General features: G+C 44.0%; 43 protein-coding genes, 1 pseudogene and 1 riboswitch. Of the genes and pseudogenes, 42 read left to right on the top strand and 2 right to left on the bottom strand.

Annotation, left to right across the window (positions count from 1 at the left end; all coding sequences use genetic code 11):
* From ACKI5G_RS03955 to ACKI5G_RS03865, 19 genes and pseudogenes are all read left to right on the top strand, one after another.
* Positions 1-271 (top strand): annotated as a pseudogene (locus ACKI5G_RS03955) (zinc ribbon domain-containing protein); the annotation flags it as partial.
* A gap of 155 nt (positions 272-426) precedes the next feature.
* Positions 427-618, top strand: coding sequence for a hypothetical protein (locus ACKI5G_RS03950; protein ID WP_287448461.1), 192 nt, complete (start codon positions 427-429; stop codon positions 616-618).
* A 175-nt stretch (positions 619-793) separates the two neighbouring features.
* Positions 794-1,171: a hypothetical protein gene (locus ACKI5G_RS03945; protein ID WP_407397849.1), complete on the top strand. Its 378-nt coding sequence runs from the start codon at positions 794-796 to the stop codon at positions 1,169-1,171.
* Between the two features lie 160 nt (positions 1,172-1,331).
* Positions 1,332-4,706: an ATP-binding protein gene (locus tag ACKI5G_RS03940; protein WP_407397847.1), complete on the top strand. Its 3,375-nt coding sequence runs from the start codon at positions 1,332-1,334 to the stop codon at positions 4,704-4,706.
* A 68-nt stretch (positions 4,707-4,774) separates the two neighbouring features.
* Positions 4,775-5,698 (top strand): bifunctional riboflavin kinase/FAD synthetase, encoded by a 924-nt coding sequence (locus ACKI5G_RS03935; RefSeq protein ID WP_407397845.1) that lies wholly within the window; start codon positions 4,775-4,777, stop codon positions 5,696-5,698.
* Positions 5,670-6,341, top strand: coding sequence for a peptidoglycan recognition family protein (locus ACKI5G_RS03930; RefSeq protein ID WP_407397843.1), 672 nt, complete (start codon positions 5,670-5,672; stop codon positions 6,339-6,341). Before ACKI5G_RS03935 ends, ACKI5G_RS03930 begins: the two co-directional genes overlap by 29 nt.
* Before the next feature lie 142 nt (positions 6,342-6,483).
* A complete protein-coding gene (gene rpsO / locus ACKI5G_RS03925) occupies positions 6,484-6,750 on the top strand; it encodes a 30S ribosomal protein S15 (protein WP_039210015.1) in 267 nt (88 codons plus the stop codon).
* Between the two features lie 149 nt (positions 6,751-6,899).
* Positions 6,900-8,969: a polyribonucleotide nucleotidyltransferase gene (locus ACKI5G_RS03920; protein WP_027396988.1), complete on the top strand. Its 2,070-nt coding sequence runs from the start codon at positions 6,900-6,902 to the stop codon at positions 8,967-8,969.
* 63 nt (positions 8,970-9,032) lie between these two features.
* Entirely contained in the window at positions 9,033-10,361 is a 1,329-nt protein-coding gene (locus ACKI5G_RS03915; RefSeq protein ID WP_407397840.1) for a cytidylate kinase family protein, read from the top strand.
* 19 nt (positions 10,362-10,380) lie between these two features.
* Complete coding sequence (locus ACKI5G_RS03910; protein ID WP_407397838.1) at positions 10,381-10,785, top strand: RrF2 family transcriptional regulator; 405 nt, start codon at positions 10,381-10,383, stop codon at positions 10,783-10,785.
* A 141-nt stretch (positions 10,786-10,926) separates the two neighbouring features.
* Entirely contained in the window at positions 10,927-11,838 is a 912-nt protein-coding gene (locus ACKI5G_RS03905; RefSeq protein WP_407397836.1) for a helix-turn-helix domain-containing protein, read from the top strand.
* A 25-nt stretch (positions 11,839-11,863) separates the two neighbouring features.
* On the top strand, positions 11,864-13,783 hold the full coding sequence (locus ACKI5G_RS03900) for a YgiQ family radical SAM protein (protein ID WP_407397834.1): 1,920 nt from the start codon (positions 11,864-11,866) through the stop codon (positions 13,781-13,783).
* On the top strand, positions 13,783-14,253 hold the full coding sequence (gene nrdR / locus ACKI5G_RS03895) for a transcriptional regulator NrdR (RefSeq protein ID WP_407397832.1): 471 nt from the start codon (positions 13,783-13,785) through the stop codon (positions 14,251-14,253). Before ACKI5G_RS03900 ends, nrdR begins: the two co-directional genes overlap by 1 nt.
* 23 nt (positions 14,254-14,276) lie before the next feature.
* Positions 14,277-16,010, top strand: a complete 1,734-nt coding sequence (locus tag ACKI5G_RS03890) for a radical SAM protein (RefSeq protein ID WP_407397830.1) — start codon at positions 14,277-14,279, stop codon at positions 16,008-16,010.
* Positions 16,011-16,037: 27 nt separating this feature from the next.
* Positions 16,038-16,856 (top strand): peptidoglycan editing factor PgeF, encoded by an 819-nt coding sequence (gene pgeF / locus ACKI5G_RS03885; protein WP_407397828.1) that lies wholly within the window; start codon positions 16,038-16,040, stop codon positions 16,854-16,856.
* Positions 16,857-16,882: 26 nt separating this feature from the next.
* Positions 16,883-17,572: a YggS family pyridoxal phosphate-dependent enzyme gene (locus tag ACKI5G_RS03880; RefSeq protein WP_407397826.1), complete on the top strand. Its 690-nt coding sequence runs from the start codon at positions 16,883-16,885 to the stop codon at positions 17,570-17,572.
* A 36-nt stretch (positions 17,573-17,608) separates the two neighbouring features.
* Positions 17,609-18,139 carry a cell division protein SepF gene (locus ACKI5G_RS03875; RefSeq protein ID WP_407397824.1) on the top strand — a complete coding sequence of 177 codons (531 nt, stop codon included), beginning with the start codon at positions 17,609-17,611 and terminating at the stop codon, positions 18,137-18,139.
* 44 nt (positions 18,140-18,183) lie between these two features.
* Entirely contained in the window at positions 18,184-18,987 is an 804-nt protein-coding gene (gene proC / locus ACKI5G_RS03870) for a pyrroline-5-carboxylate reductase (RefSeq protein ID WP_407397822.1), read from the top strand.
* 8 nt (positions 18,988-18,995) lie between these two features.
* Positions 18,996-19,790 (top strand): RNA-binding protein, encoded by a 795-nt coding sequence (locus tag ACKI5G_RS03865; protein WP_407397820.1) that lies wholly within the window; start codon positions 18,996-18,998, stop codon positions 19,788-19,790.
* 64 nt (positions 19,791-19,854) lie between these two features.
* Here ACKI5G_RS03865 and ACKI5G_RS03860 read toward each other — a convergent pair whose 3' ends face one another.
* Positions 19,855-20,256, bottom strand: coding sequence for a Panacea domain-containing protein (locus ACKI5G_RS03860; RefSeq protein WP_407397818.1), 402 nt, complete (start codon positions 20,254-20,256; stop codon positions 19,855-19,857).
* A gap of 231 nt (positions 20,257-20,487) precedes the next feature.
* Between ACKI5G_RS03860 and ACKI5G_RS03855 the strand changes: the two genes are divergently transcribed.
* The 14 genes from ACKI5G_RS03855 to ACKI5G_RS03790 all read left to right on the top strand — a co-directional run bounded on the left by ACKI5G_RS03855 (position 20,488) and on the right by ACKI5G_RS03790 (position 34,548).
* Positions 20,488-20,646 carry a hypothetical protein gene (locus ACKI5G_RS03855; RefSeq protein WP_407397816.1) on the top strand — a complete coding sequence of 53 codons (159 nt, stop codon included), beginning with the start codon at positions 20,488-20,490 and terminating at the stop codon, positions 20,644-20,646.
* 154 nt (positions 20,647-20,800) lie between these two features.
* Complete coding sequence (gene scpB / locus ACKI5G_RS03850) at positions 20,801-21,601, top strand: methylmalonyl-CoA decarboxylase (protein ID WP_407397814.1); 801 nt, start codon at positions 20,801-20,803, stop codon at positions 21,599-21,601.
* Between the two features lie 14 nt (positions 21,602-21,615).
* Positions 21,616-23,217, top strand: coding sequence for a DUF4127 family protein (locus tag ACKI5G_RS03845; protein WP_407397812.1), 1,602 nt, complete (start codon positions 21,616-21,618; stop codon positions 23,215-23,217).
* Between the two features lie 135 nt (positions 23,218-23,352).
* Positions 23,353-23,949, top strand: a complete 597-nt coding sequence (locus tag ACKI5G_RS03840) for a DivIVA domain-containing protein (RefSeq protein WP_407397810.1) — start codon at positions 23,353-23,355, stop codon at positions 23,947-23,949.
* Positions 23,942-24,427 carry a signal peptidase II gene (gene lspA / locus ACKI5G_RS03835; protein WP_407397808.1) on the top strand — a complete coding sequence of 162 codons (486 nt, stop codon included), beginning with the start codon at positions 23,942-23,944 and terminating at the stop codon, positions 24,425-24,427. The genes ACKI5G_RS03840 and lspA overlap by 8 nt, the downstream gene beginning before the upstream one ends.
* On the top strand, positions 24,405-25,325 hold the full coding sequence (locus ACKI5G_RS03830; protein ID WP_407397806.1) for an RluA family pseudouridine synthase: 921 nt from the start codon (positions 24,405-24,407) through the stop codon (positions 25,323-25,325). Before lspA ends, ACKI5G_RS03830 begins: the two co-directional genes overlap by 23 nt.
* Before the next feature lie 31 nt (positions 25,326-25,356).
* The gene (gene pyrR / locus ACKI5G_RS03825; RefSeq protein ID WP_407397804.1) at positions 25,357-25,908 is read left to right on the top strand and encodes a bifunctional pyr operon transcriptional regulator/uracil phosphoribosyltransferase PyrR; all 552 of its coding nucleotides are present in this window, start codon (positions 25,357-25,359) and stop codon (positions 25,906-25,908) included.
* 219 nt (positions 25,909-26,127) lie between these two features.
* Positions 26,128-26,976: a DUF3737 family protein gene (locus ACKI5G_RS03820; RefSeq protein ID WP_407397802.1), complete on the top strand. Its 849-nt coding sequence runs from the start codon at positions 26,128-26,130 to the stop codon at positions 26,974-26,976.
* Positions 26,977-27,006: 30 nt separating this feature from the next.
* Positions 27,007-28,410, top strand: a complete 1,404-nt coding sequence (locus ACKI5G_RS03815) for an MATE family efflux transporter (protein ID WP_407397800.1) — start codon at positions 27,007-27,009, stop codon at positions 28,408-28,410.
* The gene (locus ACKI5G_RS03810) at positions 28,407-29,579 is read left to right on the top strand and encodes a MalY/PatB family protein (RefSeq protein ID WP_407397798.1); all 1,173 of its coding nucleotides are present in this window, start codon (positions 28,407-28,409) and stop codon (positions 29,577-29,579) included. The genes ACKI5G_RS03815 and ACKI5G_RS03810 overlap by 4 nt, the downstream gene beginning before the upstream one ends.
* 20 nt (positions 29,580-29,599) lie before the next feature.
* Positions 29,600-30,022, top strand: a complete 423-nt coding sequence (locus ACKI5G_RS03805; protein ID WP_407397796.1) for an ATP-binding protein — start codon at positions 29,600-29,602, stop codon at positions 30,020-30,022.
* 61 nt (positions 30,023-30,083) lie between these two features.
* Positions 30,084-30,383, top strand: coding sequence for an STAS domain-containing protein (locus ACKI5G_RS03800; protein WP_407397794.1), 300 nt, complete (start codon positions 30,084-30,086; stop codon positions 30,381-30,383).
* 80 nt (positions 30,384-30,463) lie between these two features.
* Positions 30,464-32,671, top strand: a complete 2,208-nt coding sequence (locus ACKI5G_RS03795; protein ID WP_407397792.1) for a SpoIIE family protein phosphatase — start codon at positions 30,464-30,466, stop codon at positions 32,669-32,671.
* Between the two features lie 23 nt (positions 32,672-32,694).
* Positions 32,695-34,548, top strand: a complete 1,854-nt coding sequence (locus ACKI5G_RS03790; protein WP_407397790.1) for a condensation domain-containing protein — start codon at positions 32,695-32,697, stop codon at positions 34,546-34,548.
* 127 nt (positions 34,549-34,675) lie between these two features.
* Here ACKI5G_RS03790 and ACKI5G_RS03785 read toward each other — a convergent pair whose 3' ends face one another.
* Positions 34,676-35,167 carry a hypothetical protein gene (locus tag ACKI5G_RS03785; protein WP_407397788.1) on the bottom strand — a complete coding sequence of 164 codons (492 nt, stop codon included), beginning with the start codon at positions 35,165-35,167 and terminating at the stop codon, positions 34,676-34,678.
* 150 nt (positions 35,168-35,317) lie between these two features.
* A riboswitch (SAM riboswitch) is annotated at positions 35,318-35,429 on the top strand.
* A gap of 117 nt (positions 35,430-35,546) precedes the next feature.
* Between ACKI5G_RS03785 and metK the strand changes: the two genes are divergently transcribed.
* The 9 genes from metK to ACKI5G_RS03740 all read left to right on the top strand — a co-directional run bounded on the left by metK (position 35,547) and on the right by ACKI5G_RS03740 (position 46,864).
* A complete protein-coding gene (gene metK / locus ACKI5G_RS03780) occupies positions 35,547-36,734 on the top strand; it encodes a methionine adenosyltransferase (protein WP_407397786.1) in 1,188 nt (395 codons plus the stop codon).
* Between the two features lie 203 nt (positions 36,735-36,937).
* A complete protein-coding gene (gene typA, locus ACKI5G_RS03775; protein WP_407397784.1) occupies positions 36,938-38,761 on the top strand; it encodes a translational GTPase TypA in 1,824 nt (607 codons plus the stop codon).
* 214 nt (positions 38,762-38,975) lie between these two features.
* Positions 38,976-39,437, top strand: coding sequence for a cell division protein SepF (locus tag ACKI5G_RS03770; RefSeq protein ID WP_407397782.1), 462 nt, complete (start codon positions 38,976-38,978; stop codon positions 39,435-39,437).
* Positions 39,438-39,602: 165 nt separating this feature from the next.
* On the top strand, positions 39,603-40,076 hold the full coding sequence (greA, locus tag ACKI5G_RS03765) for a transcription elongation factor GreA (RefSeq protein ID WP_407397780.1): 474 nt from the start codon (positions 39,603-39,605) through the stop codon (positions 40,074-40,076).
* 57 nt (positions 40,077-40,133) lie between these two features.
* Positions 40,134-41,600 (top strand): lysine--tRNA ligase, encoded by a 1,467-nt coding sequence (gene lysS / locus ACKI5G_RS03760; RefSeq protein ID WP_407397851.1) that lies wholly within the window; start codon positions 40,134-40,136, stop codon positions 41,598-41,600.
* Positions 41,601-41,853: 253 nt separating this feature from the next.
* Positions 41,854-42,600 (top strand): DeoR/GlpR family DNA-binding transcription regulator, encoded by a 747-nt coding sequence (locus ACKI5G_RS03755; RefSeq protein ID WP_407397778.1) that lies wholly within the window; start codon positions 41,854-41,856, stop codon positions 42,598-42,600.
* A 4-nt stretch (positions 42,601-42,604) separates the two neighbouring features.
* On the top strand, positions 42,605-43,513 hold the full coding sequence (gene pfkB / locus ACKI5G_RS03750; RefSeq protein ID WP_407397776.1) for a 1-phosphofructokinase: 909 nt from the start codon (positions 42,605-42,607) through the stop codon (positions 43,511-43,513).
* 62 nt (positions 43,514-43,575) lie between these two features.
* Positions 43,576-45,459 carry a fructose-specific PTS transporter subunit EIIC gene (locus ACKI5G_RS03745; RefSeq protein ID WP_407397774.1) on the top strand — a complete coding sequence of 628 codons (1,884 nt, stop codon included), beginning with the start codon at positions 43,576-43,578 and terminating at the stop codon, positions 45,457-45,459.
* 265 nt (positions 45,460-45,724) lie between these two features.
* Positions 45,725-46,864, top strand: a complete 1,140-nt coding sequence (locus ACKI5G_RS03740; RefSeq protein ID WP_407397772.1) for an HAD family hydrolase — start codon at positions 45,725-45,727, stop codon at positions 46,862-46,864.
* The last annotated feature ends 129 nt before the right edge of the window (positions 46,865-46,993 follow it).

Here is a 46,993-nt window from a genome sequence, read left to right as displayed (position 1 = left end):
AGATGGTGCAGGCAGAGGTGGCGCGGCGCAAGCGAGAGGGAGGCAGATACAGCGGCGTGAGCATTTTCTCCGGCAAGATCAAATGCGGTGAGTGCGGCGGATTCTTTGGAGCCAAGGTCTGGCACTCTACCGACAAGTACCGCAGGGTCATCTACCGCTGCAACAAGAAGTACGACGGGCATAAGTGCCAAACGCCCCATGGGTAATATGCCAGTGGCATATTACCGAGGAGGAAATCAAAGCGGCCTTCGTCACGGCATTCAATCGGCTGTAATGTCACGTTTGACTTTTTGGTTGCTAATTATGGATAACATTTAGTTAAGAAGCTGTCATAGTTAACCGAAGATGTTGTTGAGAGGTATTTTTGTAGACACATTTTTACAAAAATGATAGTATAAACTTGAGGAAGGAAAGGAGGAAATGACTATGGCATCTTTTAGTTATATGCATGATTACAGCTTGGATTACAACGGTGCAAAGCGATTCGCAGAAGCAATGGAAGAATCCAATAAAAGCTCATATCCTTCCAGACCTGATATTGACATGAGGAAAGAATTGGAAAGAAGTGAGCAATTATTAGTGGAACACAAGCCAGAGCAATTCCGTTGCAGAGGTTAATGGCTGAGTATTCAGATAATGAATTGAATCAGCTTTTTGACACTTTTTCCTGTGCCAAAGATAATGATTTGATTGATTTTCTGAAAGAGAAAGCATTACTTTATGAACGGATTTGTAAGAGCAGGACATATTTGGTTATTGATATGGAAACATTCATTAGGGAAGCGTGTTCGAATTGCTAGGGTATTTTTCATTGGCAATTCAGGTGCTAAAGTTTCCTGATGGCATGTCGAAGTCTCTGATAAAGAAAATACATGGGTGCTCATATAAGGATAAAGCTGGAAACATGATAGAAGCTTATCCAGTTTTTCTTCTTGGTCAAATAGCCAAGAATGACGCATTTGCCAATAGAATTGAAGGGAAGATATTATTCGATATGGCACTTGGCTTGTTGTACGATGCTTCCAATATAGTAGGTTGTCGGACTGTCCTAGTAGATTGCAGACCTATTGAAAAGTTAAAGAATGTTTATAGGCAAAATGGTTTTATTGAGGTTTCGCATTGCATTGAACGAAATGAACAGTATGACCAGATGGTTCGTGTCCTAAAATAAATAATAAGCAGCAGTATAGATCTTTCAGGAGTCATAAAAAAATCTGAAGGGTCTATTATTTTGGGTGAGATTTATTCAGTTTAGAACATTGAATATTATGATAAATCAGGTGTAATTAGTGGTTTTGAGAATTTGTTATGTGTAATGGAATGGGATAATTATGGACTTATTTGATTTTGAGCATGACCCCAAGGATGTAAAAATGGGGTTTCGGCTTGTACGGCTGGAAGTATATAACTGGGGTACCTTTGATGGGAAAATCTGGGCCATGGATTTGGATGGGGAAACATCACTTTTGACAGGTGATGTAGGCTCCGGAAAATCTACACTGGTGGATGCCCTGATTACCCTGTTGGTACCCCCAAAGAAGGTCACCTATAACAAGGCAGCGGACGCCAGTGCCAGAGAGCGCAGCCTAAATTCTTATATAAGGGGTTATTATGCCCAAAAGCGGTCTCAGGATGGCATAGGGCAGCCAGAGGCCCTTCGTGACAGAAACCAGTACAGTGTTGTACTGGCTGTTTTTGGTGACGAAAATTTAGGAGCCAGAGTTACCTTGGCTCAGGTATTCTGGTACAAGGATGAAACTGGCAGTCCGGAGAGGTTCTTTGTTCTTGGGGAAAAGACACTTACCATTGAAAATCACTTCAGTAATTTTGGCAGTGATATCAGAAGTCTGAGGAAGCGCCTTAGTAATGATGTTTATATCCATATTTATGATGATTATCCAAAATATGCTGAGGATTTTCGCCGTCGCTTCGGCATCAGCTCTTTGCAGGCCATGGACCTATTCCAGCAGACTATTTCCATGAAGAAGGTGGATTCCCTCACCAGCTTTGTGCGTCAAAATATGCTGGAGCAGCCGGGGACAGAGGATGATGTACAGCGTCTTTTGGAGCATTTTCATGATTTGGATACCGCCCATAGCGCAGTGGTAAGGGCAAGAAAGCAGGAGGAGATGCTTTTGCCACTTACTGCTTTAGGGGAAAGCTATTTTGATGCTCATGGCCGTCAAGTGATTATCGAACAGATGGAAAGTGCGCTGTCAGCCTGGTTTGCCAAGGAGGACAAGGCAATTAGGGAAAGAGCACTGGAGAATCTGGAAAATAATCTGATTCAGGTAAAAAAAGACCATGAATCAATTATGGAGTGGAAGCAGGCCAATGAAGAAGCCATTGATGATGTACAGCGTCAGCTATACCAAAATGGTGGTGACAAGGTTTCTGTCATTGAGGAAAAGCTGGACAATGCCAATAAGGCACTGGCTGCCTGCTTAAAGCAGCGTCAGCAGTATGAGGAAAATGCCAAAGGCTTGTCATTGGAAGTGCCAGATACCCTGTCGTCCTTTAATGAAAATTTTGAAAAGCTCATAGCATTGGATAACGAGGAGAAGCAACGGGAGCTGGATATAGCTGAAGCCCAAAGTGACAATGACAGCGAGATAAAGGCACTTAATAATTCCATAGCAATGGTGGAAAACGAGCTGACTTCCCTGCGCTCCCGCAAATCCAGTATTTCTGCCGATTACATTGACCTTCGTCAGCAGATTTGCCAGGACTTGGATCTTGCAGAAAGCGAGCTTCCTTTTGCAGGGGAGCTTATGCAGGTGGCTGAGGGTGAGGAACAGTGGGAGGGCGCCTTGGAGCGTCTTCTTCACGGCTTTGGCATGTCCCTATTGGTGCCTAAGTTCCATTATGGTGAAATAGTTCAGTGGATGGAGAAGCATAAGGTTAAACAGCGGGTAGTGTACTATAGCTGTGAGGAATATGTTGATGCTGTTAATTTTGATGATTTGTCCGAGGATGCGGCCTGTGCCAAGCTGGATATACGTATGGATTCCCCGTTTAAAAACTGGCTTATGCGGGAGCTTTATCAGCGGTATAGCCATACTTGCTGTGAAACCTTCAAGGAATTTCAGCAGGAAAAATTTGCCATTACAATAAAGGGACAGATAAAGACCCAAGGGCGACGTCACGAAAAGGATGACCGTTATGACTTGAATGATCGTCGCCGTTATGTGCTGGGCTTTTCCAACTTGAAGAAAATTCAGGCGCTGGAATCCGAGCTGGAGGATTTGCAGGAGGCTGTAAAGGAGGCAAAACGCACTGAAGGACGTCTGAAGCGTCAAAATGGGGAGTGCCGCAGGAAACAGCTTTGTATAAATAATCTTCAGTTATTTAATGATTTTACCCTTTTGGACAGGGTAACCCTTGAAAAGAATGTGGCTGAGAAAAAGCAGCTTTTGGCCGGGCTTCAGGAGGAAAATGCTGTCTACATGAAGCTGGAAAAGCAGCTTTCCCAGCTTAAGGCTGAGCGGAAGGATATTGATTTACAGCTGCAGCGGCTAGTTGTTTCTCTAAATAACATAAATTACGGTATTAAAAGCAACAAACAGGCCATTGAGGCAGATGAGGCCCGTTTAGAAAGCATCAGTGAGGAAGAGCAGCAGCGTATATTCCCACGGATTTCTGAGAGAGCAGCCCAGGTGTTTGGAGAAAAGCATCTTTCCCTTGATAATCAAGGTGAGCTGAAGGAAATGCTGGGGTCAAATCTGTGCGCTGAACGGGATATGTCCCTTCGTTCCAAGGAGGAAAAAGGTCAGCAGCTGGTAGTTATGATGCAGCGGTTTAAGGCCGCTTTCCCTGAATTTGGGGATGAGCTGGCAGCAGCCACTGAGGGACTAAATGATTATCGTCAGCTTCTTACCAAGCTCCAGACGGATGCTTTGCCTCGGTTTGAGGATAAGTTCCGTCAGCTGCTTCGTGAGAATACCATTAACAGAATCGCTCTCTTTAGGGAAAAGCTGAACAATGTGTGCGACGTAATAAAGGAACGCATTGAGATGATAAACCATTCTCTGGCGGAAATAGATTACAGCGAGGGCCGTTATATTCAGATTGAATGTGATAATGTAGCGGACAATGACATAAAGGATTTCCGCAATCAGCTTCGCTCCTGTGTCAGCGGGTATTCAGATGGTGATGAAAAGGAAGCCTATTCTGAAGAAAAATTCCGTCAGGTGGAAAAGATTATTGAACGCTTCAGGGGACGTCCTGAGTGTGCTGAGGCTGATAAGCGATGGACCGCCAGAGTTACCGATGTAAGAAACTGGTTCAGCTTTGCAGCTTCAGAACGATGGCGGGAAACAGGGGAAGAATATGAGCACTATACTGATTCCGGCGGCAAGTCCGGCGGTCAGAAGGAGAAGCTGGCCTATACCATATTGGCAGCCAGTCTGGTTTATAACTTCGGCCTTGAAAGCAAGCATAAGAAGATAAACAGCTTCCGTTTTGTGGTAATTGATGAGGCCTTCCTAAAGAGCTCTGATGAATCTGCAAGATTCGGTCTGGAGCTTTTCCAGAAAATGGATTTACAGCTGTTGGTGGTAACTCCATTGCTGAAAATAGGTACAATAGAGCCTTATGTGTCCCATGTAGGATTTGTGTACCAGGATGATCAGAAGCATAAATCATATTTGAGAAATCTGTCCATAAAACAGCTTCAAGCCCAGCGGGAAGAATACGCCAATGGGTAAATTTGCCTTTGAAGGCTCCAAAATGTATAATATGTCTGTTGAGTAATATGATTTAGGTGATTTTTTTAATGCAGATTTTCAGTAAATTTAGTGACATAAAGACCTTCCTGAAGGGGCAGAGGACAGCTATTGCTCTTGGGACCTTTGACGGGGTCCACATCGGGCATCAGAGTATTATCCGTCAGGCCATGGGTCTGGCCAAGAAGCATAGACTTCTCAGCGTGGTGTTTACCTTCAGTAATCATCCCTTGTCCGTGGTGGCTCCTGAAAGGGTACCGGTGCAGATAGGCGATAATATCTCCAAAGCGGCATTTCTTGAAGAAATGGGCGTGGATTTATTGCTTAATGTGGCTTTTTCCGAGAAGCTATCCAAACAGACTCCGGAAGAATTTTTGGAGCGTCTGAAGGATTGCTGCAATGCCAAATTCGTGGTTACGGGTCCTAACTTTACCTTTGGGTACAAGGGTAAGGGAAATACCCGTATGCTGGGACGTGTGGCCAGCTCCTATGGATTTAAGGCTGAAATCGGTGAGGCCATCCAGCTTAATGGCCGCATGGTCAGCTCTACCCGAATTCGTGGTCTCATTGAAGAGGGGGATTTAGAGCTCACCAATGAGTATCTTGGCAGACCATTTAGCTTTGGTGGCCGGGTTATTCACGGCGATCAGCGTGGACGGACCATTGGTTTTCCTACAGCAAATCTTGCCATTCCCGACAAGCGGGCCATGCTCCCTAATGGAGCCTATGGGGTGTATGTGCTGATGAATGGTGAGAAGCACAAAGGAATTGCCAATGTGGGTAACAACCCAACCTTTGAAGGGTGTAATCGCCGTTTGGAGGTTCATGTGCTGGATTTTAAGGGAGATTTATACAACAAGCCTCTCACCGTGCAGTTTGTAAAAAAGCTGCGGGATGAGAAAAAATTCAGCGGCATCGAGGCTTTGGTAAAACAGCTTCGTGCAGATGAAGAAAAGGCAAGACAGATTCTTTGAAAAGGTAGTGCTTTTACAAATAATGGACAGACGTAATTTTATAAAGAAGTCGGTGGGGCTGGTAATAGGGCTTAGCTTACTGTCCCTGCCCGAGTTGGCGTCCAAGGCTTCGGCGGCCATTAAGTGGGGGAAGACCCGTTTTCGTGTAGAGGAAAATGTTTTTTGGTTTGCTGAAGAACCAGCCAGAAGAAGAGAAACCAACAGAATAATTGTTCATCATACAGGTACATCACAGGACCGTGATATGTCAGCGGCACAAATCCATCGCTTGCATCGTGACAGCTTTGGTTGGGCAGGTATAGGTTATCATTACGTTATCAGAAAGAATGGCACCATTGAACGGGGCCGTGGCTGGAACATGATTGGCGCTCATGCCAGTGGCAATAACAGTGATTCAGTGGGGATCTGTGTAGCCGGCAACTTCAACGTGGGCTCACCAACTGATGCCCAGATAAGATCTTTAACGAATCTTTTAACAACTCTTTGCAGTGTATATAATCTTATTCCTGATGAAATGGGAGTAATCGGGCATCGGGATGTTAATTCCACCTCCTGCCCGGGAGATATGCTTTACGCCATGCTGCCACAGGTGCGTAAACGTGTAATGAAGAATATGGGGCTGTATTTGCCAGAGGATGAATAAATTATCCTTTACAAAGTAATAGGCCTATAGTATAATTCTAAAAGTGTCCGCTAAGGACGTAAGATTTATCCCTTGCTAAGACATGGACGACTCCGACCTTGCCTCAGCTTGTGGAACTTTTAAACAATAGGAGGAATTTTCAATGTTAACTAACGAAGCAAAGCAGGAAATCATGCAGAAGTATGCAGTTCATGAGGGCGACACTGGATCCCCAGAGGTTCAGATTGCAGTTCTCACTGCTCGTATTTCTTACCTCACCGAGCATCTCAAGGAGCACAAGAAGGATCATCATTCCCGTCGCGGCCTTCTGAAGATGGTTGGTCATCGTCGTCGTCTGCTGGCATACCTGAACAAGAAGGATATCGAGCGTTATCGTGCAATCGTATCCAAGCTTGGTCTCCGCAAGTAATTTAATATTAGTTTCGGACCTGAGGGACTCCATTTTTGGGGTCCCTTTTTGCTTAGGGAAAAACAAAAAATATGTAGCTATTTTTGTCAACAATATGTTATACTATCAAGGTTAAAAGGTATAAAGAAGATTATAGGAGGAAAAACTTAATGCAGAGTTTTGAGATGCAGTTAGGCGGCCGCACATTTACTGTTGAGACCGGAAAGATGGCTAAACAGGCAAATGGTGCTGTTTTGGTGCGCTATGGTGAGACTGTTGTTTTGGTTACAGCTACGGCTTCTGATGAGCCAAGAGAGGGTGTTGATTTCTTCCCTCTGACTGTAGATTATGAAGAAAAGATGTACGCCGTTGGTAAAATTCCAGGCGGTTTTATAAAGAGAGAGGGTCGTCCTGGGGAGTCTGCAATTCTGTGCAGCCGCCTCATTGACCGTCCTATCCGTCCTCTGTTTCCGGAGGGTTATCGTAATGATGTTCAGATTGTAGCTACAGTTATGTCCGTAGAGCATGACAACGCTCCAGAGATTGCGGCTATGATTGGTGCATCCTGTGCTCTGACAATTTCTGATATTCCTTTCCTTGGTCCAATAGCTGGTGTTCGCGTTGGCCGAATTGATGGCCAGTTTGTTATCAACCCTACCGTTGAGCAGCGTGAGGTTTCTGATCTTAATCTGACCATTGCCGGTTCCCGTGATGCGGTAATGATGGTTGAGGCTGGTGCCAATGAGTTACCGGAGGAGGTTATTTTGGAGGCTATCCTCTTTGGTCACGAGGAGATTAAGAAGATCGTTGCCTTCCAGGATGAGATCCAGAAGGCTTGTGGCAAGGAGAAGCGCGAGGTTAAGCTCTTTGCTGTTCCAGAGGAATTGGAAAAGGCTATTCGTGAATACGCTACTGACAAGCTGGATCAGGCTGTTCGCAACCCTGATAAGCTTGCCCGTGATGAGGATATTTCCAATGTTAAGGCTGAAGCAATGGAGCATTTCCTGGAGCTTTATCCTGATGCTATCAAGGAAATTCCATATATGCTTCACAAAATCGTTAAGGAAATCGTACGCCGTATGATTACCAAGGAGAAGATTCGTCCGGACGGTCGTGAGGTTGAGGAGGTTCGTCCTGTAAGCTGTGAGGTTGGTATTTTGCCTCGTCCACATGGTTCCGGCCTCTTTACCCGTGGTCAGACCCAGGTTCTCACTGTTACTACCTTGGGCTCCCTTGGTGATGAGCAGGTTCTTGATGGTCTTGGCGTTGAGACTTCCAAGCACTATATTCATCAGTACAACTTCCCTGGCTATTCTGTAGGTGAGGCCCGTCCTGTTCGTGGTCCTGGACGTCGTGAAATCGGTCATGGTGCTTTGGCTGAAAGAGCTCTGGTTCCAGTTATTCCTTCCATTGAGGAATTCCCATATACCATTCGTATGGTATCCGAGATTTTGGAGTCCAACGGCTCCAGCTCTATGGGTTCCGTTTGCGGCAGCACCCTTTCTCTGATGCACGCAGGTGTTCCTATTAAGCGTCCTGTATCCGGTGTGGCTATGGGTCTTGTTAAGGATGGGGATGATTACACCATTCTTACCGATATTCAGGGTATGGAAGATGCTTTGGGCGATATGGACTTTAAGGTTGCTGGTACCACTGAGGGCGTTACTGCTATTCAGATGGATATCAAGATTAAGGGTATCTCCCGTGAAATCCTTTCAGCTGCCCTTGCACAGGCAAAGCGCGGTCGTGCCTTTATCCTTGGCAAGATGCTGGAGTGCATTGCTGAGCCTAACAAGGAGCTGAGCAAGTATGCACCTCGCGTAACTACTATGCAGATTAAGCCTGACAAGATTCGTGAGGTTATTGGACCTGGAGGAAAGGTAATCAAGAAGATTATCGAGGATTGTGGCGTTCAGATTGATATTGATGATGATGGTACCGTTCGCATCTCCGCTACCAGCGTTGAGGCATCTGAGGCAGCTATTGCCTGCATCAACGAAATCGTCAAGGAAGTAGAGGTAGGCGAGGTTTATAAGGGTAAGGTTACCCGTATTATGAATTTTGGTGCCTTTGTAGAGCTGTTGCCGGGCCGTGAGGGTCTGTGCCACATTTCCCAGCTTGATAAGAAGCGCGTTGAGAAGGTTGAAGATGTTGTCAACGTAGGCGATGAGCTGGAGGTTAAGGTAACTGAGATTGACCAGAAGGGCCGTGTAAACGTATCCCATAAGGTTCTCCTGTAAAATATTTATGCCCGCTTTGCTTTTGGTGAGGCGGGCATTATCTTATTTTTTGGAGTTTAAGATATGAGAGAAAGAAAGAAGACAGTTTCCGAGCTGTTACGAAGATACCTTCTCTATACATTGGGTATTATTCTGATGGCTTGCGGTATAGCTGTTCTGATTAAGGCGGAAATGGGCGTGGCCCCTATGGTTACCATGCCTTATACTATATGGTTAATTGCAGATGTATTTACAGTAGGAGCCTGGATAGGTCTGTTTAATTTTGCCGGTCTTCTGGGTCAGCTTATTATCCGCAGAGGGCGGGTAAAGAAGCAGGCTATGGTAATGCAAATTATCACAGCTCTGGCTTTGGGAATATTTACAGATATGGCTCTAAATTCCCTGGCTGGCTTTAATCCTATGTCCCATTCCGGTAGGGCTGTTACCTGCTTTTTTAGTAGTGTATTGATGGCCAGCAGCCTTTATTGCTGCGTAATATCCAGTGTGGCTTTACTGCCGGTGGATTCTCTGCTGAGACTTTTGGGGGCAATTTACCATAAGAAATTTTCCACCATGAGATGGATTTCTGACATAACCTTGTCGTTGTTATCTGCTGTTTTGGGCCTTATATTTTTGGGCAATCTTGGTGGCGTCCGTGAGGGGACAGTTATCGTAGCTGTTTTCACCGGCGTTATTCTGAAGCTGCTCATGAAATATCTGCGTTGGTTTACTTATATTTTGTTGCCTGAGAATCGTGTAGATGATATTTCCTCTGTGATTGATGATGATATTAACGAGAAGCATTTTGTACTGACAGTATCCCATGAATATGGCAGTGGTGGGCATTCAATTGCAAGGCGAATTGCCCATGAGTTAAATCTTCCTTATTATGATAGTGATATTATCCAGATGGCGGCAGAGGATAGTGAATTTGCATACAAATATTTGGAGGAGCATGGTGACAAGGTTACTTCCAATGCGCTGTATAGTCTGTATGAGTGGTATACCTCTGCCTATGACAAGGATGAGGAACTTACTCAGGAGCAGGTATATAAAATTGAGGCCCAGGTTATCCAGGAAATTGCTGCAAAGGATTCATGCGTTATTGTGGGACGCCTGGCCAACTATGTGCTGCAGAACCATAAAAATTCTTTACACATTTTCATTACTGCTGATGAGCTTGATAGGACTAAACGTGTTATGCGTAAGGAAAAAATTGATCAACAGCGGGCAATGGAACAGATAAAGAAGCATGCCAAACTGAGAACGGAGCATTGCAGTAAATTTTCTGATGCTCAGTATGGAATTGGCTCCAGCTATGATATTACAATAAAGTCCAGCAAATATGGCGTTGACAGAACAGCTGCCATTTTGCTGCAGTTGATTAAAGAGTTTAGGCTCATCCAGTTTTAAGTATGTTTGAGGTGATTTTATGAGATTATCAAGTAAGGGCCGTTATGGTGTAATTGCTATGCACGAGTTAGCCATGGCGTATGGTAAGGGGTCCATTACGGTCAAAAATATTGCTGAGAATCAGGGTATCTCTGACAATTATCTGGAACAGCTTATGGGAGCATTGAAGAAAGCCGGCTTTGTAAAAAGTGTTCGCGGTGCCCAGGGAGGCTATATGCTGGCCAAGGCACCTGAGGAGATAACCATAGGTGAGATTATCGTCACCATGGAGGGGCCTGTCATTTTCGCCGACTGTATGCTGGCTCCTTGTGAAAAGGCCGAGGGGTGTGGCCGCAGAAATGTTTGGTCACACATAAGCGACAAGGTGAATGATGTGCTTAACTCTATAACTTTGGCTGACCTTGTAAGGGAAAGTAACGGGTAGGCTTTATGAATTGGGACTCGCATGTCAATGCGGGTCTTTTTCTTTATTTTTTATTATTTTCAAAAAATAGAATTGTTGGTATTGAGTATAAAATCTTAACCATGTATAATATAGTAGAGTTTTTGTGTAGGAGGTTAGAACATGCTGGGAGATATTGTTAGGAGAGAACGCGAAAACCAAGGGCGATGGATTAAAGATATAGAAAATCAGACCAGTATCAGGTCTTTATATATTGAAGCGATTGAAAAGGGCGACTATGATCACCTGCCAAGTGATGTATATACCAAGGGCTTTATCCGCAATTACGCCAAGGCCCTGAATATGGACAGCGATCCATTATTGCAGCAGTTTAATTCCGAGAGAAATATAGATGTTCCTGTTCAGCCAGTGGATCAGCGACCTCAGGAGAATTACTATGATGATGTGCCACAGCGCACTATTACTGTAAAATCTTCTTCATATTCTGCTTCTGGCAGCGAAGGTGGCAATCTTTTTTCTTCCGGCAATGATTATCGTGAGCGCACCGAGGAAAAGGGCGGTTCCAGAAAGTTTATGATTCTTCTGGCCATAATGGTTGTATTCTTAGGCGGTGTATATTATGCCTTCAGTGATGACCCGGCTCAGGAGAAGTCAAAGCCTACTGTTAAGACAGAAAAGGTTGTTGATAATAAGCAGGAAAAGCCTCCTGTTGTTGAAAAGACGTATGATTCCGTTGAGGTTTCTGCCAAGTTTACCGATCCATGCTGGATTTCAGTTAAGACTGATGGCAAGGAAGTATTTGAAGGCACTGTGGATAGTGGCAAGGAAATGTCCTGGAAGGGTAATGACAATGTTGAGCTTATTGCTGGTAATGCCGGTGCTATTGAGCTTACTTGGAATGGAAAAAACCTTGGCGTTCTTGGTAGCAAGGGACAGGTTGTAGAGCGTTTTATGACCAAGGATAGTGAAGATGCAAAGGCTAAGGCTGCCAATACATCCAAGGATGAAGGTGCAAAATCTAAGTCATCGCCAACTAAGTCTGATACAGCTAAGTCAAATAAGAGTGCCAAATAATTTAAGTCGTTGATGGTGTGATTTAATGAGCTTTTTACCAATATCAAAAGAGGATATGGAAAATCGGGGCTGGCAACAGCTGGATTTTGTGTTTATATCAGGTGATGCCTATGTGGATGATCCCAGCTTTGGCCCGGCCATATTATGTCGCTTATTGGAAAAGCATGGCTATAAGGTAGGGATTATACCCCAGCCGGATTGGCACAATATCAAAGAATTTGCCCGCCTTGGGAAACCTAGGCTGGGCTTTCTTGTTTCAAGTGGAAACCTGGATTCACAGCTTAATAGATTTACTGCGGCCAAAAAAGTCCGCCATCAGGATGCCTATTCTCCTGGAGGCAAGGCGGGACAACGCCCGGAAAGGGCAGTAGTGGTATATACCCAGATGCTGAGAAGGTGCTGGGGAGATGAGGTACCAATTATTATTGGTGGTATTGAAGCCAGCCTTAGGCGCTTTGCCCATTATGATTATTGGGGAGACCAGATTCGTCAGTCTATTTTGGCGGAAAGCGGTGCTGATATTCTGGTATATGGCATGGGCGAAAAACAGCTTATAGATATTGCTGCACAGCTACATCAAGGCGTTGAAATACAGAATATTCAGGATGTTCAGGGTACCTGTTTTCGGGTGCCCAATTTTGACTATATTTGGGATTTTACGCCAATTCCTTCTTATGACGAGGTGAAAGCCAGCAGGGAGAAGTTTGCTGAGGCATTTAAAACCGAGTATTTGGAACAGGATGCTTTTAGAGGAAAAAAGCTGGCCCAGCAAAATGGCGATTGGTGTATCGTTCAGAATCCACCGGCTATGCCTCTTTCCGTGGAGGAAATGGACGAAATATATGATTTGCCCTATGAGCGTTGCTGGCACCCTATTTACGACGAGGCTGGTGGAGTTCCAGCCTATGCAGAGGTTAAATTCAGCATTACGGCCCATAGGGGGTGTTTTGGTGGCTGCAATTTCTGTGCCATTATTTCTCATCAGGGCAGAATTATCCAGCGGCGCAGTGATGAATCCATTATCCGCGAGGCTAAAAAACTCACCCAATTACCGGATTTCAAGGGATACATCCATGATTTAGGCGGTCCTACTGCCAATTTTCATCGAACCTCCTGTGACATGCAGCTGGAGCGGGGGACCTGCCATGGAAAGCAGTGTCTGTCCCCTGATGTGTGCCGTAATCTTATCGTGGATCATAGTGGTTATATGGAGTTGCTTCGTAAAGTCAGGGCAATTCCGGGAGTTAAGAAGGTATTTATCCGCTCTGGAATTCGCTTCGACTATTTGCTGCTGGCCAAGGATGATTTTTTGCAGGAGCTTTGTGAAAATCATATAAGTGGTCAGCTGAAGATTGCTCCTGAGCATATATCTGATAGGGTTACCCGTATTATGGGGAAATCCTCCCGCAATGTCTATGTACGGTTTGTTGAACGTTTTAACCGCATGAACAAAAAGCTGGGGAAAAAACAGTTTTTGGTGCCCTATTTCATGTCCAGTCATCCTGGCTGTACCCTGGAGGATGCTATTGAGCTGGCGGTGTTTATCAAGGAAATGGGATATCATCCGGAGCAGGTTCAGGACTTTATTCCAACTCCTGGAACCCTTTCCACCTGTATGTGGTACAGCGGTATCAATCCTATGACCGGAGAAAAGGTGTATAGTGCCAAGAAGCCTGAGGACAAGGCTATGCAGCGGGCATTGATGCAGTACTGGCTTCCAAAAAATTATGCTCTGGTCAAAAAGGCCTTGGAAAAGGCGAAGCGGTTTGAACTTATTGGCTATGGCCCAGAATGTCTTATTCGTCCGGAAAAGGGCGGTAAAGCTGCAACTCATAAGGAAACAATGGGTAAGGGCACATTTCATAAAGAGAACAAAAATAGAAACAGCGATAAAGCAAGCAGCAAAAATGGTAACACTCGTAAAATTAGAAGGAAGGTGCAGTAATGCTTTGCCCATTTTGTAATAAAGAGGACAGCCGGGTAATAGATTCCAGGGCAGTGGATGATGGCCGCGCTATCAGAAGACGTCGGGGATGCCCTCATTGCGGCAAAAGATTTACTACATTCGAGACAGTGGAGCAGCTGCCCCTGATGGTGGTAAAGCATGATGGCAGTCGTCAGGTCTTTGACCGTAACAAGTTGTTGAACGGTCTTATCCGCTCCTGTGATAAGCTGGATAAATCACTGGAAAGTGTGATGATCCTGGCCCATGATATTGAGCAGGACATACATCGGGAATTTGAGCAGGAGGTACCATCAAAGGCTATTGGTGAAATGACTTTGAAGCATCTGAAAAATTTTGACCAGGTAGCATACATCAGATTTGCCTCCGTATATAGAAAATTTTCTGATATAAATAGCTTCCGCCATGAGCTGGATGTGCTTTTGGCAGATGATGATAAAAAAATTGATTAACAGATTAAGATGGAGGAAAATACTTGTCCTGGAGATTGAAGGAACAGCTCAAAAATATGTTGGCAGAAGAATCTGGATATTACATTTATCACGCTGGTGGCAGAACCAGGGTGGCTTTGTTGTATCCAAATTCCTATTTTGTGGGTATGTCCAATCTGGGCCTTCATATTATATACAGATTGCTGAATCAGCGTGAGGATACTGCTTGTGAGCGGGGGTTTCTGCCTGAAAAACGTCAGCAGGATGAGTATATAAAGCATAAGGTCCAGCTTATGACCATGGAAACCCAAAGCGTTGTTTCCTCCTTTGATATTGTGGCCTTTATTATGTCCTTTGAAATGGATTATTTTAACATTTTGAGGATGCTGGAGCTTGGCAAGATAAAGCTATTGGCCACAGAACGTGGGGAAATGGATCCTCTGGTAATAGCTGGTGGCCCTTGTGCCACCTTTAATCCTGAGCCTATGAGCCCCTTTGTGGATGCCTTTATCATCGGTGAAGGAGAGGCTGTTATGCCCACCTTTATGGATACTTATAACAGGGCAAAAGGTGAGGGCTGCTCCAAGGAAGAAATTCTTTCGATTTTGGCAAAAATACCCGGAGTTTATGTGCCTTCACGCTATGAGGTCAGCTATGGCCAGAATGGGTATGATACTCAGATAAAACCAATAGGCGATGCCCCGGAGAGAATATGTCGTCAGTGGCAGGAAAATCTCGATGAATATCCTGGGGAGACGGCAATTTACACAGAAAATACGGAATTTAACCTTCATTTGGTGGAAATAGCCAGAGGCTGTGGGCGTCATTGTAGATTCTGTATGGCCGGCTATTGCTTTAGAAAACCCCGCAATCGCTCGTTGGAAGCCATTGAGAAAATGCTGTTGGCAGCCAAGGAAAAGGGGCGCCGTGTGGGTCTGATGGGAGCTGCAATTTCTGATTATCCTGAAATAGATCAGCTTTGTAGGGAAATCCTTGGGGATGGGCTCAGTATGTCGGTGGCTTCATTTAGGGCAGATTCAGTTACCCAGGAGCTGGTGGATTCCCTTGCTGCCAGCGGGTTGAAGACGTTGACTATGGCTCCTGAGGCCGGCAGTACCCGCATGAGGGCTGTTATAAATAAGGGCATTGAGGAAGAACATCTCTTGAATGCCATGAGCATGGGTATCAAGGCTGGTATACGAAATTTTAGACTGTATATTATGATTGGCCTTCCAGGGGAGGAACCGTCGGATATTCAGGGGATTATAGATATGGCCTTAAAGCTGAAGGACTTTATGGAAGAAAAGGGGGCTACGGGCCGTCTTACACTAAGTATAAATCCATTTATTCCTAAGCCCTTTACGCCATTTCAATGGTCTCCGATGGCACCAATAAAATATATTCAAGGTGCCCTAAAGGAAATCACTAACGCTCTGAGAAAGCGTCATAATATTGAGGTCATTGCCGAGTCACCACGTGATGCTTACGTCCAGGCTGTTTTGGCCAGGGGAAACAGGGAAACTGGTAATATCCTTTTGGAAGCCTACGAAAATGGTGGCAGCAAGGCTATGAAATCCGTGCTGAAACGCCATAAGCTGTCCATGGAGGAGCTGGTAAGTCATCCCGTTTCCTTTGACAATATCCTTCCATGGGATATACTTGATATGGGCTTTACCAAGGATTATCTGAAAAAAGAATTAATCGAATCACAGCAGGAGAAGCCAAAGCACACGATTCAGTGCTTTGATGGCTGTAAACGCTGTGGTGTTTGCAAATAGATTTACATAAAAGCGGTGTGATAATATATGAGTTTTTCACTTGTATCAGGCAAATTAAAGAATCTGTGGATAGGAAAATTTTCCATTTTTCCGGAGGATTTGTTTATTCATGGTATATCCACTAGACATGGAGGCGTCAGCAAAGGTGTCTTTGAAACCCTAAATCTTGGGCTTCATGTTGATGATGATCTTAATGATGTAAGACGAAATCGTGATATATTCTTTGAAGGACTGGAGCTTCCCAAGGGACAGGGTACTACCTGTCAGCAGGTTCATGGGAGCAAGGTGGTAAAAATTAACAAAGCTCAGGCGGGCAGCGGAATGTATAAATTTGAGGAATCCATAAAGGATGCGGATGCCCTTATTACTAATGAGCCACGTATTCCATTGATGCTTTTCTTTGCTGACTGCACGCCAATTCTTATAGCGGATCCCGTACAAAAGGCTATTGGTGTAGCTCATGGTGGCTGGCGGGGGACGGTGGCTTCCATAGCTGCCAGGACAGTGGAGCAGATGGTAAAGGAATATGGTTCAAAGCCGGAGAATCTTCTGGCGGGTATTGGGCCAGCCATTGGGCCTTGCTGTTATGAAGTGGGAACGGAAGTAATAAAGCAATTTAGGGATGCTTTTCCTGATTTTTATGATAAAATAATCATTGATGAAAAAGGTGGGCAGCATCTTAATTTATGGAAGGCCAACGAGCTTCAGCTAAAAAAGGCCGGAATTAAACCGGAAAATATAGATGTAGCCGGCGTTTGCACCGCCTGCAATCATCGTCAGTTCTTCTCCTATCGTGCCGACAACGGTAAAACGGGGAGAATAGCTGCTGTATTATCAATAAAGTAAGTTGCATTCCCAAAGGGGGATTTTAGATGATACCGGAGAAGTTGAGAGAGGTTAAGGAGAATATTGCGGCTGCCAAGGCGAAGAGAAGCTTTGACAAGGATCAGGATGTCCTTCTGATTGCCGTTACCAAAAATCATGATATTTACGCTATGCGCGAAGCCATAGATGCGGGGGTTACTGATATTGGAGAAAACCGTATCCAGGAGGCCAAGGAAAAGTTTGAAACTCTGGACAGAGATGTGACCTGGCATCTTATAGGTCACCTTCAAACCAACAAGGCCAAGCAGGCAGTTAAAATTTTTGATATAATTCATTCTGTAGACTCGTTGCATTTGGCAGAAGCCGTAAACAATGCAGCAGCTAATATTGGTAAAATTCAAAAGGTTTTGGTACAGGTGAATCTTGCCAAGGAGGATTCCAAATCGGGAATATATGCTGAGGATATGGAGGAGCTGCTTCATAAAGTGGATGAAATGTCGAACCTTCAGCTTATGGGACTGATGTGTATTGCTCCTAACTATGAGGATGTGGAGGATTGTCGTCCTTTATTTGCAAAAATGCACGAAATTTATACTCATGTGAAGGAAATGAACTTCCAGACGGCGAATATAATATATTTGTCAATGGGTATGACCCATGATTATCAGATTGCTGTTGAGGAGGGCTCGAATATGGTTCGTGTTGGAACCGGAATTTTTGGGCCAAGACAATACTGATGTATAGCTTGACATTTTATTGAGGAGGAACATCCTGTGGGTAAGATAGATTCATTTTTGGAAAAGATTGGCATTAAGGACACAGATGTGGACGAAGTGCTTTTGGATACTGTTGAGGAGGAAGAAGTGGACAGACCAGTGCCACCAAGAGCCAAGCCTGCTGAACCAGTCAGCCTTGGGTCCCGTCGCAGTATGCATGATAGAAAGGTGATAAATATGGGGTCTGATTCTGTATCCATCCGTGAAGGTGGTGCAGCTGCCACCATGGCCAATGCCATGATGAAGGTAGTTGTTATTAATCCAAAAAATATTGATGATTGCCAGCAGATTGCCAACTGCTTAAAGGAAAAGCGGCCTGTTGTAATCAATTTAGAAAATGTTGAGGAGCCTACTGCTGTCCGCATTATTGACTTTATCAGCGGAACAATCTATGCCATTGATGGTGCTGTAAATAAAATCAGCCGCAATGTATGGCTCTTTGCACCAAAGAATGTAAATATTGCTGTAAGCCAGCAAAATCATGGCTTGAATAATATGCCATGGGAACCAAATAACAATAATAAATGATGAGCATTTAAATAAATTTCAATTAGGAAGGGCTGGTGTCTGACATGAAAATTGGATTTATTGGTGGCGGAGCAATGGGAGAAGCTATCCTGTCCGGAGTATTGTCTAATGGTTCGGTGGCTCCAAAGGATGTATTTGTTTCAGAAATCAGGGAAGACAGATGTCAGGAGCTTAAGGATAAGCATGGCGTCAATGCTGTCACTGACAATGATTTTGTCAAAACCGCAGATCTTGACATATTGATTCTGGCGGTTAAACCTCAGGTGGTTTCCGATGCTATGTCATCATTGAAGGGCAAGGTGCCTGATGATGTTTTGGTGGGCTCTATTGTAGCCGGTCTTCCTATTAAGACCTTGGAGAAGTATTTCCCATCTAATCCTATTGTGCGTATCATGCCTAATACACCATTGGCAGTAGGTGAGGGTATGTCTGCTTATGCCCGTAATGAGAGGGCTTCTGGCAAGGCAACAGTTAAGGCTATTAGAGATATTCTCTATGCCTGTGGTCAGGCTGTTGAGGTTAAGGAAAGCATGATGGATGCGGTTACTGGTCTTTCTGGCAGTGGTCCTGCGTATGGCTTCCTGATGATTGACGCTATGGCAGATGGCGGAGTGGCAGCAGGTCTTCCGCGTCAGACAGCTATTTTGTTGGCAGCTCAGACACTATTGGGTGCAGCAAAGATGGTGGTGGAAACAGGCAAGCATCCTGACGTGCTGCGTGACCAGGTTACCAGCCCGGCTGGTACTACTATTGCGGGCGTTCGTGTAATGGAACAGCAGGGGGTACGTGGTGCCCTTATTGATGCTGTACTTGCTGCTACTGAACGCTCAAAGGAATTGGGGAAATAATTTAAAGTATGGCAGGTTCTGAACAAAAAGAAAAGATTATTAGATATTATAAGGGAACGGAAGGCGCTGATACTGCTATCAGGCTGGTCGATATGGCCGAGCAGGTTATGCGGAGCCAGAAGTTCCGTATCAGTGGTTTTTTGGACCTTTATGGGCAGGAGATTGCTGAGACAGTTGTGGCCAATTATCCAGGCATCAGACTGGAATTTAATGGCGGCTACCAGGGTGCTGAGCGTCAGCGGGCAATGTTTATCGATGAAACCTTCGGGGGAAATCCAGGATTTGATATTGTAGTTATTAAGGCCACCTGGAATGGTGAATATGAGCATATTGGCCATCGTGATGTTTTGGGCTCCATTATGGGGCAGGGCATTGAACGTGACCGCATTGGTGATATTCTCATGGGTGGTGCCACTGCCCGTATTTTGGCAGATAAAACCATGGGGGCTTATCTTATAGATAACCTTACCCAGATTGGGCGCACCGGAGTATCCTGTGTTGAAGATGATCTGGCCAATATTACTCCAAAGGAAGAAAGCTGTAAGGAAATTCGGGCCACAGTTGCCTCCCTTAGAGTGGATTCCATTGCCGCTGCAGGCTATGGTTCATCCCGTAGTCGTGCTGCTTCTGATATTGCGGCAGATAAGCTGAAGCTGAACTGGCAGCAGGTTAAAAATGCCTCCCAGTCTGTGAAGGAAGGGGACGTACTATCCATGCGTGGCCGTGGCCGTCTGGAAGTAGTAGAAGTACGTGGTACCACAAAGAAGGGCCGCATCGGCGTATTGTTGAAGCGTTATATTTAATTGTTATACTGAATAGAAAAAAGGTCATCGGCCAGATAACTGACTGATGACCTTTTTCTATTCTTTAATCCTGGAAGTACTCTTTCATTGAGTCCAGTGTGATTTCAGGCTGGTAACCATTATTATAGGCCTCTTTCCATGGAGTTTGCCTGGTAATAATATCCCGTAGCTGAGCAAATGATTTTTTATTGCACTGTTTTACCACTTCATCAATTAGAGAACTGTCGCCAATATCAGGTATACTGTCTGAGTCATGGGGGATAAGTCCACCTTCATAAAGCTTATACTCATTGAAAACATCTTCCACGATGATTCCGGTGCTTCTTGCTTCCATAGTCTGCTCAAAGCATGGCTTGTTAAGCTCTAATAAGTATTTTGCCTGGATAAAATATAAAACATTTTGTAGTTTTGGATTTGTAATATAGTATTTTTGGGTGATGTATTCTGCGACTTTCCTTGCATCCATCTCTTAATGATCCAATCCTTTCAAAGAGTTGTATTAAAAAATATGTAATTAATCTACACAGAAATAAATAATACATAATCAGCTTAATAATGTCAAGGTTAAATAATGTAAACTGATTGTATGCTGGATAAAAATAAAGAGTATGCAGGATTTCCACAATTTTTTGACGAAATAACCATAATGTAACATTAAATATTTTTTGTTTTTGAAATAAATATATAGGTGGTTGGCATGAAAAAATATTTTATTATAGGTTTGGCATTTATCCTGTGTTTAAGTATTGGGATTATAACTTATGGAGCATGGCTAAATAATCAGGGGGAATTTCAAATAATGAAGCGCATGAGCGAAAATGTGCTGGAGGTTCGTGGTGCCAAGATTGGCTGTTGACCGTAAAAGATAAAATGACCTGTAATTTTTAGCAGGGAAATCCAAAAATTTATCGAAACTAATAACATGTGTAAAGTTTTTTTAGATTTCCAAAGGGTGAATTGGCAGGCGTGTGATGGGCCGGACATTCTTTTTCAGCTAAGGGGGAACAGGGATGATAGTAAATACCGAGATTAAGGATCGTATTGCTTATATTACAATGAAGGATGGGAAGCACTATAATTGTCTCAGTGAAGAAATGTGCCTGGAATTAATCGAGGCGATTAAAAAAAGCTATTCCTTAAAATGTGTTGGTATTGTCATTAAAGCAGAAGTGAATCGTAATGTGTGGAGTGCTGGCCATGATATCAAGGAGCTGCCTATGGATGGCAGTGACCCATTAGCCTTTAATGTACCTATGGAAGAGCTACTCAGAGCAGTGCAGGATGTACCAATTCCAGTTATTGCCTGTGTGGATGGTACGGTTTGGGGCGGGGCCTGTGATTTGTGCCTGTCCTGTGATATGATTGTCAGCTCCAAGGACTCCACCTTTGCCATTACGCCGGCTAAGATTGGTATTCCCTATAATGCCTCGGGGTTGATTCATTTTATTAATCAGCTTGGCATAAATAAAGCCCGTGAAATGTTCTTTCTGGGGACGCCAATAGAGGCCGAGGATGCCTTGAATGTTGGCCTTATAAACCATGTGGCAGAAGATAGCGAGGCTCTGGAAAAGCTGCTGGAGGATCATTTTTTGGCCCCGCTGAGGCGTAACAGCATTCTTTCCGTCAGTGCTATTAAGAGGCAGTTCCGTATTTTATCACGGGCAGCAACGGTAATTAGTGCAGAAAACTTTGAACGCATTAATTATTATCGCCAAAAGGTATATAGCGGTGATGACTATAAGGAAGGTATTAATTCCTTCCTGGAAAAACGGCCACCACAGTATAAGGGCAAGGCATCGGATTTGGATTAATGGGGGGGTATATTGTGAGAATAAATTTAAAAATTATTATGTTGTTGACACTAACAATGGTGCTGTCAGTGGTCTCTGGCTTTAAACCAGCAGCTGCTGCTGTGGACAGCGGAAAAATTTTGTTTGTGCCCTTGGATAATCGTCCCATAACGGATAAGGAAACCCGCCAGGTGGCTGAAAAGCTGGGGTATGATGTGGTGGTTCCGCCGGATACTTTATTGGGAAGCAGGGAACAGCCGGGCAACCCGGATGGCCTTTGGCAGTGGCTGAATAAAAATGCCCCTGGGGCAAAGGCTGTTGTGGTATCAACTGATGCCATGATTTATGGCAGTCTTGTGGCTTCCAGAAATCACGAATTAACTCAAGACACCATAAATGAACGGGTGGAGCGTTTCCGTTCTTTCCATGAAAATCATCCGGGATTGCCGGTATACGGATTTGGTACTATTTTACGTACATTGTTGTCTGCCACCCATTCCGGAAATGGCATGGAGCCGGCTATTTATCAGCAAAATGCAGTGATGCTTCGTGATTACAGCGCCCTTCGTGATAAAGTGGAAATGGGACAGGCTACCAAAAAAGAAAAGCAGGAGCTGGACAAGCTTACAAAGGATATTTTGCCTGCAGCCATGGAGGATTGGACCCATCGTCATGGGTTGAATTACAATGCCAACAAGGCACTGATAGATTTGACTGGCCAAAATGTTTTTTCCTTCCTGTTTTTAGGTGGAGATGATTCCGCTCTTTATTCACAGACCCATTATGAAACCCGTCATTTACGGGAGCATGGGAAAAATATTGGTAAGACCAAGCTACAAATAACCTCTGGATCAGACGAGCTGGGGATGGTTATGATGTGCCGTGCTATTTGTGATGATAAGAGGGATATTCCATTTATTTATACCACCTATAACATAGGTAAGGGCCGCAATACCATCCCTAAATATTGCAATGAAGAAATTGGCATTGATGTGGACAATACCATTGTGGCTGCCGGAGGCATGCAGGTGCCTTCCCCGGAGCGGGCTGAGCTGGTTATGGCTATAAATACCAATCCTGATGGCAATACTCCTGATGCCAACACCCCAATTAACACAACTAAGCCACGGAAGGGCACCATGCACTTCCTTAAGCTTGTAAAGGATTTGGTAAATAAGGGGTATCCTGTGGCAGTGGCTGATATTGCTTATGGAAATGGTGCGGACAATGCCTTAATGAACGAACTGCACAAAGAAGATTTGCAGTTCAAGCTGCAGGCCTATGGCGGCTGGAATACGGCTACCAATACCACCGGATTTCTCATTGGTACAGGGCTTCTGACAAAATGGATGGACAAACAGGCACGGGAGGAGCTGATGCTGACCCGTTTTCTTGATGAGTGGTGCTATCAGGCCAACGTCCGTCAAAAGCTGGGGACTGCTGTGTGGCTACATCCAGGGTACAGTCAGAGCACAGGAAATTTGGATGGTGCCCGTGATTTTGCCTCCCAGCAGGGAACAGAATGGATGAAGGAATTTGCACAGCAGAATATTAATTTGCCGGCAAATTTGTCCCTTAAAAATCTGCGTATAACAAATCCATGGAACCGCTTGTTTGAGTGTGATATTGATTTTTAAAAGCTAATATATGAAACACTATAGTTAATAATATTTTAGGGGCATTTTTCGACTAATGCCCCTATTTTAATGTTAAAAAATATGCTAAAATATACGGTGGTTTAATTATGAAATATTGTTTTTAGGGGGATAAAGATGCTAACACCAGTAGATATACATAATCAGGAATTTAAGCGCAGCTTCCGCGGCTACGACATAGACGAAATTGATGATTTTCTTGATCAGGTGGTTAACGACTATGAGAAGCTGTTCCGTGAAAACAGCCAGCTGAAGAAGGAGATTGAGTTGAATGAAAAGGCTCTTACCCAGTATCATCAGCTGGAAAAGAATCTTCAGGATACTCTTTTGGTGGCACAGCGCACTGCTGATGAGGTTACCAGCACTGCCAATACCCGTTCCGAGGAAATTCGGGCAGCGGCAAAGCAGGCCAGTGATAACATAATCCGTGCGGCTGAAATCGAGGCAAAGCGTCGTCTTGAGGATGCAGCCCAGAAGGTTCGTGAGGCCGTTACAGAATACGAGCGTATCGTCAGCGAAAAACGTCAGTTTATTGCCAAGATGCGCAACACCTTGAAGACCGAACTGTCACTTCTCGAGGATGCGGAGCAGCAGTTCCCGGATAAGCAGGAGTCTAAGGTGTTGAATGATGTAAACATCGAAATTGGTACAAAGCCAGATGATGTTCAGGAGTTGGAAGCAGCTGGGGAAGCTGTTTCAGAGGAAAATGAGTAAGAATTTTTTGGAGGCAAGGTTGGTTCCTGTAGGTTTAGGATTAATTGTTTTTATTATAGATCAGCTGGTTAAGAGCTATGTTACTGCTTACATGGATTTAGGGCAGTCTATCCCGGTCATTAAGGATTACTTTTACATTACCTATGTTCTTAATCCGGGAGCAGCTTTTGGTATGTTTGCCAACCAGCGAATGATGTTTATCATAGTGGCAGTAGTTCTCTGTGTTGTGGTATTTTATTTCCGTAAGCAGCTGGCCAGGGAATCCATGATGATGAAATATGGTGTCAGTCTGTTGGCAGGTGGCGCCGTAGGAAATCTTTATGATAGATTGCAAAGCGGCTTGGTGGTAGATTTTTTCGATTTTAGGGTGTGGCCTGTGTTCAATATAGCAGACATTGCTATATGTGTAGGGGCAGCCCTTATAGTAATGGACATTTTCTCCAGGAGGAACGAGAATGACACTGACCTTCAAGGCTGATACCGATAATGAACGCCTGGATGTGTTTCTTACCAGAATGCAGCCGGATTTTTCCCGTTCCCATATTCAGAAGCTGGCGGCAGATGGCTGTGCTGCTGTAAATGGCAAAGTCAGAAAGGGTAATTATCGTCTGCATTTGGATGATGAGGTGGAGCTGTCAGTTCCTGAGGCAGAGACTGTGGAAATTCTCCCAGAGGATATCCCTTTGGATATTCTTTATGAGGATAATGATATTATTGTAATCAACAAAGCCCGGGGGATGGTGGTTCATCCTGCTGCGGGTATCAATTCCGGGACCCTTGTAAATGCTCTTATGTATCATTGCAAGGACCTTTCAGGAATAAATGGGGAAATCCGTCCGGGTATTGTACATCGTCTGGACAAGGATACCTCCGGTGTCATGGTGGCTGCCAAAAACGATAAGGCTCATATAAGTCTGGCAGAGCAGATTCAGGAAAAGTCTGCCCATCGTGTGTATAATGCCATTGTTTGGGGCAATATCAAGGAGGAAGCGGGGATTATCCGCGGGGATATTGGCCGTCATCCGACTGATCGCAAAAAGATGGCTATTGTGCAGGAAAACGGCAAACCAGCCACGACCCATTTCAAGGTGCTTGAGCGTTTTGGGGATTGTACTTTTATTGAATGTCGTCTGGAAACCGGGCGCACGCATCAGATAAGGGTTCACATGACTCATATCGGACACCCGGTAGTGGGTGATCCTAAATATGGTGCCACCCGCCATGGGAAGGTTAAGGGTAATTTTTCCATTCAGGGTCAGGCCCTTCATTCCATTAGTTTGGAGCTTACCCACCCTACCACTGGTGAGCGTATGACTTTTACTTCCCCGTTGCCTGAGGACATGGAGAAGATATTAAAAAAGCTGCGTAATCATTAAATGTTAAAATGATAATGAGGGGATGAATAGGATGACAACTTTTATTGATAAGACAGTTCTTCTGGATGAGCAGGCCATGCATCGTGCCTTGGTTCGTATAGCCCATGAAATCCTTGAAAAAAATAAGGGCGTAGATGATATTGTGTTGGTTGGTATTCGTTCCCGTGGTGTGCCTTTGGCTGAGCGGGTAGCAGATGCCATTGAGAATATCGAGGGCAAGCGTCCACCTGTTGGCGTTCTCGATATTACCCTTTATCGGGATGATTTATCTATTTTGTCCTATCAGCCTATTGTTAGGCCGACTACCATGCCGGTGGATATCGACAACAAAATTATTGTATTGGTTGATGATGTGCTTTACACTGGCCGAACCATTCGTTCTGCTCTGAATGCCATAATTGATATGGGCCGTCCAAAGTCAATTCAGCTGGCTGTTCTCATTGACCGTGGTCATCGTGAGCTGCCTATAAGAGCAGACTATGTTGGTAAAAATGTTCCTACCTCCTCCAAGGAGTCTGTGAATGTAAAGGTAGTGGAAATAGACGATACTGACCAGGTGGTACTGAGACAGGAAAAAGAATAAAAACAGGAAAAATTTACGCCGTCCAAATGGTAATATATTATCTCGGGCGGCTTTTAAATTGGATAAAATAAAGGAATTTTACTGTTTGATGTAGAAAACCGATAGATAGGAGTTTTCATATTATTTTCATTTTTATTTGATTAGATAATTCAGAGTGTTTTACTCGGATTTAAAATGAATCTTTAAAAGAATTCGTGTATATGTAAATGGAGGAAAAAGATGAAAGAAATTAATGAGCAGAGACTTACTGGTGAGAGAGCATTGTTCATGGGTAAGGATTTGGAGATAAAGAACTGTATTTTCGCTGATGGAGAGTCACCATTAAAGGAGAGCCGGAACATTCATATTGAAAATTCCAGCTTTCAATGGAAGTACCCTCTGTGGTATAGTAAGGACGTTACTGTAAAAAATAGTGCTGTTTTTGAAATGGGGCGGGCCGGTATCTGGTACACGGACAATGTGTCCTTTGAGGATGTGCTTTTTGAGGCACCAAAGGGCTTCCGCCGTTGTAATGGGATCAAGCTGACCAATGTAGATTTCCTTCAGGCGGAGGAAACCCTGTGGCATTGCAACGACATTGAGATGAATCAGGTTACTGCCAAGGGCAACTATTTTGCCCTGGACAGCAAAAATATAAAAATTGACGGCTTTAATCTGGCGGGGAATTATTCCTTTGATGGCTGCGAGAATGTTGAAATCCGCAATGCCAAGATGATTTCCAAGGATGCCTTTTGGAACTGTAAAAACGTTACTGTTTACGATTCCTATATCTGCGGTGAGTATATCGGCTGGAATTCGGAAAATGTTACCCTGGTGAATTGCACCATTGAGAGCAATCAGGGCTTCTGCTATATGAAGAATGTTACCCTGAAAAACTGCCGATTACTTAATACGGATTTGGCCTTTGAATATGTTTCTGATATTGATGCAGAGATTACCACCAAGGTGGTCAGCATCAAGAATCCAATTTCCGGTCGAATCAAGGCTGCAGGTGTGGAGGAGCTTATCTTTGATGATCCTGCCATTGATAAGGATGCCACGGAACTGGTTTTTACAGATAATAAATAATAGAGAAATAGTTTACCAAGGAATGTTTGAATGAATATCATAAGTGTAATCCATAATGAAGAAGAACTGCATTGGCGGCAAATGCTAAAGTGCGTATGGAGCCTAAGTATTCCAGCAATGCTGGCTCAAACAACATATATTGTTATGGAATACATAGATGCTGCCATGGTGGGAAGCCTTGGGGCAGCAGCCTCTGCCTCCATAGGTTTGGTGGCACCTGTATTGTGGTTTTTGTATGGTATAGGAATGGCAGCTGTTCAGGGCTTTTCCGTTCAGGTGGCACAGTTTATCGGCGCCAAGAAGCTACAATATTCCCGTGACACTTTTAGACAGGGATTGATATGTGTCACGGCTTTTGCTGTGCTTATATCCGTAATAGGCGTATACATAAGTCCTTATCTGCCAGGATGGCTGGGAGCTGCTCCGGAAATTTATGTGGGGGCATACGATTACTTTAGGGTGTACATGTTTGGTATGCCTATAGTTATACTGCGTATTTTGTCCACTGCTATGTTGCAAAGCTCTGGTAGTATGAAATCTGCCAGCTTCTTTAACAGCATAATGTGTGTACTGGACATAGGATTTAATGCCCTGTTTATTTTTTCCTCCGGTTATGTTTCCGTATTGGGGATAGATGTGTGGTGGCCTGGATTTGGCCTTGGGGTTAAGGGGGCTGCTTTGGGTACAGTCGCTGCTGAAGGGGTTACCGCCTGTATTTTGCTATATTTGGCAATGCTCAGGAGAAAATATACCCGTCAGAAGGATGGTATGAAATGGAAGCTTACCCGGGAGTGTTTGGGAGATGCCTTGAAAATTAGCTGTCCTATAGCTCTTGAACAGGGAGTTCTCACGGGAGCTATGATTGCTATGATGATCATTGTGGCTCCTTTGGGTACTGTGGCCATTGCTGCAAACTCCTTTGCTATAACGGCGGAATCCTTTTGCTATATGCCGGGCTACGGTATAGCCATTGCAGCAACAACTTTGGTAGGGCAGAGTATTGGTGCTCAAAAAAAGGCTTTTGCAAAGGGCTTTGCCTGGTTTTCCTTGGGAACTGGTATGTTTACCATGGGAGCATTGGCTGTTATTATGTATGTGTTAGCTCCTGAGGTATTTGCCTTCCTGACACCGGTTAAGACTGTTCAGGACCTTGGTACCGATGTGCTGCGTATTCAGCTGCTGGCGGAGCCTCTTTTTGCTGCATCCATAGTGGGAGCAGGTGCCTTGCGTGGAGTAAGGGATACTCTGTTTTCCAGTGTTATGAATCTGGTAAGCGTATGGGGTGTTCGCATTCCTATTGCATTATATTTGGTCGATATTTACGGACTGCATGGCGTATGGACCGCTATGTGTCTTGAAATATGTTTTAGAGGGTTACTTTTCCTGGTTAGAATCTATAAACAAAAATGGGAAAATAGGGGGTCAATGGAGTGAAGTATGATTTTGACAAGGTGATTAATCGGCGTAACACTAATTCTCTGAAATGGGATGTGGGGGAAAATGAGCTGCCAATGTGGGTGGCAGATATGGATTTTCCAGTGGCACCTCCCGTTATGGAGGCAATTCAGGAGAAGCTGAAGGTAGGGGCATTGGGATATTCCATAATACCAGAGACCTGGAATGGGGCCTATGTCGCTTGGTGGAGAGAGCGCCATAATTTCCGGATTCAGTCAGAATGGCTGGTATTTACAACAGGGGTATTGCCTGCTATTTCGTCGGCGGTGAGAAAGCTCACCAGTCCTGCGGAAAAGGTACTGATTCAGACACCGGTGTATAATAACTTCTTTAACTCTATTGTTAATAATGGACGCTTTGTTGTAGAAAGTCCTCTTAAATACGACGGTAAAAACTATTCCATGGACTTTGAACGGCTGGAGGAGGATTTATCTGATCCCCAGGTCAGTCTGATGATTCTTTGCAATCCTCAAAATCCTTCAGGCCATTTGTGGAGCAGCTATGAGCTGTTTAAGGTAGGTGAGCTTTGTGCCAAATATAACGTCACGGTAATTGCAGACGAAATCCATTGTGATCTCACGGATCCGGGAAAGGAATACATTCCCTTTGCATCTGTGTCTGATACCTGTCGGGATATCAGTGTAACCTGCCTGGCTCCAACAAAGACCTTTAATATGGCAGGAGTAAACTCAGCGGCGGTTATGGTGCCAAATGATTATTTGCGCCATAAGATGTGGCGGAGGCTGAATACTGATGAAGTGGCTGAACCAAACATTATAGCCATTGAGGCCACTATAGCTGCCTTTAATCATGGAGCAGAGTGGCTTGATGAGCTTCGGGAATATATTTATGAAAACAAGAAGGTATGTCAGGAGTATATGGAGAAAAATATACCTGATGTATATATGGTTCCGTCGGATGCTACTTACCTGTTATGGCTTGATTGCTCCAGCTTCTGTGAAGATTCTGTGGAGCTGATGGAGTTCATACGGAAGGAGAGCGGTTTGTATTTGTCCGAGGGGGCAGAATATGGTGCTGTTGGCAGACAATTTTTGCGGATGAATATTGCCTGTCCTAGATCAGTGTTGATGGATGGTTTGGAAAGACTGAGAAATAGCATTAAGTCATATATAAAAATTAGTGAATGATTTATTGCGGAGGGGATTATATGGACTCACAGGATAACAAAAAGCTTGTTATTGAGGCGACACTGGAAAATTTAGTTAAAGTAAATGATTTTGTGGAGGAATTTTTAAAGGAAAAGGAATGCTCCCCTAAAGTCAGAATGCAGTTAGAGGTCGTGGTGGAGGAAATTTTCACCAATATAGCCAACTATGCCTATGGTGATGATGCTGGAAAGGTCACTATTGAGGGGTGTCTGGAGGATGATGCGGCTAAATTCAGATTAAAATTTATGGATAAGGGAGTCCCCTATAATCCACTGAAGCAACCGGATCCTGATATAACCATGGGGGCTAACGAAAGGCCTGTAGGGGGATTGGGAATATTTTTGGTAAAAAATAATGTTGATGATATATCCTATCAGCACGAGGATGGACAAAATATTCTTACAATTGTTAAAGCAATTTAGCAGAAGTACAATGGCGTTATAAAAGAAAAGTGCTGATATAGCCGAAAGGGGACATTGTTTTATGGAAATCAAAAAGGAATTAAATGGCAATAAATTGAAAATTTCACTGGAGGGCCGTTTGGATGCTGTGTCTGCCGGTGATTTGGATAAGGTTGTTCAAAGTGACCTTAACGAAGTTGAAGAACTGACCTTTGATTTTGCTAATCTTGATTTTGTGGCATCAGCAGGCCTTCGTGTATTGTTGGTGGCCCAGAAACGCATGAATAAGCAGGGTACCATGAAAATATTCCATGTTAATGAGGATGTAATGGATGTTTTGGAGATGACAGGATTTTCAAATTTCCTGGATATTGTAGACTGATTTATCAGGTATATTATTTTTATGTTTTAAATTTTTGTTTGAGATGTGGTGTTTTATAGAAACACTAAAGGTGATTTTATATGAATGAGAAGATATACTCATTATGGTTTTTAAAAAAGGGCAGTATAAGAAATCGGGTTTTTCGTCTTATACTTTTGGGTAGTCTGACTATACTGGTGGTTATGGGGCTTTTGGTGGCTTATGGGCTCTATACCATGAATAGTGTTTTCATGACTCAAAGTGATCAGCTAAGTGGTACTTCCGCAGGCTATATAGAAGACGTAACCAGTCAGCAAATAACCGGGCGGCTCACGGATGTGGCCAAAACCCGCGCCCTTGCCATTGAGACAGAGATCTGGAGTATAACTAATGATACAAATTATTTGGCCTATGGGGTTGAAAATGTAGTTAAACATCCTGAATTTTATGCACAGCGCACCTTGCCTGATCCAAGATTTCAGAAGATACGGCCAGGAGAGGTATATATCCATCAAGGTGGCAGCTTGCAGGCCTCAGGGGTTTCACCTTCTTTGCAGCATGAAATAGGCATAATGTCCAATGTGGCTTCTTATATTGAGCCCATGGCCAGACAATATAATCAATTTGAGTCGTCCTTATTTGTAGGCTCCAAGAACGGATATATCATTGCAGCGGATAACGCACCGGGCAAGGACTATATTAATATGACGGAGGATTTTCTGAATGCCTATGAGCCTACGGAACGCAGCTGGTATAAGAATACACGGGAACGTGGCACCATAACCTTCAATGATATATATGTGGGGGCCGATGGCTATCCTAGCTTCACCTGCTCCGCGCCATACGAGGACAATGATGGCTTTGCAGGGGTAGTGGCTATTGCCTGTTCAGTAAAATCTGTTTCTGATATTATGGATAATTCCCTTATGGGCAAATCCGGTATCAGCTTTGTGTTAAGCGATAAGGGAAAGATAATGCTGTCCACTAATCATGAGGGGCTCATGAATGATGTTGATGGAAAGGATTTGCGTAAGGAAAGTAATGAGAGCCTGGCTAATGCAGTAGGAAAAATGATTTCCGGGGAGAGCGGCTGGCAAATCGTGGAGCTGGATGGGCAAGAATATTTTCTGGCCTATGCTCCTATGCAGAAGATAAAATGGAGCTTTGGTACCATTATAGCCATAAACGAGGTTATGACCCCTGTGCAGACTGCCCGTCAGCATATTGTTGGTCAGGTGGGCGAATTTAAGGATATGATGAATGACCAGGTGGTGAAATTTGTGCTGGTGGCCATAATCAGTATATGGTCTACACTTATACTGCTGTTTAATTTAACCTCCTGGCTTACTGACAAATTCGTTGCGCCGATTAAGGAGCTTACTGGTGGAGTAGGGGAAATTGCTGCCGGTAATCTGGAAAAGAAGATTTCCATTCCTACCGGGGATGAGCTGGAAACCTTGGCTAATGCTTTTAATAACATGACAGATAAGCTGCAAAACTATATGTCACATCTTACCAAGGTAACCATGGAAAAGGAGCATATTGCAACTGAGCTGGCAGTAGCTACCAATATTCAGGAAAGTATGCTGCCCCATATATTCCCTTTTGCACCGGAGCGTAAGGAATTTGATATTTACGCCACTATGCAGGCGGCCAAGGAAGTTGGGGGAGATTTCTACGATTTTTATTTGATGGATGATGAGCATTTGCTTGTTACCATTGCAGATGTTTCCGGCAAGGGAGTTCCGGCAGCTTTGTTTATGGTTATTGCCAAGACAATGTTGAAGAACTCTGTTCTTTCTATGGATAATGAAAAGAATTTAGCTGATGTGATGGCAAGAACCAATGATCAGCTCTGCCAGAACAATGATGCCATGATGTTCGTAACTGCATTCATGGGTATATTGAACCTTACCACTGGAAGGTTTAATTATATTAATGCTGGTCATAATCCACCAGCATTATATAAAGCCAATGAAAACAGATTTGATTACCTGTCTGTGGAGCGAAATTTCGTTATGGGTGGTATGGAAAATATCAAGTATAAGGGACAGGAGCTGACTCTCTGCAAGGGAGATCGGCTGGTGTTGTATACTGATGGTGTTACGGAAGCCCTTAATGAATCCAGTGAGCTTTTCGGTGAAGAAAGATTACTGGATACGCTTAACAAAACAAATTCAAATGAAAATAGTGCACAGAATCTTCTTTTGGAATTAGAGCAGGTACTCAATGATTATGTTGGCGATGCGGAACAGTCTGATGATATTACTATGCTGGCTCTTGTCTATAACGGACCGGAAAAAGCATAAATTCATAGGGGGATGGGGCTATTATGGCAGAAAAAATGTTATTTCCTAGTCTACCCACGGAATACAAGACTTCTTTAGCTGAGTTGTACAATCAGCAGGAAAATGTTTTGGCGCACAATATTGAATATCTACGGGAGCTGTCGGCTGAGGAAAAGGGACTTTTCAGCACAAAAGGAGGGGCAGCTCCTATAGGCTCTGTACTGCAAATAATCTATAAAATAAGCGGTAAGCTGTTGCCTTTACATTTTAATGTGGCAGTGGACAGGGCCTTTGCACGGGAAGAAATATTGAGGACCAACTACGTCCTGATTAACGGTATGATGATGGCGGTGGTTAAGAAGAAGCGGAATCCTCCTCTTGAAATCGTTTATCACAATATGAAGGATTTAAGTGATGATGAGCTTGATGTTGAGCTGCAAAGAAATATTGCAGCTGATCAACGCCTTGGCTTTGATCTGCTCAGTGGGCAGCTGGTGCGTTTTTCTGTGTTTAATACAGGTGAAGATGAATATGCAGTAATTGTTACCGCCTTGGAGGCTGTGGCCCTTAAGCTGGATTTCCACAGGATTTTTAGGGCTGCATTAAAGCTGCCTCAGCCAGAGGATATGTCCAAAATTGTGGATGCTGTGGTGGGCGGTAATGGATTAATGACAACGCCAGTAAAAAACTACTGGGAGAAGATGCTCAGCAATTTACCACCGATGCCTAAAATTCCTCATTTGAATTCACAGACTGCAAATGGGAAGTACAGTGAAGAAGCATATTTAGCCCATATTCCCCGTGATATATTGTCAGATTTGCGAAGTAAAGCAGAGTCAAATAAAATATTGTTGATGTCCATGCTGCAGACAGCTTGGGGGTTATTGCTGCAACAAAGCAATTCTGTCAATAATGTGAGCTATTGTCTTTTGGTTCCTCAAAAGAAGAAAAGTATTCCAGGGGCACAAAGTCTTGTACCTTTCTTGCTTAAAGCAGAGGATAATCCTACTGTAAAGACATTGGTGAACAGCGCATTTAAGCAGTTTGTAGTTTCTCAGCCCTATGCTTCTTTGGGGCGGGAGGATATTATTGATTTGCTGGGCAAACATAACGAGCCCTTTGATCATTTTTTGAATTTCTATGATTTTCTGGCGGAAACTAAGCCATATTCCAAGGTGAAGGGAACCGGTGATGGCACTATAGTCAGCCAGAAGCATTGGGATGTGCGGGATGTTATTTTGGATGTTTCCTTTCGCAATGAAGGAAATCAGGCGATAATTTCCGTTGGTTACAATGGTGAGGCTTATCTGCAAAATGACATAGCTATTTTGCTACAGCATTATCTGTTGGTTTTACAGCAGATGCTTACCGACTGGAATGAACCTGTTGAATACTTCATGGAACGACTGAAAAAACGTTGGGAAGCCAAATTCCAGGAGCTGGATGAATCTCAGGAGGATTCCAGGTCTATTATACAGGATGCCCTGTCCAGAATTGCCTTATTTCAGGAATGTGAACAGGGAATCATTCAGCTGTTTATTCTTGGGGCAAAGCTATATACAAAATTTGAGGGTGACCGTATATCTGAGCATGAGGTTGAAAACCAGCTGGTATTCGTATTGTCGGGAAAAGTGGCCCGCAGTATAGAATGTGGTGATGGCTGGTATAATACTTTGGATATACTAAAAGAAAACAGCTGGATAAATGAAAACGTTATGCTGCCAAAGCATAAGGTGAAAATTTCAGCCGAGGTTATTACTGAGCAGTCTACAATTCTGGTTGTACCTTTGGTAAATTTGATGTCTACCCTTAAGAAGTCACCTCTTTTGGCCAAGAATATTATATATCATGTTATGAGGCAGCTTGAGAAATATCAAAGACTGTGGATACAGTCATAAATGATAATATATAAGCAAACTGTCAATAATGGATCTGAGATTAGTAATACTAAAAATAAAAGGCTGTGATAGTTAGATGAGTATATCATCTGGCTATCACAGCCTATTTTTGCAATTGGAATAAGAATTATGATTTTGTGAGTATGGTATACAATACCAGCTGGAAGGCGGCTACGAACTTGGCCACGGCGGAAATGGTATTTATGAAATCCATATCCCTCTCAGTCATGCGCATGAATCTCTTTAATACATCATCCCTTATATTTGGAATTCTGAGAGCAGCTGCAATCTTCATAGTCTGTCTGAAGGATACAATCTGATCGATGAAGAAAACCAGCACAAAAGCCAGGAATAGAAGGATTCTGGTATAAAAGTTCTCCTCCATGGTGTAGGCGTAAGTATAAGTCAGATAAAAGCCGATGACATCCAATACCATAACTGCCAGAAAAAGAGCAACCATAGTCTTGCCTACTGCGGCTGGGGTCATGGTACGACACATATCCACCAGCTCATTGTGAATATCCTCCCGTTCCTCATCATTTGAACTAATAAGAACTTTATATAGTGTATACCCGTTGAACAAAATCCAAAATATTGCAAAAGCGTTTACAATTTCCATTGTACGACTCCTTTGAGTTATCCATTGATTATCATATTATATCAAAAATTAATGAAATAATACAGCAATTAACCATTCCAGAGGGAAAATGTTAAAATGCCTTGACTTTTTTATAGGGATAGAATATCATATTTAAGTAAACTGAATATGGACTCATCAAGAGCAGTGGAGGGACTGGCCCTGTGAAGCTGCGGCAACCATTGATGTGCTTGAATATCAAAACGGTGCTAATTCCTGAAGGCTATTGGCCTTAAGATGAGAGATTTTTATAAGCTCTCTCTTTGAAGAGGGTTTTTTATTTTTGTAATTTCTTTTGCAGATACAATAAGGTGTTTTCATATTTCAGGAAATGAATTCTTTATTTTAAGGAGGCGTTTAAATGGCTAAGCGTTTATTGTTTACTTCTGAGTCTGTTACTGAGGGACATCCTGATAAAATTGCAGACCAGATTTCTGACAGCATTCTTGATGCTATTCTTGAGAAGGATCCTATGGGCCGTGTTGCTTGTGAGACTATGGTAACCACTGGCCAGGCCCATATTGCCGGTGAGATTTCCACCAGCTGCTATGTAGATATATCCAAGATTGTTCGTGAGACTATCCGTAATATTGGCTATACCCGTGCAAAGTTCGGTTTTGATGCTGATACCTGTGGTATTCTCATTTCTCTTGATGAGCAGTCTCCTGATATTGCCCAGGGCGTAGACAAGGCTTTGGAAGCCCGTGAGGGTGATATGAGTGAGGAGGAAGCAACTGGTGCCGGTGACCAGGGTATGATGTTCGGTTTTGCTTGCAATGAGACCCCTGAGTTTATGCCAACTCCAATTGCTTTGGCACATCGCCTGTCCCGTCGTTTGACTGAGGTTCGCAAGAACGGTACTCTGCCATATCTCCGTCCGGACGGCAAGACCCAGGTTACTGTTGCTTATGAGAATGGCAAGCCAGTAGCTATTGATACCATTGTTATTTCTACCCAGCATGACGAAAAGATTAGTCTGGAGCAGATTCGCAAGGATCTTATTGAGCATGTTGTAAAGCCGGTTATTCCAGCTGAGCTTCTCAGTGACGATACCAAGTATTTTATTAACCCAACCGGCAAGTTTGTTATTGGTGGTCCTCAGGGAGACTGCGGTCTCACTGGCCGTAAGATCATTGTTGATACCTATGGTGGTATGGCCCGTCATGGCGGTGGCGCATTCTCTGGTAAGGATCCAACAAAGGTTGACCGTTCTGGTGCCTATGCAGCCCGCTATGTTGCAAAGAATATTGTTGCAGCTGGTTTAGCTGACAGGGCCGAGGTTCAGCTGGCTTATGCCATTGGCGTAGCCAAGCCTGTATCCATTATGGTTGATACCTTTGGTACTGGTAAGGTTGATGACCGTACTCTGGAGGAGCTGGTTCAGAAGAACTTCGATTTGCGTCCTGCTGGAATTATCAAGATGCTGGATCTACGTCGCCCAATCTATGCCAAGACTGCAGCTTATGGTCACTTTGGCCGTACTGATGTCGATCTTCCTTGGGAACACACTGATAAGGCTGAGGCACTGAAGACTCAGGCTGGTATCTGATGTATTTGAATACTGATTAATTAGCTAAGTGGGGCACAAGAAATTGTGCCTCATTTTCTTTTAGTATCAAAAGGTTTCTATATAAAAAACAATTGACAATGGAAAGCGTCTATAATAATATTAGTATGCTGAAATTTAAGATGAAGTTATTGTGAGGGGAGCGTTGGACTCCTTTTTCTATGTATGGGAGGAATTTTAATACTATGAGTAAGAATGAAAATTTGAGAAATATCGCGATTATTGCTCACGTTGACCATGGTAAGACTACATTGGTAGATGCAATGTTGCAGCAGAGCCACATTTTCCGTGAAAATGAGCAGGTTGCAGAGCGCGTAATGGACTCCGGTGATTTGGAGCGCGAGCGTGGTATTACTATTCTTTCCAAGAATACAGCAGTTATGTATGAGGGTACCAAGATTAACATTGTTGATACCCCGGGCCATGCCGACTTCGGTGGTGAGGTGCAGCGCGTACTGAACATGGTTGATGGCGTAGTTCTGCTGGTAGATGCCTTTGAGGGGCCAATGCCACAGACTAAGTACGTTCTTCGCAAGGCATTGGAGCAGGGCCTTAAGCCTATCGTTGTTATCAATAAGATTGACCGTCCGGACCAGCGTGTGGATGAGGTTTATGATGAGGTTCTGGAGCTGTTCATGGAGCTGGATGCAGATGATGATCAGCTGGATTTCCCTTGTATTTATGCCACTGCCCGTGATGGTATTGCCAAGTACAGCATGGAGGACGACAACGATAATCTGAAGCCACTCATGGAGACTATTGTTAAGGAAATTCCTTGCCCACAGGGTGACGCAGATGGTCCTCTTCAGATGATGGTTACTACCTTGGAGTCTGATGAATATGTTGGTAAGCTGGCAGTCGGCAGAATTATTCGCGGCAGCGTAAAGCCAAACCAGTCCGTAGTATTACTGGATGGGGATTCCCAGACCAAAGCTAAGATCGGTAAAGTATACGCATATCAGGGCCTGAACCGTGTAGAGGTTCAGGAGGCTAAGATGGGTGAAATCGTCTGCCTCACTGGCCTTGGTAATGTAAGTATTGGATATACAGTAGCAGATGCCGAAAATCCTGAGGCATTGCCTACTATTAATATTGACGAGCCAACTCTGTCCATGACCTTTGGTGTTAATACCAGCCCATTTGCAGGCCGTGAGGGTCAGTTCGTTACCTCCCGTCATCTTCGTGACCGTCTTTACAAGGAAGTGGAGACTAATGTTTCCCTTCGCGTCGAGGAGACTGATTCCGCAGATGTATTTAAGGTTAGTGGCCGTGGTGAACTGCATCTTTCCATCCTCATTGAGACCATGCGTCGTGAGGGCTATGAGCTTCAGGTCGGTAAACCGGAGGTAGTATATAAGGAGATTAATGGCCAGAAGTGTGAGCCTATGGAGAATCTCACCGTTGAGGTTCCTCAGGAGTATATGGGTACTGTTATGGAGTCCCTTGGAACCCGTAAGGCAGAGCTGGCCAACATGACTGAGGTTTCCGGCTACATGCGGATGGAATTCCTTATTCCTGCCCGTGGCCTTATCGGCTTCCGCAGTGAGCTTTTGACCAACACCAAGGGCAATGGTATTATGAACCATGTATTCTCCGGCTATGTACCGTACAAGGGCGATATCCCAGGCCGTACCCGTGGTTCTCTGGTAGCCTTTGAGCAGGGTGAGACCACAGGTTATGGAATCTTTAACCTTCAGGATCGTGGTACCATGTTCATTTCCCCTGGCCAGGCTGTATATGAGGGCATGATCGTTGGCGAGAACTCCCGTGATATCGATATGGATATTAATCCATGCAAGGCAAAGCATGTTTCCAACATGCGTACTTCTGCATCTGATGAAGCTATCAGACTGACTCCACCTCGTATTTTGAGCTTGGAGCAGGCTCTTGAGTATATTAACGATGACGAACTGGTGGAGGTAACTCCTGACAGCATTCGTCTGCGTAAGACCATTCTTGACAAGGTTGTTCGCGGTAGAGCAAGCAAGAACGCTCGTAAAGAAAGCTGATTATGGCTTTTGCAGGTACCTTCGTCGTAGGTCTAAAGACTCATTTTTGAAAATAATAAAAAAATTCGCAAAAACAGCAGGACAAAACCTGCTGTTAGCGAATATAATAGAAAGTAACCCAACTTGGGCTTATGATTAAGAACTTATATTTTTAATTTATTTCATTCTTTTTATTTTAATGATTCTGGACTTATATTAATGGAGGGCGGACGTTGTGAGTATTCTGAAGAAACTGGAAGACTTCTTCGCACCGGTTGAGGTTGAAGATGAACTGTTTGTTGATGAAGAAGAGGTAGTTGAGGAGCAGGTTGAGCGTAAAGTTGTAGGGGGTAGCACTGCCAGTGCTGTTAAGCCAGCTCCAGCACCTGTAAAAAGACCTAATCTTACATTGCACACCAATAACAGTCATCGTGCTGCTGAAATGAAGATTAAGATTTTCATGCCACAGCGTTTTGATGATGTTCGTGAAGTTGCTGACGCTTTGAAGGCTAAGAATTCAGCTATTGTTAACTATGAGCGTGTGGAGCTTCCTGAACAACAGCGTATTTGTGATTTCCTGAATGGTGTTTGCTATGTTCAGGATGGTTTTGTTCATCGTATTTCCAACACCATGGTTCTTTATGCACCAAATGGCGTTGAGATTAACGAGATGAAATCTGTAGCTGCTACATTGTAATATTTGGCGATTTTTGAGACTGTTGCGCTAGTAACAGTCTCTTTTAGCTTGCTGTTCTGATTGACAAAGAGCAGGTTTTTACTTATAATATTCTAGTAAATTTTGTATTTTATGTGAGTGCCCCATGCGGCACTCATTATTTATTGAGTAAAGGAGTTTTTAGTAATGGCAGACAAGAGCGTACTTCTTACCGCAGACGGTTTGAAAAAACTACAGGAGAAACTTGATCATTTAAAAAGTGTAAAACGACTTGAGGTAGCTGATCGTCTGAAAGCTGCTATTGCTCTGGGGGACCTTTCCGAGAACTCCGAGTATGATGACGCTAAGAATGAGCAGGCTTTCCTGGAAGGTGAAATCGCTGAGCTGGAGGAAAAAATCCGCAATGCCAAGATAATCGAAAATAGTGCTGACAGCAATGTAGTATCCATGGGTTCCAAAATCGTATTGAAGGATTTGGAGTTCAATGAAACTGATGAGTATCAGCTGGTTGGCTCCACCGAAGCAGATCCTGATGAGGGCAAGATTTCCAATGAGTCCCCGGTAGGTGCGGCTATTATTGGCAAGTCCGTAGGTGAGGTCGTAGAGGTTCATGTTGGTGAGAACATCATCAATTATGAGATTATGGAAATTAAGCACTAAAAAATAGGAGAATGTAAAGTGGCAGAAAATAAGGAAAATGCTCCTGTTCAGCAGGATATGAATGAATTGTTGAAGGTACGCCGTGATAAGCTGGCAGCCTTCAGAGAAATGGGTGTAGCTCCTTTCGGCCATCGTTTTGAGGTTTCTCATCATAATGCTGCAATTTTGGAGCAGTATGCAAATCTTGAAGGCGAGGATGAAAGCGAAGAAGAAGTGTCTATTGCCGGACGTCTTATGGCTATCCGTGGACATGGCAAGGCCAGCTTCTCTGTTATTATGGACCGCACCAGCCGTATTCAGATTTATTTTAAGCTGGATGTATTGGGTGAGGAGAAGTACAAGCAGTTCAAGCTCTTGGATATCGGTGATATTATTGGCGTAAAGGGTCATGTATTCCGTACCCGTCGCGGTGAGCTTACTGTTCGTGTAGATGACTTTGATCTCCTTTCCAAGTCTCTTCGTCCGCTTCCTGAGAAATTTCATGGCCTCACCGATACCGAAATTCGTTATCGTCAGCGCTATGTAGATCTTATTATGAACCCTGAGGTTATGAATACCTTTGTGGCTCGTACCAATATTATAAAATCTATCCGTAACTATTTGGATTCCCGTGACTTCCTGGAGGTTGAGACTCCTGTATTGGGTACTATCGCTGGTGGTGCAGCAGCACGTCCGTTTATCACCCATCATAATACACTTGATCTGGATATGTACCTCCGCATTGCAACTGAGCTTAATTTGAAGCGTTTGGTTGTAGGCGGTATGGAGCGCGTATATGAAATTGGCCGTGTATTCCGTAACGAGGGCATGGATGTACGCCATAATCCTGAGTTTACCTCTATTGAGATTTATCAGGCCTATGCTGATTATAATGATTTGATGGATGTTACTGAGGGTATTGTCCGCGATGCAGCCATGGCTGTATGCGGCAGTCTGCAGGTTGATTATCAGGGTACCACCATTGATTATTCCAGCTTTAAGCGCATCAGCATGAATGACGCTGTTAAGGAAGCAACAGGCAAAGACTTCATGAGCTGTGAAACCGTGGAGGAAGCCAGGGCTATGGCGGATGAAATCGGCGTGCCTTACGAGAAGCGGTTTGGCATCGGTGGTATTTTGAATGCAGCCTTCGAGGAAAAGGTGGAGGAAACCTTGATTCAGCCGACATTTATTACCGGTCATCCAACTGAGATTTCTCCATTGGCTAAGCGCAATCCTGAGGACCCACGTATTACCGACCGTTTCGAGTGCTTCGTATATGGCCGTGAATTGGCTAACGGCTTTACCGAGCTCAATGACCCTATTGACCAGGAGGGTCGTTTCCTCGATCAGTTGAAGGCCCGTGAAGATGGTGATGATGAAGCCCATATGATGGACCGTGACTTTATTACTGCCCTCGAATATGGTCTGCCACCAACAGGTGGTCTGGGTATCGGTGTGGACCGTCTTGTTATGTTCCTCACTGACAGTGCATCTATCAGAGATGTATTGTTATTCCCAACCATGAAGCCTTTGGCTGAATAATTTAATATTTTGTTTAGTTTTTTTGAGCTGTTTCCTTTGGGAGGCAGCTCTTTTTTGTTTTACAAAAACTGTGGGCATAGGAGGCCTGAAGATAATCCTGTTGGGCTGTTGTATGGAAAAATAAATTCTTATTTTATCGTTGTTTTCCTCTTAATCTTGATTAATTATGATTTATTTTGACTGATTTTGGTTGACTTTGACTGATTTTGGTTGTAATATAATCACAGAAATTATTTTTAGGAGAGTGATAGCCGTGCTTACCGAGGAGAGGTATGCTGCTATTTTGCAGATTTTGGCGGAAAAAAAGGCGGTGACGGTTCTTGAGCTGACCAAAGCCTTACAGATTTCGGAGTCCACAGTGCGCCGTGATTTGACCGCTCTGCATCGCAGCGGCAGACTGTACAAGGTATACGGCGGTGCTACCATCATTGATAATAATTATTCAAGTGCAGAGGAAGATATGCAGACCAAATGGGATTTGTATCCTGAGGAAAAGGTTGCTATTGGACGTAAAGCTGCAGAGCTTATCACAAGTGAGGATTTTGTTTACATTGATGCTGGTTCCACCACGTTGCATCTCATTGATTTTTTGACAGATAATAATGTGATCTTCGTAACTAACGGTATGCAACACGCAGTGCGTCTATTAGCCAAGGGCTTCAAGGTGTTCATTATCGGGGGAGCGGTAAAGGCCGTCACTGAAGCTGTTGTTGGTACAGAAGCCTTGAAAAGTTTGGCAAACTACAATTTTACCAAGGGCTTTTTCGGTACAAACGGAATAAGCCCCAAGTCAGGATTCTCCACTCCGGACGCCGATGAGGGGGCTGTCAAATGCGAGGCAATGGCAAGATGTAAGAGTGCCTATGTGCTGGCTGACCGATCGAAGTTTAACAAGATTTCCCCCATTACCTTTGCTGGTATTTCCAGCGCCACTATAATAACAGGACGGCTGGAGGATAAGAAATATCGTGATTATACCACCGTCTTGGAAGGAGAGTGAAGGAATGATTTATACTGTAACCTTTAATCCGTCACTGGATTATATTCTGCGTCTTGACCATTTTGCTGCCGGCGAAATAAACCGGGTGAGCTATGAACAGATTTTAGGTGGCGGCAAGGGAATAAATGTATCCATTGTGCTGAAAAATCTTGGTCATGATAGCACTGCCCTTGGGTTTGTGGCTGGCTTCACTGGTGAGGAGATCAAGAGGCAGCTGCAGGAGTTTGGCGTAAAAAACGATTTTGTTCAGCTGGAGCAGGGGTTCAGCCGTATAAATGTGAAGGTTAAGGCTGACAAGGAAACAGAAATAAACGGACAAGGACCGGATATCAGCGATAAAAAACAGACGGAGCTTTTTTCAAAATTGGATAAACTGGTGGCAGGGGATACCCTGGTATTGGCCGGTTCAATTCCAAAGGCCTTGCCGGATGATATTTATCAGCGTATTATGGCACGGCTTGAGGGGAAGGGAATTCGAATCGTAGTTGATGCAGAAAAGAAGCTGCTTCTGAATGTTTTGCAGTATCGTCCATTTCTTATAAAGCCAAATAATCACGAGCTTGGGGATATGTTCGGTGTGAAGCTTTCCAGTGACGAGGAAATAATTACCTATGCCAAGAAGCTCCAGGAAAAGGGAGCACAAAATGTTCTGATATCCATGGCTGGGGATGGAGCTATTCTTCTAACGGCTGCCGGGGAGTCTTATAGGTGTCCTGCTCCTAAAGGAACTCTTGTGAATTCCGTTGGTGCAGGGGATTCTATGGTGGCTGGGTTTATCACAGGCTTTATGGAATCAAATGGGGATTTTGAGAGGGCTTTCCACATGGGCGTGGCCACTGGGTCGGCTTCAGCCTTTAGCGAAAATCTCGCTACCAGGCCGGAGGTGGAAGCGCTGCTGAAAAAAATTGTTTAATTGCCGGTAGGCATTAGAATATAGCATTCATTTATATAATTTTTATAAGGGGAGAGAAAATTATGCGTATTACCGACATGCTCAAAAGTGAGAGCATCATTTTGGGAACCAAGCCAGCGGATAAAAATGCCGCCATCAATCAGCTGGCCGACCTTATGGAGGCCGGGGGCAATTTGTCCGACAAGGCACAGTATGTGAAGGATGTGCTGGCACGTGAAGCTTCCAGCTCCACAGGGCTGGGTGAGGGTATTGCAACACCGCATGCCAAGAGTGCCGGAGTAAAGACAGCTGGTCTGTCTGCTATGACAGTGCCAGACGGTGTGGATTTTGATTCCGAGGATGGAGAGCCGAGCCGTTTGTTCTTTATGATTGCTGCTCCGGAATCTGCCTATGATGCACACCTGGAAATTTTGTCCAAGCTGGCTACCATGCTTATGGATTCAGATTTTAAGGATGCATTACTGGCTGCCAAGACAAAAGAAGAATTTTTGCGCATCATAGATGACAAGGAAGATGACAAATGCGTTGTTGCCTCAGATGGGGTAACGGCTCCTCCTGATTACATTCAGATTTTGGCAGTAACAGCATGTCCTACGGGTATTGCCCATACCTTTATGGCGGCAGAAAGCCTGGAACAGCATGCTAAAAAGCGTGGTATATCCATTAAGGTTGAGACTAATGGCTCCAGCGGTGCCAAGAATGTGCTGACAGCAAAGGAAATCAGAAAGGCTGATGCCATTATCGTGGCTGCTGATAAGAATGTGGCTATGTCACGTTTTGACGGGAAGCCTGTTGTTATTGCCAAGGTTGCAGATGGTATCAACAAGGCTGATGAGCTTCTTGACCGTGCTTTGTCCGGCAATACCCCGGTTTATCATGCCAGTGGTACTGAAGGTACAGAGGGAGCTGCTGATGTGGAAGGCGAAAGCCTGGGTCGTCAGATTTACAAGCATTTAATGAACGGCGTAAGCCACATGCTACCATTCGTTGTTGGCGGTGGTATTCTTATCGCTTTGGCTTTTCTGTTCGATGATTATTCCATTAATCCAGGTAACTTTGGCTCCAATACTCCGTTAGCGAAGTTCCTGAAGGATATCGGTGGTGCATCCTTCGGCTTTATGCTTCCTATCCTTGCCGGATTCATTGCCATGTCCATTGCTGACCGTCCTGGTCTGGCTGTAGGCTTTGTTGGTGGTGCCTTGGCTAATACCACCGGTTCTGGATTTTTAGGAGCTTTGCTGGCAGGCTTCGTGGCAGGCTACAGTGTAAATCTTTTGAAGAAGGTATTTGCCGCTTTGCCGGAATCCCTGGAGGGTATTAAACCAGTTCTGCTGTATCCGTTCTTTGGTATTCTCATTATTGGTTTTGTCAGCATGTTTATCATTGCACCACCGGTAAGTGCTATTAACACCTGGCTGGTGGATACGCTGAACAACATGGATCCAAATGCTCGTATTCTTTTGGGTATTGTTATGGGTGGTATGATGGCTATTGACATGGGTGGCCCAATCAACAAGGCGGCTTATGTTACTGGAACCGGGCTGTTAGCCTCCGGCCAATTTCATGTTATGGCTGCTGTTATGGCTGGTGGAATGGTACCTCCTCTTGCCATTGCACTTTGTACCACTATTTTCCCTAACCGCTTTACGGAAAGTGAGCGAAAGGCTGGTATCACCAACTATGTTATGGGTATGTCTTTCATAACGGAAGGTGCTATTCCGTTTGCTGCCAGTGACCCACTGCGGGTAATTCCTTCAGTATTTATCGGTGCTGCTACAGCTGGTGCGCTGTCCATGGCCTTTGACTGTACCCTGCAGGCACCGCATGGTGGTATTTTCGTAGTACCTACAATCGGTAATGCCGGCATGTACATTGCTGCTATTCTGATTGGTGCAGTTGTGGGATGCGCTGTGATGTCAGTATTGAAAAAACCGTTGAAAAACTAACATTATTAAAACCGGCTATCATGGTTTTGTGTATACACTTTAATGTGTATTCCGACTATGATAGTCGGTTTTTTGTAACCTTCTGACTATTGAACAAAAGTAAACGTTCAAGTTTACATAAATCTCTAATTTTTTTTTAATACTAGCAGGAATTATGGATATTATGTAGAAATATAAAAGCATGTTCAGAATACCTGAACGAATTTAAAGTTTAATATTGTGCACTGAGGGGTGCGCATGTGAAACGAAAGGGGTAAATTTATTTATGAAGACAAGTAAGAAATTAGCATCCGCATTGATCGCTTTAGGCTTAGCCTTTGGTGCTGTAGGGGCAGACATGGCTACTACTGAGGCCGCTTCCGTTAGTGAGATTGCTCAGATTAACGTAAAGAAGGATGGTTCCAACTTCCAGTATTGGAATCAGGATTCCGCTTCCTTCAAGGCTTTGAAGGCTTATGTTGAGGATGTTACCAATCCTAGCAGCCCTAACTATATTCCTGTAAAGGATCGTGTATGCGTATCTGATATGGATGGTACTTTCTATGGTGAGTTGGCACCTACTTATTCTGAGTGGTATCTGTATTTCCATCGTATCTTCAATGATCCAACCTATACTCCAACCCCAACTGAGAAGGCTTATGCTTTGGAGTGCCTGAAGGCAGCTAAGGCTGGTAAGATTTCCGCTGACATGGATGAAGGTGAAGACCGTGCACAGTCTTATGCTTTCCAGGGTATGACCATGGAGGATTTTGACAAGTATGTAGATGACTATTTCACCAATGCTCCTCTTGATGGTCTCACTAACTGCACCTTCGCAGAGGCTTATTATCTGCCAATGGTAGAGGTTATTACCTATCTCCAGAACAATGGCTTTAACTTCTATGTTGTAACCGGTACTGACCGTCAGCTCGTTCGTCAGGCTCTGAAGGCTCCAATTCCTTCTATCAATGCTGACCATGTAATCGGTACTGACAGCTTACCAGTTATGGAGCGTCAGGGCTGGGCCGGTTCCCAGTACTTCCTCTTCAACGAGGATGGTGCAAAGGATAAGGTAATGCGTGGCCCATTCCAGTTCACTGATAACAAGGCTGGTAAGGTTCAGAATATTGCCAAGGAGATTGGTATTCAGCCAGTAATCGCTCTTGGTAACTCCACTTCTGATGGTTCCATGCTGAACTATACACTCGCTAACCCTAAGTACAAGAGCTTCGCTATGGGCGTATGCTGCGATGATAGCGTTCGTGACTGGGGCTCCAAGGAGAAGGGCGACAAGTTCAAGGCATTCTGTGAGAAGTACGGCATTACCCCAATTTCCATGGCTAATGACTGGAAGACTATCTATGGCTACGATGTAACCAAGACTGCTTCCCAGGAATTCCAGACTGCTAAGGAATTCAAAAAATAATCTTTTGATTATTAAATAACCCATCATTAAAACACATTAAGGCTGTTTGCCAGATGATTTGTTCATTTGCAGACAGCCTTTTTTTATTATAGTGATTTGTTATTGAACTGTTATGGCATTATATGTATA

This window comes from Anaerovibrio sp., from assembly GCF_045637405.1.
Classification (GTDB): Bacteria; Bacillota; Negativicutes; order Selenomonadales; family Selenomonadaceae; genus Anaerovibrio.
Note: the sequence above shows the minus strand (reverse complement) of the source record. Positions and strands in the feature narration are given on the sequence as shown.

Excerpts from the sequence above, each read along its gene's own strand:
- ACKI5G_RS03805 (WP_407397796.1), top strand. The coding sequence starts at position 29,600 with ATGGACTCACAGGATAACAAAAAGCTTGTTATTGAGGCGACACTGGAA.
- pgeF (WP_407397828.1), top strand. The coding sequence starts at position 16,038 with ATGAGTTTTTCACTTGTATCAGGCAAATTAAAGAATCTGTGGATAGGA.
- ACKI5G_RS03880 (WP_407397826.1), top strand. The coding sequence starts at position 16,883 with ATGATACCGGAGAAGTTGAGAGAGGTTAAGGAGAATATTGCGGCTGCC.
- proC (WP_407397822.1), top strand. The coding sequence starts at position 18,184 with ATGAAAATTGGATTTATTGGTGGCGGAGCAATGGGAGAAGCTATCCTG.
- scpB (WP_407397814.1), top strand. The coding sequence starts at position 20,801 with ATGATAGTAAATACCGAGATTAAGGATCGTATTGCTTATATTACAATG.
- ACKI5G_RS03910 (WP_407397838.1), top strand. The coding sequence starts at position 10,381 with ATGAGATTATCAAGTAAGGGCCGTTATGGTGTAATTGCTATGCACGAG.
- ACKI5G_RS03920 (WP_027396988.1), top strand. The coding sequence starts at position 6,900 with ATGCAGAGTTTTGAGATGCAGTTAGGCGGCCGCACATTTACTGTTGAG.
- typA (WP_407397784.1), top strand. The coding sequence starts at position 36,938 with ATGAGTAAGAATGAAAATTTGAGAAATATCGCGATTATTGCTCACGTT.
- ACKI5G_RS03785 (WP_407397788.1), bottom strand. The coding sequence starts at position 35,167 with ATGGAAATTGTAAACGCTTTTGCAATATTTTGGATTTTGTTCAACGGG.
- greA (WP_407397780.1), top strand. The coding sequence starts at position 39,603 with ATGGCAGACAAGAGCGTACTTCTTACCGCAGACGGTTTGAAAAAACTA.
- lysS (WP_407397851.1), top strand. The coding sequence starts at position 40,134 with ATGAATGAATTGTTGAAGGTACGCCGTGATAAGCTGGCAGCCTTCAGA.
- ACKI5G_RS03900 (WP_407397834.1), top strand. The coding sequence starts at position 11,864 with ATGAGCTTTTTACCAATATCAAAAGAGGATATGGAAAATCGGGGCTGG.
- ACKI5G_RS03930 (WP_407397843.1), top strand. The coding sequence starts at position 5,670 with ATGAAGAAAAGGCAAGACAGATTCTTTGAAAAGGTAGTGCTTTTACAA.
- ACKI5G_RS03790 (WP_407397790.1), top strand. The coding sequence starts at position 32,695 with ATGGCAGAAAAAATGTTATTTCCTAGTCTACCCACGGAATACAAGACT.
- ACKI5G_RS03820 (WP_407397802.1), top strand. The coding sequence starts at position 26,128 with ATGAAAGAAATTAATGAGCAGAGACTTACTGGTGAGAGAGCATTGTTC.
- ACKI5G_RS03865 (WP_407397820.1), top strand. The coding sequence starts at position 18,996 with ATGGCAGGTTCTGAACAAAAAGAAAAGATTATTAGATATTATAAGGGA.
- pyrR (WP_407397804.1), top strand. The coding sequence starts at position 25,357 with ATGACAACTTTTATTGATAAGACAGTTCTTCTGGATGAGCAGGCCATG.
- ACKI5G_RS03915 (WP_407397840.1), top strand. The coding sequence starts at position 9,033 with ATGAGAGAAAGAAAGAAGACAGTTTCCGAGCTGTTACGAAGATACCTT.
- lspA (WP_407397808.1), top strand. The coding sequence starts at position 23,942 with ATGAGTAAGAATTTTTTGGAGGCAAGGTTGGTTCCTGTAGGTTTAGGA.
- ACKI5G_RS03740 (WP_407397772.1), top strand. The coding sequence starts at position 45,725 with ATGAAGACAAGTAAGAAATTAGCATCCGCATTGATCGCTTTAGGCTTA.
- ACKI5G_RS03830 (WP_407397806.1), top strand. The coding sequence starts at position 24,405 with ATGACACTGACCTTCAAGGCTGATACCGATAATGAACGCCTGGATGTG.
- ACKI5G_RS03950 (WP_287448461.1), top strand. The coding sequence starts at position 427 with ATGGCATCTTTTAGTTATATGCATGATTACAGCTTGGATTACAACGGT.
- ACKI5G_RS03935 (WP_407397845.1), top strand. The coding sequence starts at position 4,775 with ATGCAGATTTTCAGTAAATTTAGTGACATAAAGACCTTCCTGAAGGGG.
- ACKI5G_RS03860 (WP_407397818.1), bottom strand. The coding sequence starts at position 20,256 with ATGGATGCAAGGAAAGTCGCAGAATACATCACCCAAAAATACTATATT.
- ACKI5G_RS03795 (WP_407397792.1), top strand. The coding sequence starts at position 30,464 with ATGAATGAGAAGATATACTCATTATGGTTTTTAAAAAAGGGCAGTATA.
- ACKI5G_RS03905 (WP_407397836.1), top strand. The coding sequence starts at position 10,927 with ATGCTGGGAGATATTGTTAGGAGAGAACGCGAAAACCAAGGGCGATGG.
- ACKI5G_RS03745 (WP_407397774.1), top strand. The coding sequence starts at position 43,576 with ATGCGTATTACCGACATGCTCAAAAGTGAGAGCATCATTTTGGGAACC.
- metK (WP_407397786.1), top strand. The coding sequence starts at position 35,547 with ATGGCTAAGCGTTTATTGTTTACTTCTGAGTCTGTTACTGAGGGACAT.
- rpsO (WP_039210015.1), top strand. The coding sequence starts at position 6,484 with ATGTTAACTAACGAAGCAAAGCAGGAAATCATGCAGAAGTATGCAGTT.
- ACKI5G_RS03840 (WP_407397810.1), top strand. The coding sequence starts at position 23,353 with ATGCTAACACCAGTAGATATACATAATCAGGAATTTAAGCGCAGCTTC.
- pfkB (WP_407397776.1), top strand. The coding sequence starts at position 42,605 with ATGATTTATACTGTAACCTTTAATCCGTCACTGGATTATATTCTGCGT.
- ACKI5G_RS03800 (WP_407397794.1), top strand. The coding sequence starts at position 30,084 with ATGGAAATCAAAAAGGAATTAAATGGCAATAAATTGAAAATTTCACTG.
- ACKI5G_RS03855 (WP_407397816.1), top strand. The coding sequence starts at position 20,488 with ATGAAAAAATATTTTATTATAGGTTTGGCATTTATCCTGTGTTTAAGT.
- nrdR (WP_407397832.1), top strand. The coding sequence starts at position 13,783 with ATGCTTTGCCCATTTTGTAATAAAGAGGACAGCCGGGTAATAGATTCC.
- ACKI5G_RS03940 (WP_407397847.1), top strand. The coding sequence starts at position 1,332 with ATGGACTTATTTGATTTTGAGCATGACCCCAAGGATGTAAAAATGGGG.
- ACKI5G_RS03815 (WP_407397800.1), top strand. The coding sequence starts at position 27,007 with ATGAATATCATAAGTGTAATCCATAATGAAGAAGAACTGCATTGGCGG.